51 protein-coding genes (1 of these 51 cut by a window edge) are annotated in these 57,671 nt (G+C 42.7%); 38 read left to right on the top strand and 13 right to left on the bottom strand.

Going from position 1 to position 57,671, the window contains the following annotated elements:
• From F887_RS06435 to F887_RS06470, 8 genes are all read left to right on the top strand, one after another.
• Positions 1–257 carry the final stretch of an MFS transporter gene (locus tag F887_RS06435; protein ID WP_005295303.1) on the top strand. The gene continues 967 nt to the left of window position 1, outside the view, so 257 of the gene's 1,224 nt are visible here — the last part of the coding sequence; the start codon falls outside the window, past its left edge; it ends in the stop codon at positions 255–257.
• Between the two features lie 34 nt (positions 258–291).
• Complete coding sequence (locus F887_RS06440; protein ID WP_004652930.1) at positions 292–813, top strand: cupin domain-containing protein; 522 nt, start codon at positions 292–294, stop codon at positions 811–813.
• Positions 814–846: 33 nt separating this feature from the next.
• A complete protein-coding gene (locus F887_RS06445; RefSeq protein ID WP_005295299.1) occupies positions 847–1,662 on the top strand; it encodes an alpha/beta fold hydrolase in 816 nt (271 codons plus the stop codon).
• Positions 1,663–1,684: 22 nt separating this feature from the next.
• Entirely contained in the window at positions 1,685–2,479 is a 795-nt protein-coding gene (locus F887_RS06450; RefSeq protein ID WP_005295297.1) for an SDR family oxidoreductase, read from the top strand.
• A 9-nt stretch (positions 2,480–2,488) separates the two neighbouring features.
• Positions 2,489–3,280 (top strand): aspartate dehydrogenase, encoded by a 792-nt coding sequence (locus F887_RS06455; RefSeq protein WP_005295295.1) that lies wholly within the window; start codon positions 2,489–2,491, stop codon positions 3,278–3,280.
• Positions 3,281–3,292: 12 nt separating this feature from the next.
• Positions 3,293–4,759 carry an aldehyde dehydrogenase gene (locus F887_RS06460; protein ID WP_005295293.1) on the top strand — a complete coding sequence of 489 codons (1,467 nt, stop codon included), beginning with the start codon at positions 3,293–3,295 and terminating at the stop codon, positions 4,757–4,759.
• 38 nt (positions 4,760–4,797) lie between these two features.
• On the top strand, positions 4,798–6,438 hold the full coding sequence (locus tag F887_RS06465; RefSeq protein WP_005295292.1) for a thiamine pyrophosphate-binding protein: 1,641 nt from the start codon (positions 4,798–4,800) through the stop codon (positions 6,436–6,438).
• Positions 6,439–6,585: 147 nt separating this feature from the next.
• The gene (locus F887_RS06470) at positions 6,586–7,779 is read left to right on the top strand and encodes a hypothetical protein (RefSeq protein WP_005295290.1); all 1,194 of its coding nucleotides are present in this window, start codon (positions 6,586–6,588) and stop codon (positions 7,777–7,779) included.
• 71 nt (positions 7,780–7,850) lie between these two features.
• Here F887_RS06470 and F887_RS06475 read toward each other — a convergent pair whose 3' ends face one another.
• Complete coding sequence (locus F887_RS06475; RefSeq protein ID WP_005295288.1) at positions 7,851–8,846, bottom strand: AraC family transcriptional regulator; 996 nt, start codon at positions 8,844–8,846, stop codon at positions 7,851–7,853.
• Between the two features lie 349 nt (positions 8,847–9,195).
• Here F887_RS06475 and F887_RS06480 point away from each other — a divergent pair, with 349 nt between their 5' ends.
• Entirely contained in the window at positions 9,196–10,677 is a 1,482-nt protein-coding gene (locus F887_RS06480; RefSeq protein ID WP_005295286.1) for a flavin-containing monooxygenase, read from the top strand.
• Between the two features lie 113 nt (positions 10,678–10,790).
• On the opposite strand, the gene F887_RS06485 is transcribed toward F887_RS06480, so the two are convergent.
• The 3 genes from F887_RS06485 to F887_RS06495 all read right to left on the bottom strand — a co-directional run bounded on the left by F887_RS06485 (position 10,791) and on the right by F887_RS06495 (position 13,627).
• The gene (locus F887_RS06485; protein WP_005295283.1) at positions 10,791–11,720 is read right to left on the bottom strand and encodes a metal-dependent hydrolase; all 930 of its coding nucleotides are present in this window, start codon (positions 11,718–11,720) and stop codon (positions 10,791–10,793) included.
• An 11-nt stretch (positions 11,721–11,731) separates the two neighbouring features.
• Positions 11,732–12,574, bottom strand: coding sequence for an alpha/beta fold hydrolase (locus tag F887_RS06490; RefSeq protein WP_005295281.1), 843 nt, complete (start codon positions 12,572–12,574; stop codon positions 11,732–11,734).
• Between the two features lie 195 nt (positions 12,575–12,769).
• Positions 12,770–13,627 (bottom strand): LysR family transcriptional regulator, encoded by an 858-nt coding sequence (locus F887_RS06495; protein ID WP_005295279.1) that lies wholly within the window; start codon positions 13,625–13,627, stop codon positions 12,770–12,772.
• Between the two features lie 162 nt (positions 13,628–13,789).
• Between F887_RS06495 and F887_RS06500 the strand changes: the two genes are divergently transcribed.
• The 4 genes from F887_RS06500 to F887_RS06515 all read left to right on the top strand — a co-directional run bounded on the left by F887_RS06500 (position 13,790) and on the right by F887_RS06515 (position 17,632).
• On the top strand, positions 13,790–14,476 hold the full coding sequence (locus F887_RS06500) for an ankyrin repeat domain-containing protein (protein ID WP_005295277.1): 687 nt from the start codon (positions 13,790–13,792) through the stop codon (positions 14,474–14,476).
• A 1-nt stretch (position 14,477) separates the two neighbouring features.
• A complete protein-coding gene (locus F887_RS06505; RefSeq protein ID WP_005295275.1) occupies positions 14,478–14,939 on the top strand; it encodes a nucleoside deaminase in 462 nt (153 codons plus the stop codon).
• A 24-nt stretch (positions 14,940–14,963) separates the two neighbouring features.
• Positions 14,964–16,142 carry a cyanate transporter gene (locus F887_RS06510; RefSeq protein ID WP_005295273.1) on the top strand — a complete coding sequence of 393 codons (1,179 nt, stop codon included), beginning with the start codon at positions 14,964–14,966 and terminating at the stop codon, positions 16,140–16,142.
• Positions 16,143–16,447: 305 nt separating this feature from the next.
• Positions 16,448–17,632: a porin gene (locus F887_RS06515; protein WP_005295270.1), complete on the top strand. Its 1,185-nt coding sequence runs from the start codon at positions 16,448–16,450 to the stop codon at positions 17,630–17,632.
• Between the two features lie 51 nt (positions 17,633–17,683).
• Here the strand turns inward: F887_RS06515 and F887_RS06520 are convergent, their stop codons facing one another.
• Together F887_RS06520 and F887_RS06525 are read right to left on the bottom strand one after the other, a co-directional pair.
• Positions 17,684–18,517: a DMT family transporter gene (locus F887_RS06520; RefSeq protein WP_005295267.1), complete on the bottom strand. Its 834-nt coding sequence runs from the start codon at positions 18,515–18,517 to the stop codon at positions 17,684–17,686.
• A 75-nt stretch (positions 18,518–18,592) separates the two neighbouring features.
• Positions 18,593–19,573, bottom strand: a complete 981-nt coding sequence (locus F887_RS06525; RefSeq protein WP_005295265.1) for a LysR family transcriptional regulator — start codon at positions 19,571–19,573, stop codon at positions 18,593–18,595.
• Between the two features lie 100 nt (positions 19,574–19,673).
• Here F887_RS06525 and F887_RS06530 point away from each other — a divergent pair, with 100 nt between their 5' ends.
• The 6 genes from F887_RS06530 (at position 19,674) to cntB (ending at position 27,184) form a co-directional block, all read left to right on the top strand.
• Positions 19,674–20,786 (top strand): tartrate dehydrogenase, encoded by a 1,113-nt coding sequence (locus F887_RS06530; protein ID WP_005295263.1) that lies wholly within the window; start codon positions 19,674–19,676, stop codon positions 20,784–20,786.
• A 21-nt stretch (positions 20,787–20,807) separates the two neighbouring features.
• Entirely contained in the window at positions 20,808–22,463 is a 1,656-nt protein-coding gene (locus F887_RS06535; RefSeq protein WP_171067472.1) for a BCCT family transporter, read from the top strand.
• A complete protein-coding gene (locus F887_RS06540) occupies positions 22,460–23,413 on the top strand; it encodes an alpha/beta hydrolase (protein ID WP_005295257.1) in 954 nt (317 codons plus the stop codon). Before F887_RS06535 ends, F887_RS06540 begins: the two co-directional genes overlap by 4 nt.
• Before the next feature lie 64 nt (positions 23,414–23,477).
• Complete coding sequence (gene cntA, locus F887_RS06545; RefSeq protein ID WP_005295255.1) at positions 23,478–24,593, top strand: carnitine monooxygenase subunit alpha; 1,116 nt, start codon at positions 23,478–23,480, stop codon at positions 24,591–24,593.
• A gap of 73 nt (positions 24,594–24,666) precedes the next feature.
• Positions 24,667–26,118, top strand: a complete 1,452-nt coding sequence (locus F887_RS06550) for an NAD-dependent succinate-semialdehyde dehydrogenase (protein WP_005295252.1) — start codon at positions 24,667–24,669, stop codon at positions 26,116–26,118.
• A 109-nt stretch (positions 26,119–26,227) separates the two neighbouring features.
• Positions 26,228–27,184, top strand: a complete 957-nt coding sequence (gene cntB, locus F887_RS06555) for a carnitine monooxygenase, reductase subunit CntB (RefSeq protein WP_005295249.1) — start codon at positions 26,228–26,230, stop codon at positions 27,182–27,184.
• A gap of 76 nt (positions 27,185–27,260) precedes the next feature.
• On the opposite strand, the gene F887_RS06560 is transcribed toward cntB, so the two are convergent.
• The 3 genes from F887_RS06560 to pcaU form a co-directional block, all read right to left on the bottom strand.
• Positions 27,261–28,862 carry a bifunctional aspartate transaminase/aspartate 4-decarboxylase gene (locus F887_RS06560; RefSeq protein ID WP_005295247.1) on the bottom strand — a complete coding sequence of 534 codons (1,602 nt, stop codon included), beginning with the start codon at positions 28,860–28,862 and terminating at the stop codon, positions 27,261–27,263.
• Positions 28,863–28,916: 54 nt separating this feature from the next.
• Positions 28,917–30,602, bottom strand: coding sequence for an aspartate-alanine antiporter (aspT, locus tag F887_RS06565; protein WP_005295242.1), 1,686 nt, complete (start codon positions 30,600–30,602; stop codon positions 28,917–28,919).
• Between the two features lie 607 nt (positions 30,603–31,209).
• Positions 31,210–32,034, bottom strand: coding sequence for an IclR family transcriptional regulator PcaU (gene pcaU, locus F887_RS06570; protein WP_005295241.1), 825 nt, complete (start codon positions 32,032–32,034; stop codon positions 31,210–31,212).
• Between the two features lie 249 nt (positions 32,035–32,283).
• On the opposite strand from pcaU, the gene F887_RS06575 reads away from it, so the two are divergent.
• The 13 genes from F887_RS06575 (at position 32,284) to F887_RS06635 (ending at position 46,739) form a co-directional block, all read left to right on the top strand.
• The gene (locus F887_RS06575; protein ID WP_005295238.1) at positions 32,284–32,967 is read left to right on the top strand and encodes a 3-oxoacid CoA-transferase subunit A; all 684 of its coding nucleotides are present in this window, start codon (positions 32,284–32,286) and stop codon (positions 32,965–32,967) included.
• Between the two features lie 2 nt (positions 32,968–32,969).
• Positions 32,970–33,623, top strand: a complete 654-nt coding sequence (locus F887_RS06580) for a 3-oxoacid CoA-transferase subunit B (RefSeq protein WP_005295235.1) — start codon at positions 32,970–32,972, stop codon at positions 33,621–33,623.
• Positions 33,624–33,738: 115 nt separating this feature from the next.
• Positions 33,739–34,947, top strand: a complete 1,209-nt coding sequence (gene pcaF / locus F887_RS06585; RefSeq protein ID WP_005295231.1) for a 3-oxoadipyl-CoA thiolase — start codon at positions 33,739–33,741, stop codon at positions 34,945–34,947.
• Between the two features lie 8 nt (positions 34,948–34,955).
• A complete protein-coding gene (gene pcaB / locus F887_RS06590) occupies positions 34,956–36,305 on the top strand; it encodes a 3-carboxy-cis,cis-muconate cycloisomerase (protein ID WP_005295229.1) in 1,350 nt (449 codons plus the stop codon).
• Positions 36,306–36,309: 4 nt separating this feature from the next.
• On the top strand, positions 36,310–37,095 hold the full coding sequence (pcaD, locus tag F887_RS06595) for a 3-oxoadipate enol-lactonase (protein ID WP_005295227.1): 786 nt from the start codon (positions 36,310–36,312) through the stop codon (positions 37,093–37,095).
• Between the two features lie 41 nt (positions 37,096–37,136).
• On the top strand, positions 37,137–38,489 hold the full coding sequence (locus tag F887_RS06600) for a 4-hydroxybenzoate transporter PcaK (protein WP_005295224.1): 1,353 nt from the start codon (positions 37,137–37,139) through the stop codon (positions 38,487–38,489).
• 32 nt (positions 38,490–38,521) lie between these two features.
• A complete protein-coding gene (gene pcaC / locus F887_RS06605; RefSeq protein ID WP_005295221.1) occupies positions 38,522–38,935 on the top strand; it encodes a 4-carboxymuconolactone decarboxylase in 414 nt (137 codons plus the stop codon).
• A gap of 10 nt (positions 38,936–38,945) precedes the next feature.
• Positions 38,946–39,671, top strand: coding sequence for a protocatechuate 3,4-dioxygenase subunit beta (pcaH, locus tag F887_RS06610; RefSeq protein WP_004806145.1), 726 nt, complete (start codon positions 38,946–38,948; stop codon positions 39,669–39,671).
• A 12-nt stretch (positions 39,672–39,683) separates the two neighbouring features.
• Complete coding sequence (gene pcaG / locus F887_RS06615; protein ID WP_005295217.1) at positions 39,684–40,313, top strand: protocatechuate 3,4-dioxygenase subunit alpha; 630 nt, start codon at positions 39,684–39,686, stop codon at positions 40,311–40,313.
• A gap of 318 nt (positions 40,314–40,631) precedes the next feature.
• Positions 40,632–41,471, top strand: a complete 840-nt coding sequence (gene aroD / locus F887_RS06620) for a type I 3-dehydroquinate dehydratase (protein WP_005295212.1) — start codon at positions 40,632–40,634, stop codon at positions 41,469–41,471.
• A 20-nt stretch (positions 41,472–41,491) separates the two neighbouring features.
• Positions 41,492–42,952, top strand: coding sequence for a right-handed parallel beta-helix repeat-containing protein (locus F887_RS06625; RefSeq protein ID WP_005295209.1), 1,461 nt, complete (start codon positions 41,492–41,494; stop codon positions 42,950–42,952).
• 18 nt (positions 42,953–42,970) lie between these two features.
• Positions 42,971–44,299, top strand: coding sequence for a carbohydrate porin (locus F887_RS06630; RefSeq protein WP_005295206.1), 1,329 nt, complete (start codon positions 42,971–42,973; stop codon positions 44,297–44,299).
• A 16-nt stretch (positions 44,300–44,315) separates the two neighbouring features.
• Entirely contained in the window at positions 44,316–46,739 is a 2,424-nt protein-coding gene (locus F887_RS06635) for a glucose/quinate/shikimate family membrane-bound PQQ-dependent dehydrogenase (protein ID WP_005295202.1), read from the top strand.
• 58 nt (positions 46,740–46,797) lie between these two features.
• Here F887_RS06635 and F887_RS06640 read toward each other — a convergent pair whose 3' ends face one another.
• Positions 46,798–47,922, bottom strand: coding sequence for a linear amide C-N hydrolase (locus tag F887_RS06640; RefSeq protein WP_005295201.1), 1,125 nt, complete (start codon positions 47,920–47,922; stop codon positions 46,798–46,800).
• Between the two features lie 347 nt (positions 47,923–48,269).
• Between F887_RS06640 and uraD the strand changes: the two genes are divergently transcribed.
• The 4 genes from uraD (at position 48,270) to F887_RS06660 (ending at position 51,999) form a co-directional block, all read left to right on the top strand.
• The gene (uraD, locus tag F887_RS06645) at positions 48,270–48,770 is read left to right on the top strand and encodes a 2-oxo-4-hydroxy-4-carboxy-5-ureidoimidazoline decarboxylase (protein ID WP_005295198.1); all 501 of its coding nucleotides are present in this window, start codon (positions 48,270–48,272) and stop codon (positions 48,768–48,770) included.
• The gene (gene uraH, locus F887_RS06650; RefSeq protein WP_005295195.1) at positions 48,770–49,105 is read left to right on the top strand and encodes a hydroxyisourate hydrolase; all 336 of its coding nucleotides are present in this window, start codon (positions 48,770–48,772) and stop codon (positions 49,103–49,105) included. Before uraD ends, uraH begins: the two co-directional genes overlap by 1 nt.
• 48 nt (positions 49,106–49,153) lie before the next feature.
• Entirely contained in the window at positions 49,154–50,527 is a 1,374-nt protein-coding gene (locus F887_RS06655) for a nucleobase:cation symporter-2 family protein (protein ID WP_005295194.1), read from the top strand.
• A 176-nt stretch (positions 50,528–50,703) separates the two neighbouring features.
• On the top strand, positions 50,704–51,999 hold the full coding sequence (locus F887_RS06660) for an OprD family outer membrane porin (protein WP_005295192.1): 1,296 nt from the start codon (positions 50,704–50,706) through the stop codon (positions 51,997–51,999).
• A 113-nt stretch (positions 52,000–52,112) separates the two neighbouring features.
• Here F887_RS06660 and hpxO read toward each other — a convergent pair whose 3' ends face one another.
• Both hpxO and F887_RS06670 read right to left on the bottom strand, forming a co-directional pair.
• The gene (hpxO, locus tag F887_RS06665) at positions 52,113–53,270 is read right to left on the bottom strand and encodes an FAD-dependent urate hydroxylase HpxO (protein ID WP_005295188.1); all 1,158 of its coding nucleotides are present in this window, start codon (positions 53,268–53,270) and stop codon (positions 52,113–52,115) included.
• 210 nt (positions 53,271–53,480) lie between these two features.
• A complete protein-coding gene (locus tag F887_RS06670) occupies positions 53,481–54,191 on the bottom strand; it encodes a FadR/GntR family transcriptional regulator (RefSeq protein WP_032862926.1) in 711 nt (236 codons plus the stop codon).
• Between the two features lie 164 nt (positions 54,192–54,355).
• On the opposite strand from F887_RS06670, the gene alc reads away from it, so the two are divergent.
• Together alc and F887_RS06680 are read left to right on the top strand one after the other, a co-directional pair.
• On the top strand, positions 54,356–55,360 hold the full coding sequence (gene alc, locus F887_RS06675) for an allantoicase (RefSeq protein ID WP_005295184.1): 1,005 nt from the start codon (positions 54,356–54,358) through the stop codon (positions 55,358–55,360).
• A 290-nt stretch (positions 55,361–55,650) separates the two neighbouring features.
• Entirely contained in the window at positions 55,651–56,187 is a 537-nt protein-coding gene (locus F887_RS06680; protein WP_005295182.1) for an ureidoglycolate lyase, read from the top strand.
• Between the two features lie 15 nt (positions 56,188–56,202).
• On the opposite strand, the gene F887_RS06685 is transcribed toward F887_RS06680, so the two are convergent.
• On the bottom strand, positions 56,203–57,216 hold the full coding sequence (locus F887_RS06685; protein ID WP_005295179.1) for an isopenicillin N synthase family dioxygenase: 1,014 nt from the start codon (positions 57,214–57,216) through the stop codon (positions 56,203–56,205).
• Positions 57,217–57,671: the final 455 nt, after the last annotated feature.

The raw sequence follows: 57,671 nt of genomic DNA, 5'->3' as shown, positions 1-57,671 counted from the left end.
TGTCTTTAAGTGCAATGGCTTGGGGCTTCGGTGTCGCAGCAGTATTCGCGTTACTTGCCCGTGTAACAACTGCCGATGTTGGTGCAACTGCGGGTGGAATTTTCAATGGGATGGGGAATTTTGCCAGTGCAATTGCACCTGTTCTGATCGGTTATATCGTGATGCAAACACACAGTTTTAATTTAGGAATTACCTTCTTGGCAGCCGTCGCTGTGATCGGATCATTCTTCTTGCTTCCTTTATTGAAACGTTATTAATCAAACTATTTATCAAAAACCTAGGAGTTAAAACATGACTACTCAACAATTCGAATCATGGACACAACCTGAAGGTACAAATTTACAAGATTGGTTGAATACACGTATCGCACGCTTTGAAACACGTAAATATGATTTTGATGCTTTGAAGTTCCAAGCGGACTACGACCCGAAATATCGTCGTGCACAAATGCGCTATATGGGCACTGGCGCAACAGGTGTGGTCAATGATGGCAATACGGTTCCAGCTGAAAACTTTACCTTCTCAACCATGGTTTTACCTGCGCAATGTGAAGGGCCTTTGCATATTCATCACGATGTTGAAGAAGTATTTTTCATGTTACGTGGCGAGATTGACCTGTTCATTGAACATAACGGTGAAAAATTCGAGACCAGACTGAAAGAACGTGACCTGATTTCAATTCCACCGGGTATTTATCGTGGTCTGTTCAATCCTGGTCAGGAAGATGCCTTGATGTGTGTGATGTTGGGCGCTGGTAAACCAACCATTCCGAATTATCCACCTGAGCATCCGTTGTCTCAAATCAAACGTTAATCCGATTGATCTTATAAACGTTGAAGGAATGACATGATGACACTGATTGAGACCTTAGCCCAATATCCAGTCAAAACTGTTGCTGTAAATGGTTACCTGCAAGCCTATCGTGAGGCAGGCCAAGGTCAGCCCTTGATTTTGCTACATGGAATTAGTTCAGGTTCAGCTTCTTGGATCAATCAGCTAGAGACACTCAGTCAACATTTTCATGTTATTGCCTGGGATGCACCAGGTTATGGCTTATCGGATGGCTTAACCACAGATCAACCTAATGCAACCGATTATGCGGAACGTGTATTGGGCTTGATGGATGCGTTGAACATTTCAAAAGCTATTTTAATTGGTCATTCATTGGGCGCATTACAGGCCAGTGCCTTTGCCCACCTTCATCCTGAACGGGTACAGACTTTAGTGATTGCCAATGCGGCACAAGGCTATCAACGTTCCGACGAAGAAACCAAAGCACAGGTCTATCAAAAACGCCCGAATATGTTGAAAAGCTTGGGCAATGCAGGCATGGCTGCCAGTCGTGGACCGCATTTGATCTATAAACAGGAACCTCAGGCACTGGCTTTGGTCAGTGAAGTGATGGGGCAACTGACATTAGATGGTTTTACCCGAGCATCCTATTTGTTGGCCTATGACGAAATTCGAAATTATTTAACAGGACTTAGCGTTCCTTGTGTGGTGATTGCGGGCGACAAGGATGGAATTACGTCTGCACAAGCAATCAAGGAACTTGCTGTAGAAATGCAATTGAGCCGATGTCATCTCATTACAGATGCAGGTCATCTGAGTTATGTCGATCAACCTGAACAGTTTAACGACATTGTTCTATCGGCACATTAAGACTTAAACGAGAGATATGGATATGAGCTTCCAAGTTGAAGGAAAAGTAGCAGTTGTAACAGGTGGCTCGTCAGGCATTGGTTTGGCTGCAGTCGAAATTTTAGTTGCTGAAGGTGCCAAGGTGGCATGGTGTGGTCGAGATGAGCAGCGTTTGGCAGCATCAAAACTGTATATTTTAGAAAAATATCCGCATGCTCACATTTTCACCAGTATCTGTAATGTCTTAGACAAAGAAGATGTAAAACGCTTTGCACAACAGGTCAATCAAAATCTAGGCAATGTTGACATGCTGATCAATAACGCAGGTCAAGGACGTGTATCTAATTTTGAAAATACCCAAGACGAAGACTGGATGAAAGAAATTGAACTGAAGTATTTCAGTGTATTACATCCAGTACGTGCTTTCTTAAATGATTTAAAACATTCGGCATGCGGGTCGATTACCAATGTGAATTCTTTGTTAGCACTTCAACCTGAACCGCACATGATTGCAACGTCATCTGCGCGTGCGGCATTGCTGAATCTGACGCATTCTCTGGCGCATGAATTTACCCAGTACGGTGTTCGTGTCAATTCAATTCTTTTGGGCATGGTGGAATCCGCACAGTGGAAACGCCGTTTTGAAACCCGTTCTGATCCAAATGCAACATGGGAACAGTGGACAGGCAACATTGCCAAAAACCGTGGCATTCCAATGCAACGTTTAGGCAAGCCAGAAGAGCCAGCGCGTGCCTTGGTGTTTTTAGCATCGCCTTTGGCATCCTATACCACAGGTTCGACACTCGATGTCTCTGGTGGATTTAACAAACATTTATAAGGTGTTCACATGAAACAGTTGATGATGATTGGTTTTGGAGCGATGGCGGCAGAAGTGTATGCCCACATGCCACAAGACCTGCAACTTAAATGGATTGTGGTCCCTGCACGCAGTGTAGAAAAAGTACAGGCGCAGGTTGCGGCTGATGTGCAAGTGATTAGTTCAATCGAACAATGTCAGGGGACACCTGATTATGTGATTGAAGTGGCAGGACAGGCTGCGGTGAAAGAGCACGCGCAAAAAGTCTTGGAAAAAGGCTGGACCATTGGCCTGATTTCAGTGGGCACTTTGGCGGATAACGAATTTTTAATTCAACTGAAAACAACCGCAGAACAACATGATGCGCACCTACATTTATTGGCAGGTGCCATTGCTGGGATCGATGGGATCTCAGCGGCCAAAGAAGGTGGTTTGGAAAAAGTCACCTATAAGGGCTGTAAAAGTCCAAAAAGTTGGCGTGGTAGCTATGCGGAACAATTGGTTGACCTCGATCAGGTCAGCGAAGCAACAGTTTTTTTCCGTGGTACAGCCAGAGAAGCAGCCTTGAAGTTTCCAGCCAATGCCAATGTGGCAGCCACGATTGCACTGGCAGGACTAGGCATGGATGACACTATGGTTGAGCTGACGGTTGATCCGAGTATCAACAAAAACAAGCACACCATCGTGGCAGAAGGTGTATTTGGTGAAATGACCATTGAACTGGTGGGTGTGCCATTGGCGAGTAATCCAAAAACCTCAACCTTGGCTGCATTAAGTGTGATTCGCGCTTGCCGCAATAGTGTTGAAGCAATTCAGATTTAAAAGGATTTGATCATGGTAAAGGAAATTTATATCGCAGGTGAATGGCGATTAGGTAAAGGCGCTACGATTCAAAGTTTATTTCCAGCAGATCAATCGGTGAATGCTGAAATCTCAACGGCGAGTTTGGATGATGTCAATGAAGCCATTGAAAAGGCAGATGCGGCTTGGCGTAAAGCCGAGTGGCGTAACAGCATGCCGCATGAACGTGCCCGTATTTTATATAAAGTGGCCGACATTATTGAAGCGCGTGTGGATGAGCTTTCAAAGTTGCAAACCCGTGATAATGGCAAGCCCTTGGCTGAAACCCGTGCCTTGACGATGAGTGCGGCAGCAACTGCGCGTTATGTGGCAGCAGCCTGCGAAACCTTGAACGATGAGTTGACCACGCAACGTGCCGCAGATTTCATGACCATGAGCGTGCATGAACCAGTGGGCGTAGTCGCTGCAATTACCCCGTGGAACTCACCGATTGCCAGTGAGGTACAGAAATTGGCACCAGCGCTTGCTGGCGGTAATGCAGTGATTCTAAAACCAGCAGAAGTAACTTCTTTGATTGCGTTGGAACTCGCAAAAATCTTTGAAGAAGCGGGTTTACCGAAAGGTTTGCTCAGTGTATTGGTCGGACGCGGTTCAGTGATTGGTGATGCAATCGTAAAGCATCCTTTGGTGCGTAAGATTTCATTTACGGGTGGAACCACGACTGGTCGTCATTTGGCACATTTAGCTGCCGATAAACTGATCACAACCTCTTTGGAGCTTGGTGGAAAATCACCAACGATTGTATTGCCAGATGCAGATATTGAATTGGCTGCAAAAGGTGTGGCTTACGGTATTTTCAGTTCGGCTGGACAAGCCTGTATTGCAGGTTCGCGTCTGTTTGTACACAGCAGTATCTATGATCAATTTCTCAGTCGTCTGGTTGAAATTACCAAAGGCTTGCGTGTTGGACATCCTGAAACTGCAGGCGTACATCTCGGGTCTTTGATTAATCCGAAACATTTGGCTTCTGTCGATGACTATGTACAGCTCGCGAAACAAGAAGGTGGGCAAGTCCTTGTGGGTGGTCATGCCTTAACCGAAGGTGAGTTTGCCAAAGGTAGCTATTACTTACCAACGATTATTACAGGCTTAAGTAATTCAGCACAAACCTGTCAGGAAGAGATTTTTGGCCCTGTATTAGTGGTGATGAAATATGACGATGAACAAGATTTACTTGCACAAGCCAATGACAGTTGTTTTGGCCTTGCCGCAGGCATCTGGACTGAAAACTATCGTAAGGCATGGCAAATTGCCCGTGCTTTGGAAGTCGGTACAGTTTGGATCAATACCTATAAGAAATTCTCGATTTCTGCACCATTTGGTGGCTTTAAAGAAAGCGGTATCGGGCGTGAAAAAGGTCGTTTAGGCATTTTGTCTTACATGCAACAAAAAAGCATCTATATGGGATTAAGCGAGCAGCCAAATCCTTGGGCGAATTAATACATTCATGGAATGAACAGTTTTTGAGGAATATACCAATGACAGAACGTGTAAATGTTGGCGAAGCCATTGCCCGTGTTTTAGAAGCACATCAAGTAGACAGTATTTATGGCGTGATCTCGATCCATAACTTGCCGATTGCCGATGCAGTTGGTCGCCGTGAAAAAATCCGGTTTGTAGCGGCTCGCGGTGAAGCAGGTGCGGTCACTATGGCAGATGGTCACTCACGCTTTAAAGGACTGGGTGTGGCGCTCACCAGTACGGGCGCGGGTGCAGGTAATGCAGTCGGTTCACTAATTGAAGCAATGAATGCAGGCAGTCCCGTATTGCATTTAACCGGGCAAGTTGAACGTGAATATTTGGATCGTGATGCCAGCTTTATTCATGAAACCAAAGATCAGCTGACTTTCTTACGTGCATCGAGCAAAGCTGCATTTCGTATTACCAGCCCTGACAATGCAGTGGGTGTGATCCGTGAAGCAATTCGTGTAGCCACTACAGTACCGATGGGGCCAGTGAGTGTTGAGTTACCGATTGATGTACAAGCAGCAGAAATCGATTTGCCGCTGAACTTAGGGCCAGTAAAAGCACTTGAACTTCCTCAGGCTGAACAGATCGAAGTCGACTTAATCGTTGAAGAACTGAAAAAAGCCAAACGCCCAGTGTTCTGGATCGGTGGTGGTACGTTGAATAGTGTCGCGGAAGTCAAAGCCATCGCTGATCTCGGCATTCCTGTGGTGTCCTCAACACATGCGCGTGGCGTATTGGCCGATGATCATCCACGTAGTTTAGGCGCATTCCATAACTCGGCTGGCGTTGAGCAGTTGCTTAAAGATGCTGATCTATTGGTGGTGGTGGGTTCACGTTTACGTAGTAATGAAACCAAGACCTATTCAGTGCAATTCTCTGACAATATTATTCAAATCGATGCCAATCCTGTCGCGCAACAGCGTAATTACAAAGTTCGTAACTTCATCTGTGGCGATGCCAAAGATGTGTTGCAACGCGTATTGACGGGCTTGCAAGGTATCTCCAAAGTCGATGCGGAATATGATGCAGCTGTGGTGAAGGCAAAACAGGCCGCAATCGAGGCATTACGTACGCAGTTGGATCAATATGCCTTGATCTGTGATCACTTACGTGCTGCATTACCGCAAGATGGCATTTTTGTACGAGACATTACGATGTCAGGTAGTACCTGGGGCAGTCGTTTATTCCCAGTGCAAGCACCGAATCAGAACATTCACTCTTTAGCAGGGGCTATTGGTCTTGGTCTAGCAACTGCGATTGGTGCTTCGATTGCCAATCCTGACAAGAAAGTCATTGGTTTAGTCGGTGATGGCGGTTTGATGTTAGGTATTGGTGAAATTGCAACCATGGCGCAAGAAAATACCAATATGGTGCTGATGATCATGAATGATGGTGGTTATGGCGTGATGCGTGGTATCCAGAAGAATTACTTCGGTGGTCGCCAGTATTTCAATGAATTGCATACCCCAGACTATAAAGTACTCGGTGAAGCAATGGGCGTGAAAAGCTGGAAAGTGGGCAGTGCTGATGAATTCAAGACGGTGATTCAGGAAGCGGTTGATTTTCAGGGACCAAGCGTGATTGAACTGGATATGAATTCAATTGGTCCACTGAACTTCGCGGGTCCACCACAGAAGAAATTGTACTAATCCCACTGAGCATTGGCAGTCCGTGCTGATGTGAAGAACGCTTTGCAGGTAAATTTTTTTGCCTGCAAAGCGATAAAAACTATGTTTTATAGGTAAAACAAAAACAAGACCAACAGGATCGTTGGGACGAAAGCAAAGGAAGTAGATATGAAAAAGACATCAATGGTCGCGATGCTTGCCGCATTTTATTTGGGTATGACATCCCATGCTTTTGCGCAAAGCTCAGCCCTCGAATGGAAAAGTGAAGATGGAACGGATTCGGTAAAATTGGGTGGCGTGGTGCGCTTGAACCAGCGCTATGAAAATTGGGAGGGGCCAAATGGAGGTTTTGGTAAACTTTATTTTGATATTTTTAGGGTCGATCTGAAAGGCAAATTTGATGATGCTTATTTCAATGCCAGTTATTTATTTCAAGATCAAGAGAAACGTTCGATTGAGAAAGCTTATGTTGGCTATAATCTCAATGAAAATAATAGTATAGAAGCGGGTTTTGTCTATAAACCATTCACCATTTATCCTTATCCGCAAAATGGCTGGACTTATCATATTCCTTTTTTCTTGGGCTATGGCAATAACATTGCACCCGGTTTGAACTGGAATTTTCACAACAAGGATTGGGATGTGAAACTCGGCTATTATCCACAAATGTTGGATACCAGCCTACGTTACTCGCCTGAAAGTGCCACTTATGATGATCTGACGGACAATGCATTTCCGACCCAGAAAGCCTATCAAAATGAAAAGCGCCATCAATTTAACACCCGTATTGTCCGTAAGTTAGAAACTGAGTTTGGCAAGCAAGAATTTGGTGTATCAGGTGCAATCGCGCAATTGCATAATACAACCACTGATAAAAATGGTCAGTATTATGCGGTTGGTTTACATACCGATAATAATTACAAACGCTTTAATTTACAAAGCTCTGTGATTCATTATCAATATGATGCCAAAAATCCAGATGGGGTGAATAATGACATGACCTTGATGGGGAATAATGGCTTTACCCCTGCATATTTCATTGCTTCCGAAGCAACAGTGGCCAGTTTAAACTTGGCTTATACCTTACCTGTACAGGATATGGGCAAACTCAAAGCCATTCGTTTCTATAATGATTATAGTTATATGGACAAGAAACGTGATGATTGGTCAGATTCACAAATGAATACCACAGGGATGATGTTTATTGCTTCGCCATTTATGGTCTGGGCAGATTATACCTGGGGCAAAAACGCCAACATTATTGGTGGCGCATCGAATGCAACGGGGTTCACCTCAACGGTGTCCCCATATAGTGATCAATGGTTATACCGCATTAATTTAAATATTGGATTTAGTTTTTAAATTTCCAATCAGTATTTTTCTAAAAGGAGCGAGTCGTGTTGATGATTCGCTCTTTTTATTTTGAGAGATTTTTAGCTGAGATGACTTTTCCGATATTCTGATGGTGTCAGCTTTTCCCATTGTTTAAAGGCTCGGCTAAATGCACTTTGTTCAGCATAACCCAGTAACAGCGCAATTTCAGTGAGTGACAGCTCTGATTTGATCAAATAGCTTTTCGCCAATTCTAAACGAATACTTTTTACGAGATCACTATACTGCAGGTTATAACCACTTAGCTTGCGATAAAAACTTCTTAAAGACAGATTCATCTGTTTGGCAATATTCTCCGCAGAGGGTTCACCAATTTTGAGCATATTGACGATCAATAATTGTAAATCTTTTAAGAACGTATCAGGATTTGGAATGCTCTTGAGTAATGCTTCTGCTTGTTGATCCAACAGTTTTTTTAGATGTGGATCACTGCTTGGGATGGGCAAATGCAGGATTTCCAGCGGAAGCCATAATTTTAAAACATCAGCATCAAAACTCACGGGACAGCCATAGATCTGTGGGTAGGGTGTGGTATCGGCCGGGGCAACAGCAGAGAACTCAATCTTTAAAGGACGAATATCTGGCTGGTGTAAAATCTTTCGGATGGTACGCAATACGCCGGAAAGCAGTACTTCATTTGAAAGCTGAGAATTTTTATGCACGACAGGCGTCCAGCACATACAAAAACGATCTTCTTTCTGCACGATGGAAAATGAAGCAGAGTTTTGTAAAAGTGGTTGGAAATTCTTAAAACAATTCAAAAAGCTGAGCAGATTGGGGCTGGATAATGCCAAGTAACCTAAAATATGAATATGGTGAGGTTCCGACAGTTCACCAATATAATGTCCCAAAACAGGTGTCGGGTGTTGCTGGTAGATTTCTTCGAGCAGATTCCACCATTTGTGTAAGGGCATTCTCGGTTGATTGGCATACAGTTGCATAAGTTCATTGAGCTGACTATTCGAAATATTTTGTTGCTGTAGATACTTGTCGATGAGTTCTAACAGCACCGATGGAATACTTGGAATTTCAGTCATAATTACTCTACTAGTTTTGAAGTCAAATCCTTTAACCCAATTATAGATAAATCATCGCAGCTATAACGTTGTTGATTTACCTCTTTATCTTAGCCGATCCATTTCAAAGTTTTTGTATCATCAAGGGACAGAATCATGAGCTTTGATCTCAAAATCTCTCATTAATAATCAATAAAATAAGATATGATTTAAGCGTAGTTCATTCATTTGACTTTGGTTATTTCACGGTGGCATTCAAGGTCAAGCCTTTAGCGCTGAATCTTATTATTTTCCACAGATATGTTTTTCAATTCATTAAAAAAGGATTGAGAGATTCTACTGACAAGGTTTTATCAGTTTGGAGTGGGAAATGTCAGATTTAGATCGAGATACAGTTGTGGATGATTATTCACTAGATGTTGTGATTATTGGTGCTGGATTTTCAGGTATTGCAGCAGGAGTTAAACTTCAGCAAGAAAAAATCAATAATTTTATTATTATTGAAAAATCACATGAGGTCGGTGGTGTTTGGCGAGAGAATACCTACCCAGGTTGTGAGTGCGATGTACCTTCTTCTATTTATTCCTATTCATTTGCACCTAATCCTAATTGGAGTCATGTTTTCGCAAAACAGAAAGAGATACAACAATATATTAAAGATGTCGCAAGACGTTTTAAAATGGATCAGCATATTCTATTCAATACAGAGCTGCATCAAGCTGCTTGGTCACAGGAACAACAGGCTTGGCTGATTGAAACCAGTCATGGAAGATATAAGGCGAAATTTATTTTTTTTGCCACAGGTCCTTTAAGTGAACCGACCACACCTGATGTCATTGGCTTAGATCGTTTTCAAGGACATATTTTTCATTCTGCACAGTGGGATCATTCAGTTGATCTGAGCAACAAACGTGTTGCTGTGATTGGTACAGGCGCATCTGCGATTCAAATTATTCCTGCGATTCAGCCGATCGTGAAGCAGCTCTATGTTTTTCAGCGAACCGCACCGTGGGTAATTCCGAAGCCGAATATGGTGATGAACAACACCTCTAAAAATCTACAGCAAAAAGTACCATTTACCCTGAATTCCATTCGTAAATTAACCCATATTTCGATGGATATGTTTAGTTCAAGTGTCAATCAACCAAAGACTTTAGACGCATTGGGCAAAGGTTTGATTCATTGGATGCATTATCAGATTCAGGATCCTGTATTGCGTAACAAAGTGACGCCTACATTTACATTGGGCTGCAAACGGATTTTATTTTCAAATACCTATTATCCAGCACTGGCAGCAAATAATGTGGAATTGATCAATCAAGGGGTAAAGGAAATTACACCGAATGGAATTTTGGTTGATGGTCAAGAAGTTCAAGTCGATATCATCGTTTGGGGAACAGGGTTTGAAGTGGCAAAACCACCGATTGCCAAACGGATTGTGACTAAAAAGGGAGTTTTGTTAGATGAGGCGTGGCAAAAAAATACGGTACAAGCCTACAAGGGCTGTGTTGTGAAAGATTTACCGAATGCATTTATGTTACTTGGACCCAATAGTATTAGTTATAATTCATTAATTACTGCAGCTGAAAATCAAATTGACTATGCACTTAAAGCAATTCGATTTGTGTTGGATAATCAATTAAGTAGTTTTGAAATCAGTGCATTTGCAGATGGTCAATTTAACCAGAAACTGCAAAATAAACTGAATGGCACCGTATTTAATCAAGGCGGATGTGCAAGTTATTATCTGGATAGCCATCAAGTGAACGTTGCCAATTATCCATGGACCATGCAGTACATGAAAAATGATATGGCTGAATTTGATAGTTATTGTTATACCTTTCTCAAATAATTGATATTGAAAAGACTTTATATTGATATAAGGTCTTTTTTTTATATTTTTCTAGTCGAAAAAATAGGCACTAAATCAGTGCCTAAAAAGAGGAAAGTTTCTAATTTAAGGGATTAGCTAGCACGAAGTTTGGTCAGGGCTTTCACAGCAGGAGAATGATTTAATACCTGTAGTGCTTTGTTGGTATCTCCCTCATGATAAGGGTGATAGCTCGGTTTAACCCAATGTCTTAAGCTAGAAATCATCGCGAAAAAACTCGGCACTTGTTTGCTGCGAGAATTTTCAATCACTGTGTGCCTTAATGCCCGAATCAGTCCGTAGTTTTTATAAGGTTCTGCACGCTGGTCTTGTTGCGCCAGTTTCTTAAAGCAATGATAAATGGCGAAGGTGAATAGAGGAGCAACAGCCAGCATAATCGTTTGGCGTTGCAGGTAAGCAAAGGCTTTGTTATTTTCGCCACATAAATGCATATATAAATCGAAAGCCACGCTGCGGTGTTCAACCTCTTCAGCCAAATGCCATGTCATTAAGTCAGACATCATTTCATCAGCAGTTTTATTTTGCCATGGTTGATCATCGAGACACCATGTTCCTAGCATCGTCGTGAAATGTTCAACTGCAGCAGCTATACCTACGCGAATTGTGAGCCAACGATACTCTAGGGGACTGGATAGGGTTAAGCCAAAAGGCGCTGTATTGATTTGCTTAAAAATGTTGTCTAAAGATGCAAGAAATCCATCGATATCATAGTCATAATGACGTAAATATTCTTGGGCAACTTTGTGTGCAGAGGCATGATGTGCTTCCTGATGCACAAAACCTTTCACATCGGCACGAAGCTTTTCATCTTTGACGTAGGGAAGTGCTTCATTAAAGGAGCGACACATCCATAATTCACCTACGGGCAAAATTAAATGAACAGCATTAATTAAATGAGTGGCAAAAGGGTTGTCATAGATCCAATGTTCAGGCGTATTGCTAAAATCAAATTGAACGCGACGTTGGTGCAAATAATGATTTTCTAGTCGTTGTTGGGGATGCATAACACTTCTCCTTAGTTCACGGCATTCATAAAATAGTGGCTGAGTTGTTCGGCATTTTGGGCAGGAATCCAATGCGTTGCATTCATATGCACTTCTTGATATTGGCCCGTAAAAAACTGTTTATTCAGTTCTACACTTTTCTTACCAATGGCGATATCTTTATTTCCCCAAATAAATAGGGTGGGTACTTTTACTTTTTTAAAGCTGGAGCCAATAGGTGCCAAAGGCATGCTTCGATACCAGTTAATGGCTGTGCCAATCCGGTTTTCCTGAATGAAATGTTGGTTGAAGTCCCTGATTTGCTCTGCACTCATACCTGAATTTTTTAACAACACATGACTGAGCGATTTCGCTCGTTTAAAGAGCAGTTCAGGAATAAAAGGCAGTTGGAAAAAGCCGATATAGTAAGAGCTAAATATTTGTGTGCTGCTGAGCATCGACTTTAAAAATGCACCTGTATGCGGAACAGAAACGAGAGTGAGGTGCTTCACTAATTCTGGATACTGTAGTGATAATTCACAGGCAACAATCGACCCCCAGTCATGACCAATGACATACACGGGCTGTTCTAACAAATCAATGAAGGCTTTGACATCTGCAACCAGCTCATCAATCGAATATTGAAAACGTCCTTTTGGAGAAGCAGTCAAGCTATAGCCACGTTGTTCAATTGCAAAGGTGCGAAAGCTGTGCTGATTAAGAATTTTACTGGTAGCTTGCCAGCTTTGTGCTGTTTCAGGAAAACCATGTAAAAGAATAACGGGTTTTCCATCAATTGGACCCGAATCAATCACGTTGAATAACAAATCATTGCGACGATATTCGGTATATCTCATCTGGGTATCATGTGTCATGTTTATCTACTTATGAAATAAGCCTATTTCATTGAATCTTAGTAAGCAGATACAGGGATGTCTTGACAGTGGATAAGGGGATTTAACTTCTTGTGCCATGCGAGATGCTTTTGGCACATCCAGCATGTTGCTTGGCATGTAAAGACAGTTATGCACTGTTTAATTTGCATGTATTTGATCGTTTACCCGTTTTAGTCAGTCAACTTTTGATCGATCAAAACGCTGTTGAAGTACTTCAGTCATACGTTGCAGTAATTTTGAGATAAGGCCATCTTTGTCCCATGCGTAGATTGAAACAGTCATGTGATGTGCCTTACCTAAAGTACGGTATTCACGAACCCGATGACCTTTTGTTGTTGCGACAGGCAATAGGGATAAACCTAAACCCGTTTCTACACCAACCAGTACACTAGCCAAGCTATTGCTGGTAAATGCGATATACCAATGTTTGCGTTCGCGCTCAATACGTTCAAACATTTCCTCACGGTAGAGTCCGCCTTGAGGAAAGGTCACCAATGGGATGGGATCAGTCCATTCTTTGCTGTGATCAATACTTTCAAACCATGCGATTTGTTCTGGAAATGTTGCATGATGATCGGAACTTGCCGCTATTTCTTTAACCACAACAATATCAAACTGCCCACTGCGATAGCGCTCCATCAGATCACGGCTTAGTCCTGCTGTCACATCCAGTCGAATTGTACGATGTTCCTTGCTAAATGCACTCAATGCCAAAGCCATATCCGTATTCATAATATCTTCTGGCAAGCCGATTCGAATTGGGATGGTACCTGCAGGATCACCAAGAATATTTTGGGCCTCTTGTTGTAAGGCTAAAATCCGCCGTGCGTAACTAATTAAATATTCACCTGAGCTTGTCAGTTGTAAGGGCCGTGCATTTCGATCAATCAAATGTTTACCCACAGATTCTTCCAATCTGGCGAGTTGTTGGCTGACTGTAGATTGCGTCATGTGCAAACGTTCAGCAGCTAGGGTAAAGCTGCCTGCTTCAAAAATAGTGACGAAGGCTCGGAGTAAGCGCGGATCAAGCATAAAAAGCAGCCATTGAATACAATTGTGTTAAGTGGTTTGAGTCATCCAGCTATTCATTATCTTAATACATTTGATTAAATAATTTAATTTTTAAATATCAATAAATCTGATTATCCTAGGCACAATTATTCATTTATTCAGGTAAATCCTTGGAGGGTCTTGATGTACAAACCATTGATGTCCGCGGTATTTACGCTTGCAGTGACGGCATGTAGTCACGCAACTTCAGGAGATCCTATGCAAGAAGATGCGTTACATACTGCGGCTGCCCGAAATGACGTGGCGCAAATTGAACGGCTACTCTCTCATCAGATTCAAATTGATGCCCGTGATACATCGGGTGCGACAGCCTTAATGGTCGCAACGCGTGCAAACAATGTCTATGCTGCGCAATTTTTGATAGATGCGGGTGCAGATGTAAATGCCAAAGATCGGATTCAAGATAGCCCTTATCTTTATGCTGGAGCACGTGGCTATTTAAAAATATTGAATATGACCCTGACGCATGGTGCAGATCTGAAAAGTACCAATCGTTATGGAGGAACGGCACTGATTCCTGCGGCTGAACGTGGGCATGTAGAAACTGTACGTACGCTAATCGCTGCTGGTGTAGATGTGGATCACATCAATAATTTAGGTTGGACTGCGTTATTGGAAACCATCATTTTAGGGAATGGCAGCAAACCTTATCAGCAAATTGTTGATTTACTGATCAGAGCAGGTGCCAATGTCAATATTGCAGATGCTGATGGCATAACGCCACTTGAGCATGCACATGCCCGTGGCTATACATCTATTGAGAAAGCATTGTTGGCCGCAGGTGCGAAAACAAAATTTAAGGAGCATTAATGTGGCAGACACAACAGATTTTCTACGCCAAGCAATTGAATTGGCTTATCAAAATTGCGAACAAGGCGGCCGTCCTTTTGCTGCTGTGGTGGTGAAAGAGGAAAAAGTGATTGCCACAGGCGTCAATGAAATTTTAAAAAGCAATGACCCAACAGCACATGCCGAGTTATTGGCAATACGTGCTGCAAGTCAATATTTGGGTACAGCTAATCTTGAAGGTTGTGCTGTGTTTGCAAGTGGACATCCTTGTCCAATGTGTATGGCAGCGATGCGTTTAGCTGGAATTCAGGCTGTGAGCTATGCGCATTCCAATGAAGATGGTGCGCCATTCGGTTTATCAACAGCAGCGATCTATGCTGACCTTGCTCAACCCTTTGCAGAACAGTCGATGGATATTCGTTATGTTCCAGTTCGGATAGAAGAAAAACCAGATTTATATGCTTATTGGAAATCGATGACCTGAACAGTGTGATGGGAAAAGATGAACATGCAAAATAACCGAATGTTTTTGGTGGCAACAGTGGCATTGGTCGGCTTGAACCTTCGGCCATTTATGACCAGCATTGGCCCTGTGGCAAATCAGATTCGAACAACAACTGGACTGAGTTTACAAGGCATAGCACTTTTAACGCTTGTGCCGATGTTGCTGATGGGACTGATCGCTTTTGTGGGTCCTGCCATACTTAATGCGATTGGTGAGCGTCGAGCTATTCTTGGTGCTTTGGGAATGATTTTCTTAGGCTGTGGATTGCGTTTCATTGTACCCAATGGGTGGACTTTAATATTCACCGCCGCCATCATTGGTTTTGGTGTGGCAGTTGTGCAAGCGACTTTTCCAAGTTTGATCAAAAGAGAGTTTAGGGATCATCTCAGTCCAATGATGGGGCTTTACTCAGCGATGTTGATGGGTGGTGGGGCGCTTGGTGCTGTGATTGCACCTGTTGTTTCAAATAACAGTGGTAGCTGGAAAATAGGCCTATCTATTTTTGCTGTTCCAGCACTGTTTGCCATCGTCTTTGCATCTTGTTTTTTGACGAGAATACCGCATCAATCAAGAAAAATCCCTGCTGTAATGATGCTGTTAAAACAACCGCGAACATGGCTGCTCATTTTTTGTTTTGGCTTAATTAATGGAGGCTATAGCTCGATTGTTGCGTGGCTTGCACCTGCATTTCAAGCACAGGATTGGACTGCAACGGCCAGTGGAAATTTGATGGCTGTGTTGACGCTGAGTCAAGCGGGGGCAGCATTACTGTTACCTTATTTATCGCGTAAAAACAAAGATCGTCGAGTGTGGGTTGGATTAACACTTATCTTGCAACTGATTGGCTTTGCAGGATTGGCTTTCATGCCTGATACTTTGCCATATTTATGGGCAATAACCGTAGGTATGGGTTTGGGTGGCTGTTTTGCTTTGTTGATGATTGTGGTGTTAGATCATTTATCCGATCCAGCACATGCAGGACAGCTTTCTGCCTTAATGCAAGGTGGCGGTTTTTTGCTTGCAGCCATGGCGCCTTGGTTAGTGGCTGTATTGCATGATTTGACTGGAACGTATGCAGCCGGCTGGATTTGGCACTTGAGTATGGTACTGGTCGTGGCAATACTCATGACTCGGCTTGACCCAATCCATTATGCAAACGTGATACGGATCTCCAAGCATTGAGACATGTTCCTCAGTTCCACAGTGGCTTTGGAAACAAATAGACAGGGCTTGATTGTTATTTATCGGATTGCTGAATATCTATAGCTGTTTTTATCGTTCTTATTCTTTTTAACTTTAATTTAGAATTTCATCTATCTCGATGTTATTTCACAAGTTAAAAAAAGGTAGATAGATATTACTTATTTATTAAGCTTTAATCGATCAGTATTAAACACATTCCGTAAAGACCGACTTTATAGTTTAGCCGTTGTTTGTCACCTTGAATTTCTTCATTTTCTTATGAGGTTAAACAAGGACGTACAACAATGAAAAAAGTACTATTTCTCTTAGGTTCAATCGGTATCTTGGCAAATACGCCAATCTTAGCTGCTGATTTAAGTATTGGTGACCCGAAAACACAATCGGGTGAACTCAAACTTACAGGGGCAATCCGTACCCGCTATATTCATAAAGATTATATCGTTGAGGCCAATGAAGGCTCCAAGAACGATGACTGGCGATTGGCGGATATCAAAGCAGTATTGAGTTATGAAAATCCGAATTGGATTGCCTCAATGGATGTGCGTTGCTACCAATATGACCGCTTATGTGATGCCTTATTTTTAAAAGATGCTTGGGCTGGTTATAAATTTTCAGATCAGCAACGGGTTACGGTTGGTTTTCAATCGGTCGATTTTGGCTTTGGGCGACTGTGGGGTAATAGTTATTATGAAACTTTACTCAACACGGTTGGACTGGAAGACATTCAAAATTTGGGGGTGAAGTATCAGTTTAAGGACAATCTATACAATTTCATTCTCGGTTTTTATCCAACCGATGGCGGTAATTATAAAGGCACATCCAAAGATTCAAGTCGTTATAGCGGTAACTTTGTCCGGGCAGATGATGTGATCCAAGGTACCGATATTGATGAAAAGAATATGTGGGTGACGCGTTTATCCAGAAAGTTTGATATCGATCAATCGCAGAATTTATCGACGGAAATTGGTGGCTCTTACTGGTATTCAGAACTGGAAAATAACCGTACTCATCAAGATGGGCATCGCAGTACTTGGAGCATCTTTAGCACCACCAACTATCAGGCATGGCAATGGCTATTTTTGGCAGGTGAGCAGAATATTAAAAATGCAGACGATGTTTTGCCGAAAAGCTCGACCATTGGTGCATTTGATTATCCCTACCAGGTGGCCAACAAAGGCAAATATATGGTCAATGAAATTAACTACACCTTTGCCAAGCCTTTTCATCAGTTAGAAAATATTAAACCTTATGTGTCTTATAGTCTTTTTTATAAAGATGAATCAGGCTATCGAGATTCAGATCGCTTAATCGCAGGTCTATATTTTAACTATAAAAAAGTCGGCATACAGGGTGAATATATCTGGAGTCGTAATGACCCGATGACGGGCAGTGGCGCAGATGGACTGGCGCAAGGTGACAGCAATCAATGGAATAAATTGTTCTATTTATCGCTGGGTTATTATTTCTAAATTCAATATCGAAAATGAGCCAGTCTGTTCGTCATGGACTGGCTTTTTCGTTTAGGCAATTCTTAAAATCAAAGCACCCATTAAAATGAGACATGAAGAGATAATCCGTATTGCATTGATGCGTTCTTTTAGAATAAAGATTGAGATCAGTGTGGCAAATAGAATTGAGGTTTCACGTAGTGCCGCTACAACGGCAACAGGCGCAAATGTCATCGCCCAAAGTGCCAAACCATAAGAGAAGAATGAACCAAGGCCACCGATTAAGCCCAGATGCCAATTCATGCGGAAATATGTACCCATCTGGCGATATTGCATTCTCAAGGCAAACATAAAAAAGATCAGACCTGAAAGTACGAAGCTCCATAAGATATAAGCAATGGGTGAGCCAGACAGACGAATCCCATGACCATCCAGCAACGTATAACCTGCAATCAGCACTGCATTCAGTAGGGCCAGACCAATGCCTTTACGTCCAGTTTTTGGGGCTGCCAAGATCATGGATAAGATACCGACGGAAATAGTGATGATGCCAAGCCATGCGTTGAATTGTAATTTCTCATGCAGCAAAAAGGTGCCTAGAATCGCCACAATCAGTGGTGCAGTACCACGCATCAGTGGATAGGTCAGTCCCATGTCGGCAATGCGATAAATTCTGGCAACCATGCCAAAATAGAGAATTTGTATTCCCGTTGATGTCAAAATATAAGGCCAGCTATCACTGTGCGGCATTGGAAAGAAGGGCAATAATAGCACTGCTAAAACTGCTGCTGAGGCCGTGACCAGCACAGTGGTTAAAAACTTATTTGTCCCTGCTTTTACAATGGCATTCCAAGTGGCATGACATGCCGCTGCGATTAAAATAAGGACAAATATTGCCGTACTCATAGGCTGCCTGTCGATTCATGATCTCGTTAATGTGCATGATGTTGTTGAAAAAAGAAAGCAGACAGCTTATCGCGATTATAGAAATACTTTTTCAGTATTTGGATTGATTGGCTCAATCGGTTGAATCAGCGTCCCACGTGTCAAATTCTGAACATGCTGTAAACGGTTGATCAGTTCATTCTGAATAAACAGGATACAGGTCTGTAATTTTGATGAACTTTTCAAACGCGAAGGATACACCGCCCAGACATCGGCATCTTGCCAGTATTCAGGCAAGATATGCTGCAACTCACCGCTAATCAGTTCATCGGCGACGTCCCAGATGGAACGTAAGATAATGCCATGTCCTTCAATTGCCAGTTGATGAATAATCTCGCCATTATTGGAAATGAAACGCGGTGTCACATGTACAGACATATCTTCTGAAATATGACGTAATTTCCACAACACTGAGGATTGATCGCGTTCACTGATGGTCAGGCAATCGTGGTTACGTAAATCCTCAAGGTTTTCAGGCATGCCATGTTTCAACAAATAACTGGGTGCTGCACAAAAAATCCGAAAATTTGAAACCAGTTTTTTGGCAATCATATTCGGTGCAATGTCATTACCAATCCGAATATCCAAATCAATGCTGTGCTGAATCAGGTCTTTGGTGTTGTCGATGGTATCGAATTGGATCTCAAGTTTTGGATACATGGTCAACAGTTTAGACAGAATAGGCGCGACATGTTTACGGCCGAAACCAAAGCTGCTGACGATGTCGAGATGACCAGTTGGCGTGCTTAAGGGGTTATTGACCAGTTCACTAATTTCATCGAATTCATCCAGAATATTCGAGACTCGATCCAGAATCAGTTTGCCATCTTCAGTCAAACTGACATGACGAGTGCTGCGATGGAACAGCTTGCAATTGAGATTGGTTTCCAAAATGTTGATGCGTTTACTGATAAATGCAGGTGAAGCACCCAGCTCCTCAGCTGAATCGACAAAACTCTTGCGTTTGGCGACTGTGCAAAAAACCTTTAAATCCGATAGGTTAGGTAGATTATTCACGATCCGTGTCCATTGGGGTGATAGTTTTCTTATTGATCATTGTTGCTGAAAACAGCATGTTTACAGCTAAGGATATTAACCAAAGGTGTAAGGGAGCGTTATGGCAAAAAAGTATAAAGTTGCCACGATTGCGGGTGATGGGATTGGTTTAGAAGTTCTACCAGAAGGAATCAAGGTTGTAAAGGCTGCAGCAGACAAATATGGCATTCAACTTCAAATGGATAGCTTCGATTGGGCCAGCTGTGATTACTATCTTGAACACGGCAAAATGATGCCAGATAACTGGTTTGAAGTCTTGCAGGAATATGATGCAATCTTCTTTGGTGCTGTGGGCTGGCCTGAAAAGGTGCCTGATCACATTTCACTTTGGGGATCATTGCTTCAGTTCCGCCGTCGTTTTGATCAGTATGTGAATTTACGCCCTGTTCGGTTAATGCCTGGGGTGAAATGTCCACTGGCTGGCAAGCAACCTGGTGATATCGATTTTTATGTGGTTCGTGAAAACAGTGAAGGTGAGTACTCTGCGATTGGTGGAAAAGCATTCGAAGGCACAGATCGTGAGTTTGTCTTGCAAGAAGCGGTTTTTACCCGTCATGGTGTCGATCGCATTTTGAAATATGCGTTTGAATTTGCTGATCAGCGTGAAGCTAAAAAAATCACAGCTGCAACCAAATCTAACGGCATTGCGGTGAGTATGCCGTACTGGGACGAACGTGTGGATGAAATGGCAAAACATTATCCACAAATCAAGGCAGATAAACAGCATGTCGATATTTTAGCGGCACGTTTTGTATTACAACCTGAGCGTTTTGATGTGGTGGTGGCATCGAATTTATTTGGTGACATTTTGTCGGATTTAGGACCTGCATGTACGGGCACGATTGGTTTGGCGGCTTCGGCAAACTTAAACCCCGAGCGTAAGTTTCCATCATTGTTTGAACCTGTACATGGTTCAGCACCAGATATTTACGGACAACAAATTGCCAATCCGATTGCTGCAATTTGGTCGGGTGCGATGATGCTGGATTTCTTGGCAGATGGTGATGAACAGGTCATTCAGGCAGGACAGGAAATTATGCAGGCGATTGAGCATGTTTTGGTGCATGGCCCAAAAACACCTGATGTCGGTGGAACTGCAAAAACCTACGAGGTGGGTGATGCAATTGCATCCTGTGTGACTGAGCAGAAAATGGATTTATTCGCGATGGAATAATCACTATCCAAGATGGATTGAATAGATATGGATAATCAAATTACAAAACCTTATACAGATAAGACGCTTGCGATCACCAGTCTTGCCGTTGTATTTACATCGGTGGCTGGTTTGGCAATCTACTCCTCTGAATCAATACAACTGGCTGCAAAATGGATGCAGTGGACCACTTCGGTGTTTACCACGCCAGTACTTTTATTTGCTTTTTTATCAATTATTTTCACCTTTGGTTTGGCTTTCAGTAAATACGGCAAAATCAAGCTCGGTGAAGGTAAACCTCAATACAGCACGATGTCATGGATTTTCATGTTCATTTTATCGGGAATTGGGTCTTCCACCTTGTACTGGGGTTTTTTGGACTGGGCTTATTATTACCAAACCCCAGGTTTAAATTTAGCACCGGAATCGGCAGAAGCCCTGAAATACAGTGTGGCTTACTCATTCTTTCACTCGGGTTTGAGTGCATGGTCGATCTATGCCTTAGCGTCGATTTCACTGTGCTACAGCTATCATGTCAGAAAAAATAAAGGCTTGAGCTTGGCATCCGTGATCGAAGCGGTCACAGGTTTTAAAGCAACGGGTCCAGTTGGGCGTGTGGTCGATCTGATGTTTTTGTTGTGTATGTTTGGTGCCTTGACCATTTCACTGGTTTTGACTGCGGTCACCTTTACCAACATTTTGTCGCAGCTCACAGGTATTCCAAATACCTTTATGACCAAAGTCATCATCATTTTAGCGGTATCCATCTTATTCGCGCTGAGCTCTTATGTCGGTATGGATAAAGGCATGCAACGCTTGAGTCATATGGTGTGTTTGGGTGTGGTGCTGTTCGCCATCTATGTGCTGTGCTTTGGCCCAACCCAATTCATTATGAATAATTCATTGATGAGTTTTGGCCTCATGGCGACCAACTTTGTGGATATGAGTCTGTTTACTGACCCGATGGGGGATGGAAAATTCACCCGTGAATGGACCGTATTCTATTGGCTATGGTGGATTTCATATGCACCAGGTGTCGCGCTATTCGTAACACGTGTCTCAAAAGGCCGTACCATTAAAGAAGTGATTCTTGCCATGGTCATCGGTGGTAGCGTTGGTTTATGGTTCATCTTCGGTGTGTTTGAGAATTACAGTGTTTATAGCTTTATTCACGGTATGGTCAATGTCCCGCAAATCTTGAGTCAGCAAGGCGGTGAAGTGGCGATTGGTCAACTGTTGGGCTTATTGCCTGCAGGCAAGCTGATGATGTGGTTATTCCTTGGCATTATGGTGATTTTCCTTGCAGCACATATGGATGCGGTTGGCTATGCCGTCTCTGCAACCTGTACCCGCGGTTTGCGTGAAGGGCAGGATCCGTCTCCAAATGCGCGTTTATTCTGGTGTGTGATGTTAACACTGGTGCCGATTGCGATGATTTTCTCTAAGGCGCCGTTAGACACCATGAAAACTGCGACGATTGTGACTGCCTTGCCGTTTATTGTGATTATTCTGGTGCAGACTTATGGTTTGGTGAAGTGGCTGATTGAGGATTATTCCAAGGTGCCATCGCATTTGATCGAACAGAGTAGCTTTAGTGAGCTGGAAGCCCTTGAGCATACTGATTCAAATCAACAGATGCAGATTGATATTGCGGCAACACCACTTGCACATAAAAGCAGTCAAAAGGAATTGTTATGACACAGCAACCGAACACGCGCTATGAGTTAAGCGAAGAAATGCAAAGTCTGGTGTATTGGAGCAGCATTTATTCAGCAGCGGATAACGATATTGATTCAATTCGTGCAGCCTACGATGCAATGTGCCTGCATTACACCTTGCCACGTGATGGTACGGTCAATATTGAAGATAAAACCGTTGCGCATGCCACTCATCCCGTCAATGTTCGGTTGTATTCACCACAGGGTGAGGCACCTGAAGCGGGTTGGCCTTGTATTCTGTTTATACATGGTGGTGGCTGGATGCTGGGTAATCTGGATTCACATGAATTTATTACCCGTTATTTATGTCGTGATCTGAATGTTGCGGTACTGAGTGTCGATTATCGTTTAGTGCCAGAGTATCACTTTCCAGCCGCTTATGAAGATTGTGAAACGGTCTATCAGTGGCTACGCGGGCATGGCGCAGACTGGAACATTAACCCAGCACAGATTGCGTTAGCAGGCGACAGTGCAGGAGGCAATTTAGCCGCGGCACTGGCGGTTCAGCTACAGCATACAGGTAATCAGGCTTGTGGTTTGGCCTTGATCTACCCATGTTTGGGCAGCAGTTTTGATACAGCGTCTTGCCAGCAGCATGCACATGCGCCGTTACTCACGCTAGAGGAAATGCATTATTACCTAAAACAATATGCAACGAATGAAAGTGACTGGAAAGATACACGTTTAGCGCCACTGAATGCACAGGATTTTTCCGACATGCCACGTAGCTTTGTTGCGGTTGCTGAATACGATCCACTGAGTGACGACGGGCGTATTTTTGTGGATAAGTTAAAACAAGCCAATATTGCTGCCGAGTTTTATCTCGGCAAAGGATTACTGCATGGCAGTTTACGTTTAGTACGTGATTGTCCTGTGGTGCAGGATTTATATCAGCACATGCTGAGTTCGTTAAAGCAAATGTTCAAGTGATTTGAACATCAGCCAATTTTGATAAAACGGTCGTTAGGACAAAAGAGTTTAATGGAGTAAAACCATGAATGCAGTTGAAAAATTACCAGAAGATTTCTGTTCAAACCCAAATGTGGCGTGGACATTTCCAAAAGTGTTCTATACCTCATCTCAGGTATTTGATCGCGAAAAAGAAGAAATTTTTGCGAAAAGCTGGATTTGCGTGGCACATGGCAGTGAAGTTGCCCAAGCCAATGACTATATTACCCGTAAGGTAATTGGTGAAAATATTATCGTGATTCGAGGCAAAGACAGCGTATTACGTGCCTTTTATAATGTCTGCCCGCATCGTGGTCATGAGTTGTTAAGTGGCAGTGGTAAAGCGAAAAATGTCATTACCTGTCCGTATCATGCATGGACGTTTAAGCTGGATGGTAGTTTGGCATTGGCACGTAACTGTGATCATGTTGAGTCTTTCGACAAGCAAAACTCAAGCATGGTGCCGTTAAAAGTTGAGGAATATGGTGGTTTTGTTTTTATCAATATGGATGAAAATGCCACTTGTGTTGAAGATCAATTGCCTGAATTTGCACAGAAACTGAATGAAGCCTGTGCTGTGATCAAAGACTTGAAACTGGCTGCGCGTTTTGTCACGGAAACGCCTGCGAACTGGAAAGTGATCGTGGATAACTATTTAGAATGTTATCACTGTGGCCCAGCGCATCCGGGTTTTGCAGACTCGGTACAGGTGGATAAATACTGGCACACCACCCATCAAAATTGGACGCTGCAATATGGTTATGCACGTTCTTCAGAGAAATCTTTCAAGCTTGATCCATCAGTCAAAGATCCGACTTTTAGTGGTTTCTGGACGTGGCCTTGCACCATGTTTAACGTGCCGCCAGGTGCAAATTTCATGACCGTGATCTATGAGTTTCCGATGGATGCGGAAACCACTTTGCAGCACTACGATATTTTCTTTACCAATGAAGAGTTGACCCAAGATCAGAAAGATTTGATTGAATGGTATCGCAATGTCTTCCGTCCTGAAGACCTTGAACTGGTTGAAAGTGTACAACGTGGCTTGAAATCACGGGGTTATCGAGGTCAGGGCCGCATCATGACCGATAAGCAACGTTCAGGAATCAGTGAGCATGGTATTGCTTATTTTCAGAATCTTGTTGCGCAGTATCACAAATAATTTTGTATCAGGCTCATTAAGGGTACGGTGGAAGATAAAGCCGTACCTTGCTTTCAATTGATAGGATGATGACATGTCAAGTTTGCAAGGAAGTCAATTATTTCAACAACGCGGATTGATTAATGGCCAATGGGTCAATGCGCAATCTAGCGCCACCATTCCTGTGATCAATCCTGCAACAGGAGAAGAAATTGGCTTGATTCCGAATATGGGTGCTGCGGAAGCCACTGAAGCGGTTGAAGTGGCGTATCAGGCTTTAGCGGCATGGAAAGGATTAACGGCACAAAAGCGTGCAGACCTGTTATTGGCTTGGTATCAACTGGTTCTGGCCCATGGCGATGAACTGGCACGCATTATGACCATTGAGCAGGGTAAACCTTTAGCCGAAGCATTGGGTGAAGTGAAATATGCTGCTTCATTTATTCAATGGTTTGCGGAAGAAGGCAAACGCGTTTATGGCGATGTGATTCCGACCACCAATAGCCAGCAGCGTTTTATTGTGACCAAAGAACCTGTCGGAGTAGTGGCTGCGATTACGCCGTGGAATTTCCCGATTGCTATGATTACCCGTAAAGCGGCACCTGCTTTGGCGGCGGGTTGTACCATCGTGATTAAGCCTGCCAATGAAACCCCATATTGTGCGCTTGCAATTGCTAAACTGGCTGAAATGGCAGGCATTCCAGCAGGTGTCATCAATGTGGTTACAGGCAAATCGCAAGAAATTGGTTCGGTATTTACTAGCCATGAAAAAGTCAAAAAACTGACTTTTACAGGTTCTACGCCTGTCGGACGTTTATTGATGCAGCAATGTTCAGATACCATCAAAAAACTGGCTCTGGAATTGGGTGGCAACGCACCACTCATCATATTTGATGATGCTGATTTGGATAAAGCGGTTCAAGGCGCGATCTTTGCCAAGTTCCGTAATGCAGGGCAAACCTGTGTCTGTGCCAATCGAATTTATGTACATGACAATATTTATCAGGCATTTACCGAGAAATTTGTACAAGAAGTACAGAAATTAAAAATTGGTAATGGTTTGGAAAAGAATGTACAGATTGGCCCGTTAATTAATGAAAAGGCCGTGCTTAAAGCCCAACAGTTAATTGATGATGCCTGTGGCAAAGGTGCTCAAGTGGCGTGCGGTGGTAAACAACATGCACTTGGACAAACCTTCTTTGAACCGACCGTGTTAACCGATGTTTCGCGTGATATGGAACTTGTTCAGGAAGAAATTTTTGGCCCTGTAGCGCCTTTAATTCGCTTCACCGATGAGGCGGATGTGGTTGCGCAAGCCAATGATACGATTTTTGGTTTAGCGGCCTATGTCTATAGCGAAAACATTTCACGGCTCTGGCGTGTTGCTGAACAGCTGGAATATGGCATGGTTGGGATGAATTCAACCGCTATTTCTAATGAAGTCGTGCCATTTGGTGGCGTTAAGCAATCTGGTGTTGGCCGTGAAGGTTCAAAATACGGTTTAGAAGAGTTTATGACCATTAAATACATGTGTTTGGGGTTATAGCAACAATGCCTGTGAGGACGATCTAAATTGACGGTCCAGCAGGCAAGCAATATGCGCTTAAAATTAGAAAATGCTTAGATGAGCAGCATGCGGTAAAGAGGATTTAGACATGGCTAGTCATTATGAAATGTTCCCATCAGTGGTCACTCGTGTAGAACAACTGACCCCACTGATTAAACGGTTCACATTTAAACGTCAGGACGGACAAAATTTCCCTCAATTTAATGGTGGCAGCCATATCATTGTAAAAATGAATGATCAGCTGTCCAATGCCTATTCACTGATGAGCTGTGCTCAAGATCTTTCGACTTACCAAGTCTGTGTTCGTAAAGATATTGAAGGTAAAGGCGGCTCAGTTTATATGCATGATCAGTGCAACGAAGGCTGTGAAATTCAGATTTCTGAACCCAAGAACCTATTTCCATTGGCGGAAGCAGGTGAGAAGCATATTTTAATTGCTGGTGGCATAGGGATTACCCCGTTTGTACCACAAATGGAGGAGTTGGCTGCACGTGGTGCAGACTATGAATTGCATTATGCTTATCGTTCGCCAGAACATGCGGCGTTGTTAGAAGAACTCAAGCAAAATCATGCTGAACATATTTTTAGCTATGTTGACTCAGATGGAAAATGTCTGGACCTCGATCAACTGATCGGTGCTCAACCGAAAGGTACGCATGTATATGTCTGTGGACCAAAACCGATGATTGATGCAGTAATTGATCGTTGTAATTACCATCGTTATCGCGATGAATATATCCATTGGGAACAATTTGCTTCTACCGTGCCAGAGGAGGGTGAAGCATTTACCGTGGTGTTGGCAAAATCCAATCAAGAAATTGAAGTGCAAGGCAACCAAACTATTTTACAAGCGATTGAACTCCTCAATCTTGACGTGGAATGCTTATGTCGTGAAGGAGTCTGTGGCACGTGTGAAACCATTATTCTTGAAGGTGAAGCTGAGCATTTTGATCAATATCTAAGTGATGATGAAAAAGCATCACAACAGTCCATGATGATCTGCGTGTCACGTGCTAAAGGTAAAAAGCTGGTACTTGATCTTTAAATGTTCAGTTATGATTTTAAAACCATAAAAAAGCAGCCTAAGCTGCTTTTTTATTTACTGAAAACTTAATTAGGATTTATTTTTTAGCTTTCTTGGTTTTTAAATACTCTTGATAGGCTTCTTCGGCAAAGCGTCTTAATGAATCTCCAATGGCAGCATATTGGTATTCATTCAGATTGGCTAATGATGCGCGGGCAGAAGGATGTTGTACACCAAAACCAGAACCGGGTAAGAGCACTACACCTGTTTCATCTGCTACACGGAATAGAAGTTCGGTTGGGTTCTTGTTTTTCATCACCCAATTGGCAAAATCATCTCCGTACAATGTTCGAGAGGTATTTTCCAAATTTACCAAGGTATAGTAATCGACAGAGTTCGGATCAGAAGGGACTTCAACCCCTAATTGTCGGTACAGCGCTGCATCACGCTCGCGCACCACAGATTTGACCGCTTTCTTATAGTTCTGTTGAGAATCCATCATATTAAACAGCGCAAACAGTACCATTTGCACTTGTTGCGGTGTAGAAAGGCCTGCGGTATGGTTCAGTGCAACATTACGACTATCCGCGACCAGACGGTCAATGAATTTAATGTTGGCTGGGTCGGTGGTTAAAGAAGAATAACGTTCTTCCAGTTCTTTCTTGTCTTTTTTAGAGAGTGCGGCGAGTTTTTTATCCAGAATATTATTATTTGAAAGAGCGATAACACCTAGTCTCCAACCCGTTGCTCCAAAATATTTCGAGAATGAATACACCAAAATGGTATTGTCTGGACAGATCGCAAACAGTGATTTGAAATTGTCTGCGAAAGTACCGTAAACATCATCGGTCAAAATAATCAGGTCAGGTCGTTTTTTAACGATATCTGCCAATATTGCCAAGCCTTCATCACTCAGTTTTACTGAGGGCGGGTTACTTGGATTGACGAGGAAGAAGGCTTTAATCGATGGATCTTCAAGTTTCCGCAATTCAGATTCTGGATATTGCCAGTCTAATTTCGGGTCCGCTTCGATCAATACTTCTTCAAGTTGATAGTCATTCAGTTTCGGGATTTCTAAATAAGGTGTGAAAATTGGAGTACCAATTGCAATACGATCGCCATTGGCAATAATTTTATTCTCTTTTAATGAATTAAAAATATAAGCCATTGCTGCCGTTCCGCCTTCGACAGCAAACAAGTCCAAGCCTTCCTTAGGCATGCCTTGGACGCCCATTTCACGTAGTATATATTCTTTGATAATCGATTCGCTAATGCGTAGCATTCGATCAGGAACTGGATAATTACAGCCTAAAATACCCTCAACCATTTCCAGTAAAAAAGCATCGGGATCTAAGCCCAATTGATCTCTGACGTAGGAAATGGCTTTACCGAGAAAGACGACACCGGGTTTATCCCGATTGTGCATAATGAAATTATCGAAGCGGGATTGCAAACCGACAGGGCGAGGAAAACCACCTAAACCTTCAGGCATATACGAAAAAGAAAACTCTGATTCTGTAGTAGAAAACAGCCCCAATTGGAAAAATGCTCGACGTGGAACCGTAGCTAAAAAGTTCGGATTTCCACGTCCTGCATTGAGCATCAGCCTGTCTGTTCTGCTTTGGGCAAGCTCGATTAATTTGTCTTTTAGTTCGAATGGGCTAAGTTTTGAGTATTTTGAATAATCAACGTTCCCCATGGGAAGTCTCCTTAATTATAGTTGAAGCAATAAGTGATTGAATACAAATTATATTTAAGCAAGGCCAACGATCAGTGGGCCAAGCAAGGTCAAGAATACGTTTGCCAGTGCATAGGTAATGGCGAAAGGAACCGTGGGAATGGAATTTCCTGCTTTATCTAAAATGGCACCGAAAGCAGGGTTGGCACTGCGTGAACCTGATAGCGCACCAGCCATCACTGCAACGTTGTCATAGCGGAGCACATAACGTGCAAAAAGCATGGAAAGAATCAGTGGGACCAAGGTGACTACGACACCAATCATAAATAATGAAAGTCCACTGTCTTTAATGGTTTGAATGGCTTGTAATCCTGATTGCAAACCTACAGCAGCGACAAACCCTGCAAGACCTAAATCTTTAAGCAATTGCGAGGCAGCTAAAGGCATGTTGCCATGAACCTGATTACGACTACGCAACCAACCAAATAAAAGACCAGAGAGCAGGGCACCACCGCCAGCACCCAGAGTCAATGGAACATCGCCTAAACGGATGACAAAAAGACCAATCAGCAAACCGACCACAAGGCCTGCACCGTGGAAAATCCAGTCAGTTTTTAAGCTTTCTGGTAGTGCTTTACCTGCTTCTTTAACTAAACGATCTAGATCGCTTTTAGTGCCATAAACAGTAATCACATCTCCTTGATGTAAAATTGTCTCATCACTCAAGCTTTGAGTTTCATCGCTACGTTTAATCGCGAGAACGTAAATCCCATGTTTCAAATAAGCAGGGGTATTGGCTTTAATATCACCCAAACTACGATTGATATATTTGGAATTTCTCAGGATCACATCCGTGGTATCCATAATCATTTCCATACCTTGAGATGACTGTAATTCAGAGCCAATTTGTTCTGAAACAGCCACTACACTGGCACGACGTCCGACCAGTAACAGTACGTCATCGGTTTGTAAAATAACCTCAGGCGCAACATCCACAAACTGATCTTTACGTTTTAGTCTTTCTATGGTGATGCTGGGTTCTCGAGCTTCTAATTCTGCAACCGTTTGCCCATTCGCTTGTTTAACTTTATAAATTCGACCAACAATTTCGGGCATGGCCAGTTCTTGCCCAGGTGCTAACTCGAAAGCACCTTTAAGGCGTTCTGATTGAGCCTTTAAAGCATCATCATGAATTTCTTTGCCCATAAATTTAGGCAAAATATTCACACAGACAATGATGGCACCCAATGAACCGAAAATATAAGTCACGGCATAACCGATTGCGACATTGGCTTGAAGCTTTTGAATCTCAGCCAAAGGGAGGTCGAGTCGTGAAATCGCATCACCAGCTGTACCAATAATTGCAGATTGGGTCATACCACCGGCAGCCAATCCAGCTGCTAAGCCTTTATCGAGGTGGAAAAGTTTAGCCATGACTAAAACGGTAATTAAACCACTAACTGCCATAAATACGGCTAACAGGATTTCTTTTATCGATTGGGGACCAAGTGATTTAAAGAATTGGGGACCACTTTCAAAACCAACTGCATAAATGAATAATGCGAACAGAATGGCTTTGACGCCATTATCGACTGGGACACCGATTAGACTTAACACTACTGCAACAAGGAGAGAGCCTGCTACACCACCGAACTGAAATTTTCCGAATTGAAATTGACCGATCCAAAAACCTATTGCCAAGGAGAGGAACAATAAAATTTCTGGGCTATGTTTTAATTCACCTTGTAACCATTCAATCATTTTTCGATCTCACTTTTATTATTCGATCTATCTTTAGGTTTGAATTTATTTATTTTTTCATGTGTTTTTTAAAATACTATGCTTCTGTAATGAATACAAATGGACTGGATTTCAAGGGTTTGTTTTTTATAAAATATTTATATATCAATAAGTTGTTTTTTTATGCACTTATGTGAGCAATGGGAAAACTTAAAAATCAAAGTGTTTGTTACACGTTGTTGTTTTTCTATACAAAAAATAACACTTTAGGCCAAGACTTATGTTTTGTGAATCAATGGTCATAATGGATATAAAAGTGCAAAATCTATGCGATATCCCAACAATTTTTATCAGTCAGGCATTTAATTTTAAGCTGCTACAAGTTTAGTTTTGAATTTAACATTTTGATTAAATAATATTTTTATTACATGTCCGCGTACTGAAAATTGAAAGCTCTATTGGGGAATAAAGAAATATAATGAACGTTTAACAAATTAATGTTCATTTAAGCTAGCACGATTAATTTATAAAGACGGACATAACCGTAGCAGCAGTACACCTTTCGCCACATTTCCAGATGTGGCTTTTTTTTGCATTCAATATTGTTTGGAATTCCAGCCATCTGGAATTAAATCACTTGCCTTAAATCACGGGCAGTTTCTTGTAGTAATGGCAAAATATGGGTAATTAAATAGTCCTGAGTTGTGCGCATGGTCGGCGATACAATGTTGAGGGCTGCAACCACTGTGGCATTGGAATCGTAAATGGGTACGGCCACCGCATGCACACCCAGCTCATGTTCTTCGCACGAATAGCACCAGTCTTGTTCTTTAATTTCATGCAGTAATTGTAAAAATGCCTCACTCTCGGTATGGGTATATTTGGTGAGACGTTTTAGAGGATATTTCTCTAACCAGCGTTTTTGTTCATCAGGTGTTAAATGTGCCAGTAAAATTTTGCCCGCAGAGGTTGCATGAGCGGGGAGTCGATTACCTAAATGTAGACCATAAGGATTGACTCGATCGGTTTGTTGATGGGCTGCGCTACGGGCGATGGTAATTGCTTCGTATCCATCCAAAACCATGACTGAATAAATCAGAGAGGTTTGATTGGTCAAAAGGTTTAATAAAGGCTGACAAATTTTAGGAAGTGGAGAACCATCCAAATAAGCACCTGAGAATTTCAGAATTTTTGGAGATAAATAATAATAATGCCCATCAAAATCTAAATAGCCTAAGTATTCTAGCGTCAGTAAATGCCGTCGTGCAGCCGCACGTGTCATTCCTGTTTTTTCAGCAGCCGTACTCATGTTGAGACGATGGCGGTCGGGACCAAAACATTCCAAAATGCTGAGACCCTTTGCGATACCTGCAATATAGTCTTCATGCCGGATCATTTTTTTGTTTTCGCTATGATGAATTAAGCGAGGATTTTGATTTTGATCATGTTCCATTATTTAGACATCCTTTCTAAAACGGTTTCCATATAAAAACATTCTAAGCGAAAGATGACTATTTTACTTGGATAATGTTCGATCATCGAACATAAAAATCAATCATCGAACAAAATGCACTTTTAAACCTAGAACTGACGGCAGAATTTATCAAGAATAAATAGAAGAAACCCGAACAAAACACTCAACTTCGTTTCATTGGTTTTCAGGATGAAAAATTGGGTGATGCAGAGTACAGGAAGTAGTCAGATGATTGATAAAAGCACGCTCTCATTAACCGAGGCGCTATCACAAATCAAAGATGGAGCAACCATCATGATTGGTGGTTTCGGCACCGCAGGACAACCCGCAGAACTTATTGATGGATTGATTGAACTCGGTATCAAAGATTTGGTCATCGTTAATAATAATGCTGGCAATGGTGATTATGGCTTGGCCAAACTGCTTAAAACAGGTGCGGTACGTAAAATCATTTGTTCCTTCCCACGTCAATCAGACTCTTGGGTCTTCGATGAACTCTACCATGCTGGCAAGATTGAACTGGAACTAGTGCCACAAGGCAATCTTGCTTGCCGTATTCAAGCCGCAGGCATGGGCTTAGGTGCAGTCTTTACCCCAACAGGTTTCGGTACACTTTTGGCAGAAGGCAAGGAAACCCGCCAGATTGATGGGAAAGACTATGTGCTTGAATATCCGATCAAAGCTGACTTTGCTTTAATCAAAGCACACAAAGGCGATCGTTGGGGTAATCTGGTCTATAACAAATCTGCTCGTAACTTTGGCCCCATCATGGCGATGGCAGCGGATGTCACCATTGCCCAAGTCTCTGAACTGGCTGAACTCGGTCAGCTTGATCCTGAACACATCATTACCCCAGGGATTTTTGTCCAGCAAGTGGTCGCTGTTGATGCTGCCAATGGCATAGGAGAATAAGCATGAGCTATCAAAAATTAAGCCGTGACCAGATTGCTGAGCGTGTCGCACAAGATATTCCCGATGGCGCCTATGTCAATCTCGGCATTGGCTTGCCAACCAAGATTTCCAATTATCTTCCTGCTGATAAAGATGTATTCCTGCATTCGGAGAATGGCTTACTGGCATTTGGCCCACCACCTACCAAAGGTGAAGAGGATCCTGAACTGATTAATGCAGGCAAAGAATACGTCACCATGCTGACGGGTGGTAGTTTTTTTCATCATGGTGATTCCTTTGCCATGATGCGCGGTGGGCATTTGGATATTGCAGTACTCGGTGCTTTCCAAGTGGCAGCCAATGGTGATCTAGCCAACTGGCATACTGGTGCAGCAGATGCGATTCCTGCGGTAGGCGGTGCCATGGATCTGGCTGTGGGTGCCAAGAAAGTATTTATCACCACAGATCACACCACCAAGCAAGGTGAACCGAAGATTGTTGAAACGCTTTCATATCCAGCAACAGGCTTGAAATGTGTTGATCGGATTTATACCGACCTGTGTGTGATTGATGTGACTCAAGACGGTTTAAAAGTGATTGAGAAAGTGGATGGTCTGAGCTTTGAGGAGTTGCAGGCGTTGACGGGTGCTCAATTGATTGATGCGACGCAAGCTTAAGGATTGAAATCCCCCTAAATCCCCCTTTGTTAAGGGGGACTTCATCTAAACAATAGAGTGAGGTCTCCCTCCTTTTTAAAGGAGGGATTAAGGGAGGATTAAAAGGAAAAAACACATGAAAAACGCTTATATCATCGATGCCATCCGTACCCCATTTGGTCGCTATGCCGGCGGTCTTGCGCCAGCACGTGCTGATGACCTCGGAGCCATTCCCATTCAGGCCTTAATGCAACGTAACCCAAGTATTGATTGGCAGCAAGTCGATGATGTGATCTATGGCTGTGCCAATCAGGCAGGTGAAGACAACCGTAATGTCGGACGTATGTCAGCGTTATTGGCAGGCTTACCTTATCAAGTGCCTGCCACCACAGTAAACCGTTTGTGTGGTTCATCACTGGATGCTATTGCCATGGCTGCGCGTGCCATTAAAGCCAATGAAGCTGACCTGATTATTGCAGGCGGTGTCGAAAGCATGAGCCGTGCTCCTTATGTAATGGGCAAATCGGACAGTGCCTTTGGACGTAGTCAAAAGATTGAAGACACCACCATGGGCTGGCGTTTTATCAATCCAAAATTGAAAGAGCTGTATGGCGTGGATAGCATGCCACAAACCGCGGAAAACGTGGCGGAACAATTCAACATTAACCGTGCCGATCAAGATCAATTTGCTTTAACCAGCCAACAACGTACTGCCACTGCACAAGCCAAGGGCTTCTTCTCGAACGAAATCGTGTCTGTGACGATTCCACAGCGTAAGGGCGATGCCATTGTGGTGGAGAGTGATGAGCATCCACGTGCATCAACTACCTTAGAAGGTTTAAGCAAACTCAAAGGTGTGGTGAAAGCAGAAGGCACTGTGACAGCAGGTAATGCCTCTGGAATTAATGATGGTGCAGCAGCTGTGTTGATTGCATCAGACGAAGCGGTGGAAAAATATCAACTCAAGCCACGTGCCAAGATTATTGCAGCCACCACAGTGGGTGTTGAACCCCGCATTATGGGTTTTGCACCTGCGCCTGCCATCAAGAAACTCCTTAAACAGGCCAATCTTTCTTTAGCGCAGATGGATGTGATTGAGTTAAATGAAGCCTTTGCAGCACAAGCCCTAGCTGTGACCCGTGATTTAGGTTTGAGCGACGACGATGCACGAATTAACCCGAATGGTGGTGCAATTGCCTTGGGTCATCCACTCGGTGCTTCAGGTGCACGTTTAGTGACCACAGCTCTAAACCAGCTTGAACAGATCAAAGGTGAATATGCCTTGTGTTCGATGTGTATTGGTGTCGGTCAGGGGATTGCACTGATTATTCAACGTGTTGAGTGAGGTTTGCCATGAGCCAGTTATACGCCAGTTTGTTTTATCAGCCTGATGTCACTGCCATTTTTAGTGATCAAGCTTTATTGAAATATATGATCCAGACCGAAGTGGCTTTAGCCAAAGCTCAAGCACAGGTCAATGTGATTCCTAGCTCTGCCGCAAATATCATTGAACAGGTTGGACACAATGCTGTAGCACAAATCGATATAGATGCGTTAGCTACAGCAGCAGGACTGGCAGGTAATGTTGCGATTCCATTGGTAAAGCAATTTACCGCTTTGGTGAAACAGCAGGATGAAGATGCTTCACGTTATGTGCATTGGGGCGCGACTAGTCAGGATATCATTGATACAGCAATGATTTTGCAGTGTCGCGACGCCTTGACGCTGATCGAACAGCAGGTGCAACAGGCCTATCAAATTTCCTTAAAGCAAGCTCAGCAATATCGCCATCAGGTCATGATTGGACGCACTTGGTTACAGCAAGCCTTGCCGATTACTTTGGGACATAAATTTGCCCGTTGGGCAGCAGCTTTGAAACGTGATCTTGATCGCTTACAGGCAATGAAAATTCACGTATTTACTGCACAACTCGGTGGGGCAGTCGGTTCATTGGCGTCTTTACAAGATCAAGGCTCTGCGGTGGTTCAAGCTTTTGCCGCACAACTCGATTTAACCGTTCCTGAATGCACATGGCATGGTGAGCGCGACCGTATGGTTGAGATTGCCAGTACGCTTGCTTTGATTGTTGGAAATGTTGGCAAGATGGCGAAAGACTGGTCATTGTTGATGCAAACTGAAATCGCAGAAGTTTTTGAACCCGCAGCAAAAGGGCGAGGTGGTTCATCGACTATGCCACATAAGCGGAATCCTGTGGCAGCAGCTTCAATTCTTGCAGCAGCCAATCGCGTGCCCGCCTTAATGGCCAGTGTCTATCAAAGCATGGTGCAAGAGCATGAACGTGCGTTAGGGGCTTGGCACGCAGAATGGCTGGCAATCCCAGAAATTTTCCAGTTATGTGCAGGTGCTTTAGAACGTAGTTGCGATGTGCTCGAACATATGCAAGTTAATGCAGAGGCGATGCGATGCAATCTTGAATGTACACAAGGTTTAATCATGGCCGAAGCAGTGATGATGGCACTTGCACCCAAGCTTGGCCGTATGGACGCACACCATCTGGTTGAGCAGGCATGTCAGCAAGCAGTTGCTCAACAACAGCATTTAAAAATCATCTTGTCAGCCATGGATGAAATCAACACACATTTTAATGATCAGGCGTTAGATGACCTGTTCAATCCTGCATCTTACCTCGGCAATATTCAGGCGCAAATTGATGCCGTGCTACACACAGCAAAAGGAGAGTAAGCACATGATCACGCATATCAATAATCGTCAAGGACATCCACTTGCAGTTCAAGTGCAAGGTCTAAAAGATGCGCCAGTTATCATGTTCTCCAACTCTTTGGGAACTGACCACGGTATGTGGCAGGCACAAGTTACAGCTTTGGCTGATCATTATCAAATTATTAGCTATGACACACGTGGGCATGGTGCAAGCGCAATCATTGCCAATAGTACATTGCAAAATCTGGCTGAAGATGTGGTCGATATCCTAGATGCCTTAGCCATTGAAAAAGTTCATTTCTGTGGCATTTCAATGGGTGGGATTACTGCATTGGCTTTGGCGATTGACCACGCAGAACGCTTTCATAGCATCACCGTGGCAAACTCGTCAGCAAAAATTGGCACTGCCGAAGCTTGGAATACTCGTGCGGATAGCGTGGCGCAAAATGGTTTGGCTGAAATTGTGAAAACCACGCATACACGTTGGTTCAGCGAACATTTTGATTATCGGCATGATGTTTTGGCACAGAAAACCATTCAAAGTCTCGCGGTAACACCTGCGCAAGGCTATGCCAATGCATGTCGTGCTTTGGCCGATGCCGATGTTCGAGATCAGCTACACCAAATTCAAATTCCCACTTTAATTATCGCGGGGCAGTACGACCCTGTCACAACGGTTCAAGATGCAGAGTTTATGCATCAACTCATTCCAACCAGTCAGCTTGAAATCTTGGCAGCGTCTCATTTGTCCAATATTGAACAACCACAAGTGTTCAATCAGGCATTGTCCAAGTTCATTCAAAACATATAACCATAAGGGTTAGAAAGGAATTCGCCGACAAGGAGGCAACTATGGCACAGGAATTTGCTGCCCCAAAAAATAGTATGGATGCGCAGGCACTCATCAATAATGCACCGATTAGCAAGTATCAATGGATGATCGCAATTATTTGTTTTCTCATTGTATTTGTAGATGGTATCGATACTGCGGCAATGGGATTTATTGCGCCGGCATTGGCTCAGGATTGGGGGGTTGATCGTTCTCAACTTGGCCCCGTCATGAGTGCAGCACTGGGTGGCATGATCATTGGTGCATTGGTATCAGGACCGACAGCAGACCGTTTTGGACGAAAAATTGTTTTAACCATTTCAATGCTGATTTTCGGTGGTTTCACTTTGGCATCCGCTTTTGCCACCAATCTCGATAGCTTAGTGGTATTGCGCTTTTTAACTGGTATTGGTCTTGGTGCTGCGATGCCGAATGCAACAACACTATTTTCAGAGTACTGCCCGCAACGGAGTCGTTCACTGCTCATCACATGTATGTTTTGTGGTTATAACTTGGGCATGGCAACGGGTGGTTTTATCAGTAGTTGGCTGATTCCTGCATTTGGATGGCATAGCTTGTTTTTATTGGGAGGCTGGTCACCACTTATTTTAATGCTATTGGTCATTTTCTTGTTACCTGAGTCTTATCGCTTTTTGATTGTTAAAGGCCGTCACCCTGAAAAAGTACGCAAAATTTTAGCTCATATCGCGCCTAAGGAAATTCAAGGAATCACCGAATTCCATATTCCAGAAGAACAGTCTGCTGTTGCAGAAAAGAAAAGTGTGTTTGGCATGCTGTTTTCCAAACAATATGCCAAAGGTACGGTTTTATTGTGGTCGACCTATTTCATGGGCTTGGTGGTGATTTATTTACTGACCAGCTGGTTACCAACCTTGATGCGTGAGACAGGGGCAACCATGGAGCGTGCTGCTTTCATTGGCGGGTTATTCCAGTTTGGTGGCGTTCTTAGTGCCTTGTTCATTGGTTGGGCAATGGATCGGTTCAATCCAAACCGCATTATTTCAGGTTTCTATTTTGTCGCAGGTCTATTTGCCGTTGCAGTTGGGCAAAGCCTTAGCAATCCAACTTTATTGGCGATCCTTGTGCTCTGTGCAGGCGTTGCCATTAACGGGGCACAATCGTCGATGCCTGCGTTAAGTGCTCGTTTCTATCCAACCCAATGTCGTGCAACAGGTGTGGCGTGGATGACAGGTATTGGCCGTTTTGGTGCCGTGTTTGGTGCATGGATTGGCGCAGTCTTGTTGGGCAATGACTGGTCATTTACCGCCATTCTTAGTTTGTTGATGATTCCTGCTACGGCAGCAGCCATCGCAATTTTTGTTAAATCTCTAGTTGCTCACACCGATGCAACCTAAGGCTCATATTTTCAAGATGAGGAGCAACATTCATGAATGATGAACAACGTTATCAACAAGGACTGAAAGTCCGTACCGAAGTACTGGGTGAAAAACATGTCGGCCGCTCTTTGGCGAACCTGAATGATTTCAATCAGGATTTCCAGAACTTTATTAGTCGTTTTGCTTGGGGCGAAGTGTGGTCACGTGAAGGTTTGCCACGTCATACCCGTAGTTTAGTCACCATTGCTATTCTATTGGCTTTGGGGCGAGAGGATGAACTTAGAATGCATTTACGTGCTTGCTTCAACAACGGTGTGACGAAAGACGAATTAAAAGAGCTGATTTTACATAGTTCTTTATATGCAGGATTACCCGCAGCAAATGCGGCGATGCATATGGCCGAAGAAGTCTTTAAAGAGCTTGGCATTGACTTGCAACCCGTTGCGGCACAACCACAGGATTAAGGAGACAGGCATGTTAAAGCATACATTGGGTGCATATCCACAACGCAATACCGATGATCATCCGCCAGCATATACACCCGGTTATAAGACCAGTGTATTACGCTCGCCAAAGAATGCATTGATTTCAATTAATGAAACTTTGACTGAAGTGACTTCACCGCATTTTTCACCGAGTATTTTTGGCCCGAAAGACAATGACCTGATTCTGAACTATGCCAAAGAAGGTCTACCTGTCGGGGAACGTATCATTGTGCATGGTTATGTACGTGATCAGTTTGGTCGTCCTGTGAAAAATGCTTTATTGGAAGTATGGCAGGCCAATGCATCAGGCCGTTATCGTCATCCAAATGACAAATTTATTGGTGCGATGGACCCGAACTTTGGTGGTTGTGGTCGTACTTTAACCGATGAAAATGGTTTCTATATTTTCCGTACCATTAAACCAGGTCCATATCCATGGCGTAACCGTATCAATGAATGGCGACCAGCGCATATTCACTTTTCCTTGATCGCAGATGGTTGGGCACAGCGCCTGATTTCACAGTTCTATTTTGAAGGCGATACGCTGATTGATACTTGCCCGATTTTGAAAACCATTCCATCTGAAGATCAGCGTCGTGCCTTGATCGCATTGGAAGATAAAAATAATTTCATTGAAGCAGACAGTCGTTGTTACCGCTTTGATATTCATCTTCGTGGTCGTCGTGCGACTTATTTTGAAAATGATTTGACTTAAGGGAGACAAACGATGAATGCATGGAATTTTCAGGAATTGAAGGAAACCCCATCACAAACAGGTGGTCCTTATGTTCATATTGGCTTATTACCCCAACAAGCCAATATTGAAGTGTTTGAGCATAACTTCAATCATCAGTTAGTGAATGAGCAAACCCAAGGTCAACATATTCGTCTCGAAGGTCAGGTGTTTGACGGCCTTGGTTTGCCATTAAGAGATGTATTACTGGAAATCTGGCAGGCGGATGCCAATGGTGTTTATCCAAGTCAGGCTGATACGCAAGGTAAAACGGCCGATCCACATTTTCAGGGCTGGGGCCGTACGGGTGCCAATTTTGAGACAGGTTTCTGGAGCTTTAATACGGTAAAACCGGGAGCGGTTGCTGGGCGTAAAGGCTCAATTCAGGCACCGCATATTGCTGTGGCAGTGTTTGCCCGCGGCATCAATATTGGTTTGCATACTCGTATTTATTTTGAAGATGAAGTGGATGCCAATGCCAACGATCCAGTTCTAAATAGCATTGAATGGGCAGTACGTCGGCAAACGCTAATTGCCAAACGCAGTGAAGTGGATGGGGAAGTGGTTTATCGCTTTGATATTCGTATTCAGGGTGATGATGAAACGGTGTTCTTTGATATTTAAGGGTTAAGGCTCGCAGCGGAGTCTAATTGAGTTTTCATCTTATTTTTAGGGTAAGCCGTCGGCTCGACCTACTTTTCTTTCGGGAAAAGTAGGCAAAACTATTGTCATCCGCAAAACTCGTTCAAGACCAGCACGTCTCAAAACTATCGCAGAAAATGCATTTTATTGGTGTGGTCCTGTCTCGGACAGTTGCGGATGACGTCTCCGAGTATCAAATATTGTACAAGTGTTTATGTGAAAAAACGATTAAAGAGTTTGAAACTCCATACTCTTTGGTTTCCATGTCTAAAAAGGGACATATTAAAAAGGAAAATATTCATGGATATGAAAACATTGGCAGCGTTAATGCTGCTGGTTAGCCCTCTATTGATGGTTCAAAGCGTACAAGCACAGGACAGTGTCCAAAAACAGGTTGAGTTAGCTGAATTGGCAAAGCTGCCTGTCAAAACCATTGTGCCAATTACAGCCAAAACCAAAGAGCAGGCAATAGCTCAGGCAAAAGTGATTGCAGTCAATGCCGATGCTGATCTTGCTGAATTTCGGATTGATTTACTGAACTTTGCCAGTGATAGCAAGCAAGTGATTGCCTTGGGGCATGAGTTAAAACAGATTCTAGGCGCTAAGCCGATGATTGCGACCATTCGTACTCATAATGAAGGTGGGCAACTGACCATTAGTGATGCAGATTATGGCAAGACCTATCAGGCTTATTTACAGCAGCCATTTATGGATCTACTGGATGTGGAAATGTTCCGTGATCAGCAAATTGTAAAAAATACCGTCAAATTGGCGCATGCGAAAAAAGTGCTGATTGTGATGTCCAATCATGATTTTCAAAAAACACCATCTGAGGCCGAAATCATCAAGCGCTTACTCAAGCAGGATGAGTTAGGGGCCGATATTCTTAAAATTGCAGTGATGCCGCAAAGCAAACAGGATGTATTCACCTTAATGAATGCCACCTTAAACGTCAGTCAGCAATCTAAAAAGCCATTACTCACCATGTCGATGGGCAAACTCGGCACCATTTCTCGAATTGCGACAGCCAACATGGGCGGCAGTTTTAGTTTTGGCATGATTGGTGAAGCTTCTGCACCGGGGCAGATTGATGTGACTCAACTAAAACAGTTTTTAAAAACAGTTCAACCAACACAATAATATAAAAGGATTTTTAACACATGAAATCAATCTATGTACGTTTAAGTACTTTAGCCATCGCTATGGCAGTTTCGGGATTAGCAACAGCAGAAACCTATATCGTTGACCGCTATCAGGATGATGTCGAAAAAGGTTCATTGCGCTGGGCAATTCAACAAGCCAACAGCAAGCCAACTGAGGCCAGCGAAATTTTGATTCAGGCAGTGGGAAACGCGCCTTATGCGATTCAGGTCAACAGTCCATTACCTGAAATTAAAGCCCCAGTAAAAATTATTGGTACGCAATGGTCTAAAACAGGTGAGTTTATTGCCGTCGATGGATCAAATTATATTAAAGGCACAGGCGTTGAAGCCTGCCCAGGTGCAGTTGAGGGACAATTCGGCACCAATGTTCGGACCACAACTTTGCCTGGCATCGTATTACGTGACATCAATGACGTCACCATCCAAGGCTTAGAAATTCGTCATTTCTGTATTGGGATTTTGATGAATCGTGCCAGCAATAACCTGATTCAAAATAACCGTATCATGCATAACTATGGTGGCGCAGGGGTAATGCTGACAGGTGATGATGGTAAAGGCAATCCAACAGCGACCACGACCAATAACAATAAAGTTCTGAATAATTATTTTCAGGACAATGGCGATGGACTTGAACTGACCCGTGGCGCAGCATTTAACTTGGTCGCCAATAACCATTTTATTTCTACTGTTGCCAATCCTGAACCATCACAAGGCATTGAGATATTATGGGGTAATGACAATGCGGTGGTGGGCAATAAATTTGAAAATTACTCAGATGGTTTACAGATCAACTGGGGTAAGCGCAATTATATTGCCTATAACGAGCTGACCAATAACTCCAATGGCTTTAACCTGACGGGTGACGGCAATATTTTTGACAGTAATAAAGTACATGGCAATCGGGTAGGGATTGCGATTCGCTCTGAAAAAGATGCCAATGCACATATTACCCTGACTAAGAATTTAATCTGGAATAACGGCAAAAACATTAAACGTTGTGAAGCGGGTGGAAGTTGCGTGCCGAATCAACGCGTCGGTGCGATCATCTTTGATATTCCAGGATTGGAACATGCACATTTTGTGGGTTCACGTGGTCATGGTGTCAAGATTGATCCTACCAATCTACAGAAAACTTGCCAACAAGCAAATGAACAGGGCTGTAATGCACAGCCCAATCAGAATATTCAGGCACCAAAATTAACCATGTCTAAAGGACAAATTGCAGTCGAAGTAAAAGGGCAGCCGAATCAGCGCTATCAGGTGGAGTTCTTTGGAAACTCATCGGCAGACTCGAATGAAGCAGAGTTTTATCTAGGTTCAGCGGTTGCTGCAACCAATGCACAAGGAACTGCAAGGCTTGCTTGGAAACCAACAGTGCAAGTGGCTTCAGTGACAGCAAATATCACTGACCGCGTTGGTGCAACATCTGAACTTAGTTCAGCTGTGAAACTGAAATAAATGGCAAGGAGGCTGAAGATGAAGTTGAATGCATTATTGCTCAAAATGAGCTGTCTGGCAGTTGCTGTATGTGCTGCTCAATCTAGTTTTGCGGATCAGCCGTGGTCACAGGATCGTCAATGGTTACTGGGTGATTGGAATGGACAGCGTCAGCAACTGGAAAAAGAAGGCTATAAATTTACTGCCTCGATCATGAGTCAAAGTGCGACCAATTTGGATGGTGGCTATAACGATGACAATGCCTTTAAAAATGCCGCGCAATTGTCGCTAGGGGCCAATTTTGATTTAGAAAAAATTGTGGGCTGGAAAGATACCAGCGCGAGTCTTTTAGTGACCAAACGCGATGGCAATGCTTTGTCGTTGGATCGGATTAAAGATCCTCGTTCCAGTGCGCTAGGTAATTCACAGGAAATTTATGGTCGCGGCAAAATCTGGCGTTTGAGTCAGGCGTGGGTGAAAAAGGGCTTCGTTGATAATACTGTGCAGTTCAAGATCGGTCGTATGGGCATGTCAGAAGATTTTAATGGCTCGCAATGTGAGTTTCAGAACTTATTACTGTGTGGCGGTCAGCTTGGAAAGTCGATTGGTTCAATCTGGTACAACTTACCTGTTGGATTATGGGGCGCCAATGTTAAATATCAATTCGCACCTGAATGGACACTCGGCGTAGGTGTCTATGAGGTCAATCCAGATAATATCAAAACTGATCGAAATCGGGATGGTTTTAATCTGGATATGGACCATGTCAAAGGTGCGACCATTCCTGTAGAACTGGCATGGCGACCGAAACTTGCTGCCTTCAATGGTTTGCCAGGTGAATATAAAGTCGGGGCACTATATTCGACGGCTGAAGCCAATGATATTGCCACGGTTGGCAAGGTACATGATGGAAAACATAGCTTCTGGCTCAATGCACAACAACAACTCAGCCAAACTGGTAATGATCCAAAGCGTGGCTTATACGTCAGTTTCAATGCGGTGGTCAACGATAAAGCCACCACAGCGGTAACCAGTACCCAGCAACTGGCACTTTGGTACAAAGGGCCTTTCGATCGTCGTCCAAATGACTCAATTGGTTTTGGTATTGCCAATTACTTCGTCAATGATCGTTATAAAGATCGTCAGATTGAAATCAACCAAAGTCGTGGTTATGACCAATATGATGCGCTTGCGGCGGATTATGTACCTGTTCAGCGTGATGAGCTCAATGTTGAGCTGAACTATACCTATCAGTGGTCACCTGCGGTCATGTTAAGACCGAACCTGCAATATATTCATCAACCTGCTGGTGTTAAAGAAGTCGATGATGCGTGGGTTGCAGGTTTGAGCATGCGTGTGAATTTCTAATACAGGAGGATGAGCGATGTCTGAATCTTCTAGCTCACATACCATACTAAAAATATGGTGCTTTATTTTGGCGTTAGTTTTGTTGCTCACAGGCCTGTTTTTTACAGTGGGTGGGTTCAAATTAGCAACGCTTGGTGGTACTTGGTATTTCTTGATTTCAGGTGTATTAACGCTGATCGCTGCGCTTTTTATTTTTAAGAAAAAAGCGTTGGGTGTTTGGTTATTTACATTGGTGTTTGCAGGAACGATTGTTTGGTCATTGTTTGATGCAGGCTGGGAGTTTTGGCCTCTATTTTCAAGACTGATGTTCCCCGCAGGTTTATTTGCAGCCCTGATGTTTACTTTACCTGCCATTCGTCGTTATCAATATCAACCGAGTGCGGATTTACCTGCTTATGGTCTCGGAATATTAACGGTTATTGGCATGGTGATTGGCCTTTATCAGATGTTCCAGCCACATCCAACCGTGACGGCTTCTGGTGAGGCATTACCACTGATTCCTGTAAAAACGGATATGAAGCAGATCAACTGGGCGCATTATGGTCAGGATTCAGGGGGTAGCCGTTTTGCTGCACTGGATCAGATCACACGCGATAATGTGCATCAGTTGAAAGAAGTCTGGCGTTTCCGTACGGGTGATTTCACCACAGGTTCGGGAAATGGTGCAGAAGATCAGATGACGCCGCTACAAGTGGGCAATAAGATTTTCCTATGTACCCCGCATAACGACATTTTTGCGTTAGAAGCTGATTCAGGTAAACAACTCTGGAAAGCGGAAGTCAATTCCAAATCGGACGCATGGGAGCGTTGCCGTGGTGTTGCTTATTTTGACTCAACGCAAGCACTGGTTCAGCCGACTCTAGCGGGAGCAACCCCAGTAAAAGCGGCAGCAAACAATACCTCATGCCTACGTCGTGTTTATACCAATACACCAGATGGTCGCTTAATCGCAGTCAATGCAGATACGGGTGAACGTTGTAAAGACTTTGGTGTAGAAGGCACCGTTGACTTGCTCAAAGGCTTGGGTGAGGGAACCACAGCACCACGTTTTGAAGTCACTTCAGCGCCAACCATTGCGGGTACAGTGATTGTGGTGGGTAGTCGTATTGCCGATAACTTTGCTGCCGATATGCCGGGTGGTGTGATTCGTGCATACGATGTCATTACAGGTGAATTACGTTGGGCTTTTGATCCACGTAATCCTGATCCAAACCATGTGTTAAAGGATGGAGAAACCTATAAACGTAGTTCAGCAAATTCTTGGGCAGCGATGTCTTATGATCCGCAAATGAACACGGTATTCTTGCCAATGGGAAGCTCATCTGTCGATGTCTGGGGCGGTAATCGTCAACCATTGGACCATAAATACAACTCCTCTGTTCTTGCTTTAGATGCAACTACAGGTAAGGAAAAGTGGGTCTATCAAACGGTGCATAATGACCTCTGGGATTTTGATTTGCCAATGCAGCCAAGCTTGGTGGATTTCCCAATGAAGGATGGTCGCAATAAACCTGCTGTGGTGATTGGCACCAAATCAGGCCAGTTCTTTGTCTTGGATCGCGTAACAGGGCAACCGCTCACCAAAGTGATTGAGCAGCCTGTAAAACCTGCCGATATCAAAGGAGAGCAATACAGCCCAACTCAACCACGTTCGGTAGAAATGCCACAAATTGGTAACCAGACAATCACTGAATCGGATATGTGGGGTGCAACACCATTTGACCAGCTGATGTGCCGTATTAACTTCAAATCAATGCGTTATGAAGGCTTATTTACTGCACCAGGTACCGATAAGTCATTGAGCTTCCCAGGTTCTTTGGGCGGGATGAACTGGGGCAGTATCGCCTTCGATCCAAGCCATCAATATATGTTCGTCAATGACATGCGCTTAGGTCTATGGATTCAGTTGATTGAACAAACCCCAGAAGATCTGGCTGTTCAGGCCAATGGTGGTGAAAAAGTCAATACAGGTATGGGCGCGGTACCAATGAAAGGAACCCCATACAAAGTCAATAAAGATCGTTTCTGGTCGAAATTAATGATCCCTTGCCAAAAACCGCCATATGGCACCATGACGGCAGTAGATATGAAAACTCGTCAGGTGGCGTGGCAAGTACCCATGGGAACAGTACAGGATACAGGCCCGATGGGAATCAAAATGGGCTTGCCTGTTCCAATTGGCATGCCGACGATTGGTGGTCCAATGGCAACTCAAGGTGGTTTAGTCTTCTTTGCTGCGACTCAAGATTATTACTTGCGTGCATTGGATGCATCTTCCGGTAAAGAGCTTTGGAAATCACGTTTACCTGTGGGTAGCCAAGCTACACCAATCAGCTATGTGTCACCTAAATCAGGTAAGCAGTATGTACTAATTACCGCGGGTGGTGCACGTCAATCACCTGATCATGGTGACTATGTGATTGCGTATAGCTTGAACTAAATCTTTCATTCTTAAAAAATGGCAATCCTTGGGGATTGCCATTTTTTTTTGATTTATTTTAAGCCGTTGCAGTTAAAACCGGCATTTGAGTTGCATCTGAAATGACAGCAAACTGTGGTTGGGCATTTTGACCCAGTTGGTAATCTGAAAAGTTAACTTGCCAGAACCCTAAGCTTGCAGTTGTTGAAATATAGAAAACCAGATTGCTATGATCACGGACAATTTCCCATTGGGTATAGTCACCTTTAATATTGCCACTTTGGTCAATGCATTGCTCGCGAGTGACATAAATACCTTTAATCACATTCATTACATGGGCGACAGCAGCGGTATTACTTGGGCGTTGTGCTTGGTTTAACCAAGGAATTGAATAATTTAGCGTGAATGCTGTACGTAGGAACCGATCGGAGGGCAATGCAGATGAAGAAAGTCCAATCGAACCACCACCATTGCCTGCTTTATTCACATTTAAACCGATGATGGTTTGGCTGTCAGTTTCAACATTGGTGACGCCCAGATAGTTTTCTAAATTGGTACGATGCCATTCAATAAACGGAGTATTGGTCATAACACCAATATCGGTATTGTCTGTAATCGACAGTTGGCCATCACGAAACTCAAGTACCAAGCTTGCGCCAGTTTTATCATGAAATTGGAAATGAATCGGGATAAGATTTTTCAGTTCATCGCTTTGATTCAATTCACTGTGTTCAGAGAACTGTAGTGGATCCCAAAAATACAAAACTTCTCCGAGTGAAGTGGATTGACCTTGCTGGATAGCGTATAAATCCTTTTTCAACATTTCGACTGAGTTGTAATTCGAGGCAGCCCAACCACAAATATCCAATGCAGAAATAAGTTTGGCATTTTGCGGTGCATCTGCCTTTTTCGGATAACGGGAAGGGGGCAACCAGAGGGCCGCTGCTGAAAAGCCTTCTGTGTTCATGGCATCACATAGTTTTGTATCAAACAGATTTAAAGGGAGTTTAATCCCAATCCCCATAAACCCATATTTAGCTGTCCAATGATAGGCAGGTGAATGTGAGCTTAGCGTGTCGATTGCTTTTAAAGATGTTGCCAAAGGAATTGCTGCCAACTGCCATGTAAACGTAGCAGCGAAATCCATTGTACGTCCAGAAATACGGTAGTTTGTTGCTTGAGGTAGAATAAACTCGGTACACATATTATTTTCTCTTTTGATTATTAAAATAAAGCATGGTTTTTGGTTTTTATTTGATCTTAATTTATTATGTATATGCTCTAAATATATAAGATCGTGCGAGCAAATAAAAACTAGCAGATGATTTTTTTATAGTCAATTTTTCTATATTGGAAGATGATATTTTATTTATTAATACAACTTATAAATAAAAATAGATTATTCAATTTTAAATAAATGCATTTAGATTGGTTAAATAAATTAAAAGAACAATAAAGAATCCTGCATGTTCCGGAACAGTTGGCATAGTCATTGCTTAATTTAATACATCTGGTCTGACCAGTCAGACAATGCGTTAAATTGGAGCAGCTATGCAGCTAGAAACATTCAATCAACTGGATTCAGGGGAAGCTGGGCTTGTTTTACAAGCTTGCGTACATATCCCGACTTGGACTTCTAAACTGGTAGGTCAACGCCCTTATTTGTCTAAAGACCAACTTTATCAAGCTGCATTTGCACAAGCTCAAGCATGGTCATGGTCAGATATTTCCGAGGCTTTAGCGCAACATCCACGTATTGGCGAGAAAAAAGCAGCAGCAGTTTTGTCTGAAAAAGAACAGCAATTTTCTCAACATGAACAAAGCCAAGTTGAAACCGATGCTGTCGTGCAACTGGCGCTATATCAGGGCAATTTAGATTATGAGCGCAAATTTGGACATATCTACCTGATTCGTGCTGCGGGTCGCTCAGGCCAACAAATTTTGTCAGAGTTGCAACGTCGATTATTGAATACGGTTGAACAAGAGCAAGCTGAAGTAAAACAACAATTGGCGGAGATTGCCTTGATGCGTTTAAAACAGGAGATTCAATAATGGCGGGTATCAGCACACATATTTTAAATGCGTCTTTGGGGCAACCCGCAGCAAAAGTCTTGGTCAAGCTACGACAAGAAATTGACCATGAATATATTTTACTAGATCAACAATTCACTGACGCAGATGGTCGTATTCCAGTATTCAAGATCGATGCATTTATTCAAAGTAATTATCAGTTAATTTTCGAAGTGGCAGATTATTTTGAATCTTTAAATACTGATAGTTTTTATCCACGGGTTTCTATTGATTTTAAGGTCGTGGATATTCAGCAGCATTATCACGTCCCTTTATTAATTAGCCCTTTTTCATACTCAACTTATCGTGGCAGCTAAACCAGTACAAGCAATGTGGACATTATGATTTAATTAGAGGAATAAGCGATGCATCAAGATAACTTAAATTTAGAGCAAGATGCCAATAGAACCGCTGAACATCAATATTTAGGAATGAATAAGAATATCCTATATGGCTTGCAACATGTATTGACGATGTATGGTGGCATTATTGCTCCGCCTTTAATTATTGGCGCGGCGGCTGGGTTAGATGCTTCTGAGATAGGATTGCTGGTCGCAGCTGCCTTATTTGTTGGCGGAATTGCAACGGTTTTGCAAACCATTGGGTTTAAGCATTTCGGCGCAAAATTACCAATTGTACAAGGTGTTTCTTTTGCTGGTGTTGCAACCATTTTGGCAATTGTGAGTACAGGTGGAGGTTTGGCATCTGCTTTTGGTGCAGTGATTGTTGCTTCTTTAATTGGCTTATTACTTACGCCATTTTTTGCAAAGATTATTCGTTTTTTCCCGCCTGTAGTGACGGGCTGCGTGATTACCATGATTGGTATTTCGCTGATGCCTGTTGCGATTCGCTGGATGATGGGAGGCAATCCCAAAGTTGAAAACTGGGGTGATCCTGCCAATGTCGGTTTGGCGGTTGTGACACTGGCAATTGTGATTGTTTTTAATATGTTGCGTAGTCAGGTTCTCCGTCGACTTGCGATTCTTGCTGCAATCGTCTTGGGTACAGTGTTTGCCTATGTTGCAGGATTTACTGATTTTTCCAAAGTAAGTACAGGACCCATTTTTGCGTTTCCAAGTTTTTTCCATTTTGGTTCGCCTGTATTTGAATTTTCAGCTATTCTTTCCATGGTGATTGTGACTTTAGTGATTATGACTGAAACCACAGCTGATATTATTGCGATTGGTGAAATTGTGGGAAGCAAGGTTGATTCAAAACGCATTGGTGATGGTTTACGGGCCGATATGCTATCTAGTGCAATTTCTCCGATCTTTGGTTCATTTATGCAAACTGCGTTTGCTCAGAATGTAGGTCTGGTCGCAATTACAGGAATTAAAAGCCGTTTTGTGGTGGCAACTGCAGGCGGGATTTTAATTATTCTGGGTTTATTGCCGATCGTAGGCCGTTTGGTTGCATCAATTCCGATGCCTGTTTTGGGTGGAGCAGGGATTGTGTTATTTGGTACAGTTGCTGCCAGTGGAATCAGAACGCTCGCCAAAGTCGATTATAACGACCACAAAAACCTGATTATTGTCGCAACCTCGCTGGCCATTGGTATGATCCCGATTGTGAATCAGGAATTCTATGCTCAATTCCCGACATGGGTAAAAACGCTATTGCATTCAGGTATCAGTTCTGCCTGTATCACCGCGATTTTACTGAATATTATTTTTAACCATTTGCCATTTCATAAGAAATCCGTTGAGGTTACGACTTTGCCATTAAATTCAGGGCATTGATCAATTTCAATATGGAGACGGACGCCTAACTTAAACTTTTTTAATCAACAAAAATTTAAAAATCGCTTATTCATTTTTGAATAGGCCTAGGGGAGTTTTTGACTTTTAAAAATGCCAAAAACAGATTTTTTAAAGGCTTAAAGCGATTTTTATATGAAACATTCGGGGAAATACTCATGAAAAATCTTAAATTAAATGCAGCAATTTTGACTATGTCCTTAACGACTGCAATACAAGCTTCGGCAGCAGATACTAGCTTAAATGGGCTGTTTAATTTGGACCAGAACTGTCAACGTAGCAGTTACTCGGTTACGAATTTGACTGATGCATTCAGCTGTGGTGGTGTACATGGTGCTGTGAAATCGACCTATTATTCGCTGAATAATGGTTATTTTGTGAATAATTTAAATCAAGATACTGCAGTGATTGGAGGCTATATTAAATATGAGACAGCGCCTTTTTACGGAGTACAGGCCGCAATTGGTTACGACATTCAGCGTCGCCTGGATGAGAAAAATAAAAATGATGAAGTCTCAGAGCTAAAAGAAGATCGTGATGGTTTGGCAGAAGCATATCTCACGTGGAGAAATGATGTGGCTCGAGTGACTGTGGGTAATCAGCGTTTAAATTTACCTTTTATGGGAGACTACGCAGACCGCCGTGTATTGATGTTTTTATTTCAAGCCGCAGATGTGCAGATTGGCAACAATCATGATTTCCTGCGTTTGACCAAGGTGAATAAATATAAAAGCTATGCAGAAGATGAGTTCAGCAAAAGCACGCGTCAAAATTCAAAAGTCGAAACCGATGGGGTATGGTCAATTGGGGCTGGAAAGCGCTATGAGCTGGCGGATGACAAAACTTTAAAAACACAGCTTTGGTATCAGGATTATGATGACTATCTACGCCTACTGTATACCCAAGCTGATCTTGGGTTTACTCAACTTAAATATGCACCTGAATTTTCGCTGCAATATCTGTCTGGTCATGAGCAAGGTAAGGCGCTTGCAGGAGAGATCAATAGTCAGATTTGGGGTGTACAGGCTGCCTTAAAAGTATTGCCAACTGCCAGTTTGAAAGTGGCTTATAACTATATCAAACCAGATCGAAACAGTTATTTAAATGGCGCGTTATTAATGCCATATGCCAGCCAGACTTCTTCAGGTGAAATCTTTGCACAACCTTTCTTTACCAGTACCCAAGATCTCGGGGCCGGTAATGCACTGATGCTGTCCTTAGAGGGCAAAGTATCGGATCAAGTGATTGCAGGGGCGCGTTATTCTTTTATGGATTTGAAGGAATCAGAAAATGTGGCTAGCCGAAATCAATCTGAATACATGCTCTTTGGTATTTATAAATTCACGGGTGCCTTGAAAGGTTTTAGTGTCAGTAATTTTGCTGGGATTCAAACTTCGCCACGTTATGACAAGAATTTTTTACAAAACCGTTTTACTTTGAGCTATAAATTCTGATTGACTGAGTAATCAGCACTAATGCATATCTCAAAAGAGGTGTGCATTTTTTATCGTCTTAACATTAAGCTAAAAAAAGCCCCCTATACAGGGGGGAGTTAAACTTTCAGTGATTAATCTAAAGGATTACCGATAATATTGCTAATGATTCCTTGCATAATATGCGAGCCTTGTTCCTGATAAAGTGATTGATACCATTCTTGGGTCACTTCAGGATCTTTCATATGGGTAACATCACAACGTTTACGCGCTCTTAAGACCATTTCTCTGGTACGATCATTACGTTTGTTTTGATAACGTGCTAAAGCATCTTCTAAACCAAAGGTATTGATCTGCAATGCACGGGCAAGATAAATCGCATCCTCCATGGCTTGGCAGCCACCTTGTCCAATATCTGGTGTAGTACTATGTGCTGCATCGCCTAATAAAACGACACGTCCTTTATAAAAATCCATAAAAGGTTCGATATCATGAATTTCTACGCGGTTGGTTTTTTGTTCATCTAAACGATCAATGAGTTTCTGTACGGGTTCACACCAACCATTAAAATGAGCTTTGAGCTCCTGTTTATAATAACTACGATCATTTGGCAGCCCAGCATCTAATGGCACATCGAAAAAGAAATAGAAGCGATTTTGAGCGACTGGCATCAGAGATACACGTTTTCCTTCACCGATATATGTCGTCCATTGTAGAGCGGGGGCAATACTTTCATCCACTTCGACTAATCCATTCCAGTTGACATAACCTGCATAACGACGTTCAACTTGGTAGCCAAGTACAAATTTTCGGGTAAGTGAATGTGTACCATCTGCACCAATGAGTAAATCAGCTGTCACTTGAGAATCATCTTGGAAATGAATCGTGACCTCATCCTGATGTGTTTCCAGTACTGTCATTTTCATACCTAAATGAATATCGTTGAGTCCAAATTGATGCATTAATAGTTGTTGCAGGTCGGCTCTGGCAACAGGGTAGGCACGTTGGCCAACTTCCTTGTATAAAGGGGATAAACTAAATTGGGTCATGGTTTGTTGGCGAAGGCCATCAACATAGGCCAAAGACTCCATTTGTCCGCCTAGGGCCTGAATTTGATCCGTTAAGCCCAAATAATTGAGGCATTTCACGCCATTGGACCAAAGTGAAATCGCTGCACCTACAGGTAAGATTTCAGCAGCTTGCTCATATATTGTGACTTGATGGCCAAATTTTTTTAAAGCGATACCAGCAGTCAAACCACCCATACCTGCACCTATAATTGCAATATTCATCGTTCAGACCCTAGATATTTACAAAAGTTTCTAAGCTGTTCTAAGCGAGAAGTGTGCCAATTTTAATGAACTGGTTTTACTGGTCATACCAGATATTGTGCTTTAATAAAAAGCATAGTGAGAAAGGGTGTACGGATGTGGGTCAAAGTATGCTGCAAAAATGTGCAAGTGCAAGTTTTGGGCAATTGGATTTGAGATTAATGAGGATATTTAGTTGTTGTGTCTTGAAAAATAAACACCAGCCCGTTGCGCAGCACCAATAATATGCGTTTGCATGGCTTTTTCAGCTGCAGTTCCATCCTGTTTAAATAAGGCTTGTAGAATTAATTCATGTTCTTGAATGGTTTTAAATGCCAGATTAGGTTGAACAAAAGGAAGAATTTGGCTCTTTTTAATCCATTCTGTATGCATTTTAAGTGTTTGAATAATCGATTGATTATGGCTTAACAGAATAATGTGCTGATGAAAAGCGTAATCAGATTCAGATGCCACTTGCCAGTTTTGCTCTTGAATTGCTGTCGCAAGTGCTTGATAGTGCTGCTGCAAGGTTGATTTGTCTTGTTCAGTTAAATATTCACACGCCAGCAGCGCACAAAAACCTTCCAGTACGTAACGCAATTGATAGAAATCTTTAAGTGAAACTCGATGCTCGCCATCCCATTGCTCTGCTGCTTGGCTGTGCTGAGAAATCACGTAAACGCCTTTACCTGCCTTGATTTCCAATAAACCTAAAGCGGCAAGACGGGTCAATGCTTCACGTAAAGAGGCACGGCTGATTCCCAATTGAATAGCAAGATCCCGTTGTGAGGGTAAGGCAGAGCCGACCGCATAAGTATTTTGTTGAATGCGTTGATGAATGATTTCCACCGCTTGCTCAGTCACCTGAGATGATTTTCCATTGAGCATCGCTTGTGGGCTCATAGACAACGCAGCCTAAATATAAAAATAAACAGTTTGATTCTACACAAAATTTATCTTTTTGTTGGCGCTCTTGATTAAATATAGCTATATTTTTCACAACAGGTCAGACCAGTTGGACTGGATCTTGCATAATAGAATAGAAATGAAATCTTCAGGAATGATCAATGACAGTGCATATTGCCAAAGCCGTATCCTTACCGAGCCATTTGCAAACATTAACCAATCTCGCTGATGCCAGAATCGGTGCAAGTATTGTGAGCTGTTCTGATGAGTTTTTTGCAGAAGCTGCACGAATGTTACAAAGCACGCCAGCTCAATTTATCGAAGGGAAATATGATGATCACGGTAAATGGATGGATGGTTGGGAAACGCGGCGTAAGCGTGAAGCTGGCTATGACTGGTGTATTGTTCATTTAGGTGTCACTGGAATGATATCTGGTTTTGACATTGATACTTCATTCTTTACAGGGAACTATCCAGCATCTGCATCGATTGAAGGTTGTTATGCACCAGATAATGAACTGGATGATGTGGAATGGACACCTTTATTAGAAAATTCGGTGTTATCACCAGATCAGCATCATTTTTTTGATTGTGCCGCACAGACGGTGACTCATATTCGCATTAATATTTTTCCTGATGGTGGGATTGCACGTTTAAGAGTTTATGGTCGAGTCGTGGTTGACCATGTGGATACCACTCAGCAGATTGATCTGATTGGGTTAAAAAATGGTGGTCGTATTGTGGCATTTAGTGATGCGCATTTTGGGCATCCCAATAATCTACTGAGCCCAGACCGTGGCTTAAATATGGGCGATGGTTGGGAGACCAAACGTCGTCGTGCACCAGGGTTTGATTGGTGCATTATTGCCTTAGGGCAAACTGGGCAGATTGAAAAAATTGAAGTGGATACTGCCTATTTTAAAGGCAATTTTCCTGCATTTTGTTCGATTCAGGCTGCTTATGTTGAAAATGCAACAGATGCACAGCTGATTCCACAGAGTATGTTTTGGCCTTTTTTATTGGAACAGCAGCCTTTGACGATGGATAATATTCATGAATACGTTGCGGAAGTGCTTGGGCAGCAAAAAGTGAATTATATCCGCCTCAATATGATTCCAGATGGCGGCATTAGCAGGATTCGTTTATGGGGGAAAGTAGTTGAATAAGTTAAATTATATTATTTAGTACGCTTGTATGATCTCATAAACTGGCTGTTTATAAGCTGATTTTTATATAGGTGTTATTTTACTTTTCAAGGATGATGAGCTGTGAAACAGCGCAAGGCAAAAATTTTTCGCAGCTTTAGCCGCTGCTCGTTGGCTGATAGTACGTCCTTGATACCACAGTCAAACAGGCAGCATCTATGCCGCCAACCACGATAGTGAAATATTACTATAATTTTCATTTGGATAAGTGAGATTTGAGCTGATATTTCTTTGTATTAAAGAGAATGTCTATGTATGAAAATAATATTGAAATTCGACCTTTAACCAAAGAGAGTTTTGTGCCCTTTGGTGATGTGATTGAGAAGAATCGTGATGATATGATTTCAATCAATCAAGGGCTTACCGAACGTTACCATGCGTTATCACTGGCACAAGTTTCAGGAGAGAATGTAGCAGTAGGGATGAGTATTTTTCATAATTTATTTGCAACACAGATTCCATTTCAGATTGAGATGTTAGAACGACATCCTTATGGTTCTCAGTCTTTTATTCCATTGCAGCAACAAAAATTCCTTATTGTTGTGGCATTGCCTTTGGATCAGAGACAACCAGATGAACAACAGATCTATGCTTTTATCAGCAATGGACAGCAGGGAATTACCTATCATCAAGGGGTATGGCACCACCCATTAATTACTTTAGAAGCAGATAGTGATTTTTTAGTCGTAGATCGGATTGGTAGCGGTAGTAATTGTGATATCCATCATTTATCTCAACCGTGCTGGATCACTGAGGTTTTAGTACAGTCAGAGATTGTGAATCTATGACTGTACTAAGTAGTTTTAGTATTTTCCTTTAAAGTTCGCACTAATTCTTTGTTTTAAATATTCTTTGGCTGTGATTGCTGGATATTTCTGTTGTGGGCTTTCAATTACCACATCTTCATTGGCTTGGCAAAAGAAGGCCAAACTATAACGTGCCCCTTGATATTCATCTGCTTCTGGATTTTTGACACGATGGAAGTTAGAAGGCAATTGATCATCACTCCAACGCATCAACATATCGCCGATATTGCAGGTAATCACATCATCCCGTGGTTCGATACTGGTCCATTGTTGTTGCTCCATATCTTTACCTGGGCACACTTGCAGGCCACCTTGTCCTTTACGTTGGAACAGAAGTGTTAAACAATCAAAATCGGTATGCGCACCTGCACGCCATAACCCCAATTGATCTTTTAAAACAGGATCAATGGCATAGTAGTGCAGCATTCTTAAGGTACTTTGATAGCTGTCTTGCTCTGGGTCATGAGCAAGGTTAAAGAAGTTATCGGCAAAGCCTAGTTTATAAGCAAAGCAGGACAGTATTTTCATACCGACTTGCCAACATGCTTGTTCAAACTCCAACATGGTATTTTTGAAGTCAGGCAGCTCTTGTTCGGTTGGATAAAGCCCGTCCATACGTGGGCGGGTGATTTGATAGGATTCTTTCTGGTCTGGTGTGCTTGTTGATGGACGAACCTGAGCCTTACTTTCCCAACCTGCATTTCGGTTCAGCGGGTAGTGTGCTTTGACAGGTTCAGGTAGAGCAAAAAACTGTTGTGTCATGTCAAATGCAGTTTGGATCTGCTCAAGTGGAATACCATGATGCGAGACCTGAAAAAAACCAATATCTGTAGCAGCGGCCCAAAGCTGCTCTGCTATTTCATACTTACGTTGTTCAAAGTCAGATAAATCAATCACCCGAACTTCGCGTTCAAAGGTTTCTTGACCCAAAGCTCCCATACGGGCTTCTTTTTGCAGTTCTTCTAAGCTGTAGTCATTTTCCGCTAATGCAGTCATGTTGGCGCTATTCATATTTTCAACCTCATCTTTTGGATAAACCGTGACCCAATCAAATAGATTGAAAGAGACGGGCCACATTCAAAAAAGAGCTACACTTTTTCCATAAGAGAAAGCTTGGTAGAAAAAAGTGAGCTGATTTCTGAGCAATGACCCACATAACAGTCGATGTGACTAACTATGCTGAACGCTTCTACTCTGACATAAAGTTATAAGCATTTTTTATACCAGTTTATAAATGAATAAAAATGAAAGAGTACACAGATAAGTTCTAAGGTTCATAAATGGTTTTCTTTCCATCAACGTACAAATGATTCATTGCTGGGCATAAGTTTGTTTTAAAACAGTGCATTTAATATTCAATTTCATTTTTGATTGCGCACAAAATTGAAAAATCAATCCAGATGCTTTAGCTAAGAACCAATAAAAATAAATCCAATCTAGATTATGACAATGAAAAATATGATGAA

Origin of the sequence: Acinetobacter sp. NIPH 2100, assembly GCF_000369805.1 — a bacterium.
Classification (GTDB): Bacteria; Pseudomonadota; Gammaproteobacteria; order Pseudomonadales; family Moraxellaceae; genus Acinetobacter.
The sequence above is the reverse complement of the archived record's forward strand: the minus strand, read 5'-3'. Positions and strand labels throughout refer to the sequence as shown.

What these genes read in the sequence shown, in the direction of transcription:
- F887_RS06440 (WP_004652930.1), top strand. Translation starts at nt 292, where the DNA reads ATGACTACTCAACAATTCGAATCATGGACACAACCTGAAGGTACAAAT.
- F887_RS06445 (WP_005295299.1), top strand. Translation starts at nt 847, where the DNA reads ATGATGACACTGATTGAGACCTTAGCCCAATATCCAGTCAAAACTGTT.
- F887_RS06450 (WP_005295297.1), top strand. Translation starts at nt 1,685, where the DNA reads ATGAGCTTCCAAGTTGAAGGAAAAGTAGCAGTTGTAACAGGTGGCTCG.
- F887_RS06455 (WP_005295295.1), top strand. Translation starts at nt 2,489, where the DNA reads ATGAAACAGTTGATGATGATTGGTTTTGGAGCGATGGCGGCAGAAGTG.
- F887_RS06460 (WP_005295293.1), top strand. Translation starts at nt 3,293, where the DNA reads ATGGTAAAGGAAATTTATATCGCAGGTGAATGGCGATTAGGTAAAGGC.
- F887_RS06465 (WP_005295292.1), top strand. Translation starts at nt 4,798, where the DNA reads ATGACAGAACGTGTAAATGTTGGCGAAGCCATTGCCCGTGTTTTAGAA.
- F887_RS06470 (WP_005295290.1), top strand. Translation starts at nt 6,586, where the DNA reads ATGAAAAAGACATCAATGGTCGCGATGCTTGCCGCATTTTATTTGGGT.
- F887_RS06475 (WP_005295288.1), bottom strand. Translation starts at nt 8,846, where the DNA reads ATGACTGAAATTCCAAGTATTCCATCGGTGCTGTTAGAACTCATCGAC.
- F887_RS06480 (WP_005295286.1), top strand. Translation starts at nt 9,196, where the DNA reads ATGTCAGATTTAGATCGAGATACAGTTGTGGATGATTATTCACTAGAT.
- F887_RS06485 (WP_005295283.1), bottom strand. Translation starts at nt 11,720, where the DNA reads ATGCATCCCCAACAACGACTAGAAAATCATTATTTGCACCAACGTCGC.
- F887_RS06490 (WP_005295281.1), bottom strand. Translation starts at nt 12,574, where the DNA reads ATGACACATGATACCCAGATGAGATATACCGAATATCGTCGCAATGAT.
- F887_RS06495 (WP_005295279.1), bottom strand. Translation starts at nt 13,627, where the DNA reads ATGCTTGATCCGCGCTTACTCCGAGCCTTCGTCACTATTTTTGAAGCA.
- F887_RS06500 (WP_005295277.1), top strand. Translation starts at nt 13,790, where the DNA reads ATGTACAAACCATTGATGTCCGCGGTATTTACGCTTGCAGTGACGGCA.
- F887_RS06510 (WP_005295273.1), top strand. Translation starts at nt 14,964, where the DNA reads ATGCAAAATAACCGAATGTTTTTGGTGGCAACAGTGGCATTGGTCGGC.
- F887_RS06515 (WP_005295270.1), top strand. Translation starts at nt 16,448, where the DNA reads ATGAAAAAAGTACTATTTCTCTTAGGTTCAATCGGTATCTTGGCAAAT.
- F887_RS06520 (WP_005295267.1), bottom strand. Translation starts at nt 18,517, where the DNA reads ATGAGTACGGCAATATTTGTCCTTATTTTAATCGCAGCGGCATGTCAT.
- F887_RS06530 (WP_005295263.1), top strand. Translation starts at nt 19,674, where the DNA reads ATGGCAAAAAAGTATAAAGTTGCCACGATTGCGGGTGATGGGATTGGT.
- F887_RS06540 (WP_005295257.1), top strand. Translation starts at nt 22,460, where the DNA reads ATGACACAGCAACCGAACACGCGCTATGAGTTAAGCGAAGAAATGCAA.
- cntA (WP_005295255.1), top strand. Translation starts at nt 23,478, where the DNA reads ATGAATGCAGTTGAAAAATTACCAGAAGATTTCTGTTCAAACCCAAAT.
- F887_RS06550 (WP_005295252.1), top strand. Translation starts at nt 24,667, where the DNA reads ATGTCAAGTTTGCAAGGAAGTCAATTATTTCAACAACGCGGATTGATT.
- cntB (WP_005295249.1), top strand. Translation starts at nt 26,228, where the DNA reads ATGGCTAGTCATTATGAAATGTTCCCATCAGTGGTCACTCGTGTAGAA.
- F887_RS06560 (WP_005295247.1), bottom strand. Translation starts at nt 28,862, where the DNA reads ATGGGGAACGTTGATTATTCAAAATACTCAAAACTTAGCCCATTCGAA.
- aspT (WP_005295242.1), bottom strand. Translation starts at nt 30,602, where the DNA reads ATGATTGAATGGTTACAAGGTGAATTAAAACATAGCCCAGAAATTTTA.
- pcaU (WP_005295241.1), bottom strand. Translation starts at nt 32,034, where the DNA reads ATGGAACATGATCAAAATCAAAATCCTCGCTTAATTCATCATAGCGAA.
- F887_RS06575 (WP_005295238.1), top strand. Translation starts at nt 32,284, where the DNA reads ATGATTGATAAAAGCACGCTCTCATTAACCGAGGCGCTATCACAAATC.
- F887_RS06580 (WP_005295235.1), top strand. Translation starts at nt 32,970, where the DNA reads ATGAGCTATCAAAAATTAAGCCGTGACCAGATTGCTGAGCGTGTCGCA.
- pcaF (WP_005295231.1), top strand. Translation starts at nt 33,739, where the DNA reads ATGAAAAACGCTTATATCATCGATGCCATCCGTACCCCATTTGGTCGC.
- pcaB (WP_005295229.1), top strand. Translation starts at nt 34,956, where the DNA reads ATGAGCCAGTTATACGCCAGTTTGTTTTATCAGCCTGATGTCACTGCC.
- pcaD (WP_005295227.1), top strand. Translation starts at nt 36,310, where the DNA reads ATGATCACGCATATCAATAATCGTCAAGGACATCCACTTGCAGTTCAA.
- F887_RS06600 (WP_005295224.1), top strand. Translation starts at nt 37,137, where the DNA reads ATGGCACAGGAATTTGCTGCCCCAAAAAATAGTATGGATGCGCAGGCA.
- pcaC (WP_005295221.1), top strand. Translation starts at nt 38,522, where the DNA reads ATGAATGATGAACAACGTTATCAACAAGGACTGAAAGTCCGTACCGAA.
- pcaH (WP_004806145.1), top strand. Translation starts at nt 38,946, where the DNA reads ATGTTAAAGCATACATTGGGTGCATATCCACAACGCAATACCGATGAT.
- pcaG (WP_005295217.1), top strand. Translation starts at nt 39,684, where the DNA reads ATGAATGCATGGAATTTTCAGGAATTGAAGGAAACCCCATCACAAACA.
- aroD (WP_005295212.1), top strand. Translation starts at nt 40,632, where the DNA reads ATGGATATGAAAACATTGGCAGCGTTAATGCTGCTGGTTAGCCCTCTA.
- F887_RS06625 (WP_005295209.1), top strand. Translation starts at nt 41,492, where the DNA reads ATGAAATCAATCTATGTACGTTTAAGTACTTTAGCCATCGCTATGGCA.
- F887_RS06630 (WP_005295206.1), top strand. Translation starts at nt 42,971, where the DNA reads ATGAAGTTGAATGCATTATTGCTCAAAATGAGCTGTCTGGCAGTTGCT.
- F887_RS06635 (WP_005295202.1), top strand. Translation starts at nt 44,316, where the DNA reads ATGTCTGAATCTTCTAGCTCACATACCATACTAAAAATATGGTGCTTT.
- F887_RS06640 (WP_005295201.1), bottom strand. Translation starts at nt 47,922, where the DNA reads ATGTGTACCGAGTTTATTCTACCTCAAGCAACAAACTACCGTATTTCT.
- uraD (WP_005295198.1), top strand. Translation starts at nt 48,270, where the DNA reads ATGCAGCTAGAAACATTCAATCAACTGGATTCAGGGGAAGCTGGGCTT.
- uraH (WP_005295195.1), top strand. Translation starts at nt 48,770, where the DNA reads ATGGCGGGTATCAGCACACATATTTTAAATGCGTCTTTGGGGCAACCC.
- F887_RS06655 (WP_005295194.1), top strand. Translation starts at nt 49,154, where the DNA reads ATGCATCAAGATAACTTAAATTTAGAGCAAGATGCCAATAGAACCGCT.
- F887_RS06660 (WP_005295192.1), top strand. Translation starts at nt 50,704, where the DNA reads ATGAAAAATCTTAAATTAAATGCAGCAATTTTGACTATGTCCTTAACG.
- hpxO (WP_005295188.1), bottom strand. Translation starts at nt 53,270, where the DNA reads ATGAATATTGCAATTATAGGTGCAGGTATGGGTGGTTTGACTGCTGGT.
- F887_RS06670 (WP_032862926.1), bottom strand. Translation starts at nt 54,191, where the DNA reads ATGAGCCCACAAGCGATGCTCAATGGAAAATCATCTCAGGTGACTGAG.
- alc (WP_005295184.1), top strand. Translation starts at nt 54,356, where the DNA reads ATGACAGTGCATATTGCCAAAGCCGTATCCTTACCGAGCCATTTGCAA.
- F887_RS06680 (WP_005295182.1), top strand. Translation starts at nt 55,651, where the DNA reads ATGTATGAAAATAATATTGAAATTCGACCTTTAACCAAAGAGAGTTTT.
- F887_RS06685 (WP_005295179.1), bottom strand. Translation starts at nt 57,216, where the DNA reads ATGAATAGCGCCAACATGACTGCATTAGCGGAAAATGACTACAGCTTA.